We start from the raw sequence: 57,671 nt of genomic DNA on the forward strand, positions 1-57,671 counted from the left end.
CTTCGCCTTGGCCTCGCGGTACAGCTCGAGCAGGGTGCCGCGCACATACGGGTAGCGCACCCGGGCGGGGGAGTAGGTGTACCAGGAGAACGACGCGCCGCGCGGGCAGCCGCGCGGTTCGTACTCCGGCTTGTCCGAGCCCACCGACGGATAATCGGTCTGCTGCGATTCCCAGGTGATCACGCCGTCCTTGACGTAGATCTTCCAGGAGCACGAACCGGTGCAGTTCACGCCGTGGGTCGAGCGCACCACTTTGTCGTGGGACCACCGGTCCCGGTAAAAGGCGTCGGCGTCGCGGCCGCCGACCTTGTACACCGACCGGTGGTCGGGCGAGACCTCGCCACGCTGAAAGTACTTTCCGACATTCAGCAGGGTGTCGCCGAAATCGGTGGGCGACGGACCATGAGTGCGCGAATTAACCACGACGCCCCCTTCGAGCTGTGCATTCGGGCTGTTAGCGGCAACTGTAAGGAGGCGCCGGGCTGCGGCAAAACAAACTTTTCACACCCTCGTGGGCACCGTGGTGAGCTGTGAGGTCGGCGAAATCTCGTGGTCACGGGCCCGCGCCGGGCCGGTCCGGGCGAATCGGGGCCGACCAGGGTGAATGCGATCCGAACAGGCGCGACGGCCTCGGCGCGGGGCGCCTCGAGGCCGCGACGGTGATGCTTACGAAACCGCCGCTTCTCGGGCGGTTTACATTTGTTTACACATCCGGTGGGCCCGCTGAACAGCGCGAATGTGATGGCCCGCACATCTGCGCCGCCGTCGCTGCGCGACGACCGGCGAGGTTGCCGAGCGGTAACTCTCGCGTGCTTGTCGCGTCAATATAAAGAAACGGCAACTTTCCCGTTCGGCGAATGGTTCGAGGTTTGAGCCTGCACGAGGATGGTGCCGTGCAGACAGGGAGGGTTGCGGTGCTATCGAAGTCAACGACCGATGGTCCGGAAGGGTCGCCGAAGCCGCCGACACTGGGCGGGTTGCTGCGTCGGCTGCGCGATGATCGCCGGATTTCGCGGGAGAAGCTGGCCTTCGCGGCCGGGGTCAGCTCCAGCTACATCACCCACCTGGAGAGCGGTGATCGGGAACGTCCGACGCAGGTCGTCGTCGAGGCGCTGGTGCGTTATCTCGACCGCATCGAGCCGGTGACCGACATCGAACGCAGGCACCTGTTCGATCTGGCCGGGCTGGCCCCCGTGGACAATCCCTCGGTCGAGGATCTGCGGGCCGAGATCAACGACGAGATGCGCCGGACGCTGACCCTGCAGGAGCCCAACCTCGCCGCCTACGTCGACACACGCTGGAACATCTTGGCGGGCAACGACTCCTACCACCACGCCTTCCCCGGCCTGGTCGAGGACGCCAACATCCTGCGCTGGTTCTTCGGCAATCCCCTCTCGCGCAAGGTCATGGTCGAGTGGGAGAAGGAATCCACGTTGACCGTGCACTGGCTGCGCGGCCTGATCGGGCAGCAGGGCGGTGCGGACTGGTCCGCCGAGCTGCTCGATGAGCTGGCGCAGTACCCCGACTTCCGGCGGATCTGGGACGACGGCGACACCGTCTACGGCCGCGAACACACCGCCATGCGGCTGTGCGACCTGCACACCGGTGAGCACTACACCGTCGACGTCCAACTGTTCCGCCTCGATTCCGTCGCCTATCCCGGTCGCATCCAGTTCTACCTGGGCGTTCGCGGTCCCTCGGGTGACACCATCACCTAGATCCCGGCCGCCGCGACCGGGGCCGCGAGCTCGGGCGCCCCCGCCGCGACGAGTTCGAGCAGGGCCTCGGCCACCTCCTCGGGGTGCGTGAGCGCGCAGCCGTGCCCGGCGCCCGCGACCGTGCGCACCCCCGTGGCGCCGGACAGCCCCCGCGCCAGCCGCGCGCACTTCTCGGCCGTACTGCTGTGATCGTGCTCGCCGCGCAGCACGAGCGCCGGGGCGGTGATCTCGCCGAGGCGCGGCAGGACCGAGTCGCGGTCGATGAGGCAGCGCGCCGCCGCGTGGATCGCCGCGCGGTCGTGGGTCAACCAGCGGGTGATCCACCACTGCCAGATGTCGGGCCGATCGCCGCCGATCAGATCCGGGGCGAGTGTCTCCGCCAGTGGCACCAATTCGCCTGTGCCGCACCATCCGTCGAAGAATTCGGCGTACCGGAGCGCGTCGGCCCGGGTGCACGCCTCCGCTTCGGTGTTCAGCAGCGCCAGCGCGCGGACGCGTTCCGGTGCGAGCAGGGCCATGCGCAGCGCCACGTAGCCGCCCTGGCTCATTCCGCCCACGACGGCGGTCTCGGCGCCGATCGCGTCGAGCACCCGCAATCCGTCCTCGGCCAGATCCCAATAGTCGAACCGCGGATCGCGTCCGTATCCGGTGCGCCCGTGTCCGCGGGCGTCCCAGGCGACCACATTGACATCGTTGCGCGCCACTATCGTTCGAATCGGATCGAACATCGATTCGTCCATCAGGAAACCGTGCGCGAGCAGGACCGTCGGACCGCGGCCGGTGCCGGTGCGGAAATGGATGTTCACCGAATCCGAATACACGAAAGGCATGCTCGAAACATATAAGTGGAACAGGGGTTTACGCGTATTTGCCGGAGCGCCGGTTCGGTGAATTCACTGGGGAGTGTATGTACGTCACGGGGGCCTCACGATTCGCGTCAAAACATGGACAGACGTGTTCGCGGCCGATTGGATCGAAACCGGAACGCACGGCTCGATCAGCACATCTCGGGGAGAACCGATGAGGGTGACCGATTACGGGAACGACGCGCATATCTGGCTCGCGGCCGCCGGCGACGGCCTTTCCGACACATTCGCCGTCTGCGGCGCGGAGGGCAGGGCGGTCTGGTACGGCCCCTTTCTCGACGCCGATGTCGACCATCCGCGCGGCGACGCCGCCTGCGCGGCCATGAGCGCGGCGGGGCGAGCGATCTGGCTGGCCGGCCGGGCCCGCGAGGACGCGGGCGCCGAGAAGGCAACCCTGCACCTGTCGGTCAGCGACGACGGGCTCGACGCCGTCACGCTGGCCTGCACGGCATCGATGGCTGGCCTCGCCCTCGATCTCGTCGTCACGGACGACAACCCCGCCCTGGACTGGTGCCAGGCCTTCGGCAGGCTCGACTGGACCGCGGGCCCGCTCACCGACCTCGTCGACGCCGCCGAGTCGTCCGACGCCCCCGCGCTGCGTTCGATCGCCGGTGGCCGCGACCCGCAGAACGAATCACAGGAGAGACCAGCCATGCCGGACATCGCACACGATCACTGGACGGAACTACGCTCGGCGCTGGAGGGCCTGCTGCTGCACGACGCGGTGGGGCTGGACGCCAAGATGCGGCACGCGATCGCCGCCGTCGTCCACCTCACCGTCGACACCCCGCACGGCCCGCCCGAGGACGCCGAGGAGTTCCTCGGCCGCTTCGACGCCTCCTGGCTGGTGGCCTCCTGGCTCGGGCACGACACCGAACTGTCCCTGATCGCCACGCTCGCCGCGGGCGAGATCCCCGCCCTGTCCTGGTGCGAACTCATGTTCACCACCACCCTGGCCCCCTGGTCGACCAGCCCTGTCGCCGCCCACGCCCGCCGCGTCTTCGCCACGGTCCAGCGCGGCAAACTGGGCGCGGTGCGCGCCCAGGTGAGCTGAGGCCCGCGGCTACGCGCCGACGCCGACCTCGATGTCGGCGAACGAACCGACCCAGCGGTGCGGCGGGCGCGGCGGATGCGGCTCGCCCGCGCGGTGCAGGCCGATGACGTGCCAGCCGGCCGCGACGGCGGCATCGAGTTCGTCGGGGTGGTCGGAGAGGAACAGGATGTCGGCGGCGTCGACGCCGATGCGGTCCGCGATCGTCCGGTAGGAGGCGGGCTCGCGTTTGGGGCCCGCGGTCACCAGATCGAAGTGGTCGGTGATCAGGCCTGACAGGTCGCCCTGCTCGGCGAAGGCGAACCAATCCCGTTGGTTGCGTTCGGATCCCGAGGAATAGATGTAGAGCGGCACCCCGGCCGCGTGCCACGCGGTCAGGGCCGGGACCACATCGGCGAAGAAGCGGCCGTGCAGTGCTCCGGCGCGGAACCCGTCGGCGCAGATCGCGCCCTGGGCCGCCTTCAACGGTTCGGCCTTGACGTCCGATCGCAGCCAGCCGGTGAGGATCTCGGCGATCCGGGCGGGGTCGGCGGTCGGCTCACCGGCCAGGTCGCGCGTCTGCGCGCGGACCGTTTCGGCGGCGTCGGTGCGCAGCCACGCGGGCAGATGCGCTTCGGTGTAGCCGTAGAGGTCCTCGCGCACCGAGTCGGTGGGGCTGGTGGTGCCCTCGATGTCGACGACGATCGCGCGGATCACGGTGTGGTGAGCAGTTCGTCGAGGGTGGGGAAGCCCGCGCTGATCTTGTCGCCGGTGAAGTCGCCGATCCAGCCGTCGGCCTCCTCGAAGAAGCGGATGGCGATGAAGTCGGGGCGGGTGCCCATGTCGAACCAGTGCAGGGTGCCCGCGGGCACCGACAGCAGGTCGCCCGCCTCGCACACGGTGGCCAGTACGGCGTCGCCCAGATGCAGGTAGAAGCAGCCACGGCCGGCGGCGAAGAAGCGGACCTCGTCCTCGGCGTGGCGGTGCTCGTCGAGGAACTTCGCGCGGGCCCCGGCGGCCGTGGCGGGCCACTCCGGGTTGTCGTCGTCGGGATGGATGCGGGCGATGTCGATGTGCTGGTAGCGGCCGTCGGTGTTCAGCTCGGCGATGCGCGGGCCGTAGTGGGCGAGCAGGGTGTCGGAGTCGGTGGCCGCGGCGTCGTCGAGAACGTCCCAGCGGGAGAACGCGATACCGTGTTTCGCCAGTTCGGCGCCGATCTCGGCGGTGTCGGTGGTGCGCACGCGCACCTCGGTGGCGTCGGCGGCGGCCATCACTTGCAGCAGGGTCATGAGCTATCCGATCTCGAGTGGCGTGGCGGCGGTGCGACCGGTGCGGGTGATCAACTCGCACAGGGCTTCCAGGCATTCGGCGCGGTCGCGCGCCTGGGCAAGAGTGTCACCCCAGGTGGTGATTCCATGCCCGGCGATGCACAGAATCGGTGGGGCGGTGGGGTTCTCGCGCAGATAGGTCTCGATGTCGGCGCCGATGCGCGGTACCTCCGGCCAGTTCGGGAACACCGGGATCGCCACCGTGGACGGATCGGCGAGGCCGAAACCCTTGAGCAGTTCGTAGCCGCTGATCCGCAGGGGTGTCACCGCGTCGCCCGGCTCGGCGGCGGTGGTCGCCAGCGCCGTGGCGAAGGGGGAGTGCACGTGCACCACCGCGCCCGCGGGCCGCGTGCGATACACGGCGGTGTGAATGCTGGTCTCCGCGGAGGGTTTCCGGTGCTGTCCCGGCAGGGGCGTCGTGTCGGCCACGGTGACGAGCACCGTGTCGTCCTCGCGCAGTTCCCCTTTGGACAATCCGCTGGCGGTGATCAGCGCGTCGTCGCCGAGGCGAACCGAGATGTTGCCCGCGGTACCGGGCATCCAGCCGCGCGCGTAGAGCTGGCGGGCGATCGTGGCGATGGCACGGCCCTGCTCGGTACGGGCGGCGTCGTGCGTCGACGCCGAATTCGTCCGGTTGCCGGCGCGCGTCGGGTCGGTGACGCGGTCCGGCGCGGGAGTCGCGTGCTGTGCGGCGTCCGTCACCGGCGGCCGATCGGTGTCCACCGGTGGGCCGATGCGCGGCGAGTCGTTGCCGAGCGCCCGTCCGTTCGCGTCGAACTCGTCCGAATTCCGGTAGGCCAGACCGTTTTCCGTGACCACGGCGGTGACGAGCTCCGCCGGGGTCACGTCGAAGGCCGGGTTGAACACGGCGGTGCCCGCCGGCGCGGTGGCGACGCCGCCGAACCCGGTCACTTCGGCCGCCGCGCGTTCCTCGACGACGATCTGGGCGCCGGTGGCCATGCCGGTGTCGCGAGTGGACTCCGGCGCGACGACGACGAAGGGAATGCCGTGATGACGTGCGGCCAGCGCCAGCGCGAAGGTGCCGATCTTGTTGGCGACGTCGCCGTTGGCGGTGATCCGGTCGGCCCCGACGAGCACCGCGTCGACCTGCCCGGTCGCCATGGCCCACGCGGCGGCGGAGTCGATGGTCAGCCGGTGCGGGATCCCGGCCTCGGCCAGCTCCCACGCGGTGAGCCGAGCACCCTGCAGCAGCGGCCGCGTCTCGTCGACGAGCACGTCCGCGACGGCGCCGCGCTCGTGCAGCACCCGCAGCGCGCCGATCGCGGTGCCCACCGCGCTGGTGGCCAGCCGTCCGGTGTTGCAGTGGGTGAGCAGCCGCAGCGGACGCGCACCGCAGAGCCGCTGCACGAGGTCGGCGGCGTGCGTGGCGGCGGCCAGGTTGACCCGCCCGTCCTCGGCGAGCATGTCCAAGGTCTCGGCCAGCACCGCGTCGGCCCCGTCCGCGATCCGCGCCCGGACCCGCTCGACGGCCCAGGCCAGGTTGACGGCGGTCGGCCGCGCCGCCGCGATGCGGTCGGCCTCGGCGTGCACCGCGGCCACGTCGACCACGCCGTCGGTGGCGGCCCCGGGCATGGCCCCGATCTCGCCCGCGGCGGTGTGCGCCCTGGTGGCGATGACCACGCCGAACGCGCCCGCGATGCCGATCGCCGGCGCCCCGCGGATGGCGAGGGTCGTGATCGCCTCGATGATCTCGTCGACGGTGCCGAGGCGCAGCTGACGCACCTCGTGCGGCAGTCCGCGCTGGTCGATGGTGACGAGCGCACCGTCGTCCCAGGTGAGCGAACTGTCGTCCATGGATGTCCTCACTGCCTGTCCGTCATCGTGCCGATAAACGGTATCTGACCTGGTCGAGCCCGGGCGCCCCGGTCCCTCGTCCGGCCACCCCGCGTCGCGTTCGCGCGGGTGCGTGACGTGCTCGCGGGGTCGTGGCGGCGTCGGGTTCGCTATTCGGCGACGAACTCGGCCTCCCGCTCGACCGCGTCGATGGTCGCCGTCGGCACCTGGATCGGTCCCGGTGTGTAGGTGACCGCGCGCAGCGCGCCGGAGTAGCGGAACGGTCCACGGCGCTCGCGCAGCTCCCACGACACCGGACCGCGCGCGTCCACCCCGACCGAGATGCCGGTCCACGGCGCCATGCCGACCAGCTGGACCTGATCGGTGAGTTCGGCGAGCGGGGTGCCGTCCACCTCGATGACGAAGTCCCAGCGCAGCCGTGGCCGCACGGTGGCGCGCACCGTGATCTCCCGCGTCCCCACCGGGAGCGGCGTCCCCACCGAGTCGTATCGCCCGTAGCTGTTGACCCCGAGCACCACCTCACCGTTCTCGATGTAGAGCAGGTAGCCGCCGAGCGGGTCACCGTGCGCGACCAGCACGCCCTCCGCGCCGCTCCGATAGCCCTGCTCGGCGAGCTCGGCGGTGATGGCGAAGTCGCGATAGGCGATGAGCCGTTGCGAGCGGTAGCGCTCCAGGGTCGGTGTGCCGGGAAGCAGCCGCAGCGGCGCGGCGAACCGTGCCTCCGCCGGTCGCCGGCGGAACAGGTCGGCGCGGGTGAGCAACGGGAAAACGGTGTTGGCCCAGGCGGATTCGTCCCAGGCCGCGGCGAGTTCGGCGGCCTTGTCCGGGAACTCGGCGGACAGGTCGTGCAGTTCGGTGGGGTCGGCGCGCACGTCGAACAGCTGCCAGTGCGGGGTGTCGATGTCGGCGTCGCGTTCGTGCAGGGACAGCAACTTCCAGCCGTCGCGGTAATAGCCGCGGTGCCCGGTCATCTCCGAGTACTGCTCGGTGTGCGCGGTCGGCGCGGCCGGGTCGCGCAGTAGCTCGGCGGCCGAGACGCCGTCGAAATCCGTGGCGGGCAGTCCGTTACGGACCGTCGGCCGCTCGAGACCGGCCAGGTCGAGCAGGGTCGGCGCCAGATCGGTGACGTAGGCGTACTCGTGCCTGATCCCGCCGTCGCCCTCGCCGCGCGGCAGGCCCTTCGGCCACGACACCACCAGCGGCACCCGCACGCCGCCGGCGAAGGTCTGGCCCTTGTAGAAGCGGAAGGGCGTGTTCGATGCCTGTCCCCAGCCGCGCGGATAGTGCACGCCCAGCTTGGCGGTGCCGATCAGGTCCTCGTCGTGAGGTACGTCACCGACCCAGTCGGGGTCGTCGATGTGCGCGAACTCGGCGAAATAGGAACGGGTGCCCTCCGGCCCGCCCTCGGCGGTGCCGCCGTTGTCGGAGGTGAACACGATGATGGTGTTGTCGAGTTCGCCGAGCTCGTCGAGCAGGTCGACGATGCGGCCCAGGCTCTGGTCGATGCTGTCGACCATGCCCGCGTACACCTCCATATACTTGGCGTAGCGCCGCTGCTCGTCGGCGGACAGCGAATCCCATTCGGCCGCTTCGTAACCGGGCTCGGTATTGCGCGGCTTCTGTTCGGTCCCCGGCGGGAAAAGGCCCTGCGCCAATTGTTCGGCGAAGCGCCGCCTGCGCAGTTCGTCCCACCCCTCGGCGTACTTCCCGCGATATTTCGCCTGGTCCGCCGCCTTGGCCTGGAGCGGACCGTGCATGGCCACGTGCGCGAAATACAGGAAGAACGGCTTCGTCGCGTCGTGCGCGCGCAGATCCTTGATGTAGGACAGCGCCTTGTCGGTGAGATCGTCGGTCAGGTAATACCCCTCGGGATATTCCTCGACGTCGACCACCGAGCTGTCGGAGACGAGCTGATTCGGGTAGTAGAAGGAATTCAATCCTTCCAGCGACCCGTAGTAGCGGTCGAATCCGCGTTGCGTCGGCCAGGAGTCGCGATGTGCGGCCGGGTTCATGGTGGCATCGCGCACGAGATGCCATTTGCCGACCGCGTACGTGGCATATCCGTTGGCGCGCAGGATCTCCGGCAGCGTGAGCACATCGTCTGCCAGTTCCAGCCGCAATCCTGGATAGCCGGGATCGGCATTGGCGACGAAGCCGAAACCCGCGCGGTGGGAATTGATTCCGGTGAGTAATGCCGCGCGTGACGGCGAGCACAGCGGGGTCGTGTGATAGTTCGACAGCCGCACCCCGCTCGCCGCGAGCCGATCCAGTGTGGGCGTCTCGATCTCGGAGCCGAACGGGCCGATGTCGCTGTAACCCATGTCGTCGACGAGGACGACGACGATATTGGGCGCGCCCTCGGGAGCGGCAGGCGGTGCGGTCCACTCCGGCGTGGAATCGGCGGCGGTGCGGCCCACCGAGCCGCCGAAGGATTCGTAACCGCGAGCGTGCGATGGAACTGGCATGCCCGGCAGTAAAGGCGACATATCCGCTGGTCACCAGGGTTATATGCACGGTGCGTGGAATCGGTGACCCCCGCGCCGCGCCTTGTTAGCGTCACTGCCGTGCCCACGACCCAGCCCAGCTGCTGTTCGTGTCGCGTCCTGCGTGGCTGACGTCCGTCCGCTGACGTACGCGGCCGAACGAGCCGATGTCTCCCTTTTCCCCGGCGCGCCGAGTGCCGCGCCGATCGGCCCGCCCAGCGGGTCGACGTGTCTTCGAGGAATCCCACGATGAGTTTCACCTCCGGCGGTCTGGACCGCCGAAACTTCCTGCGCGCCGGTGGCATCGCCGCGGCCGCCATCTTCGGCGGCGCGGCGCTGGCCGCGTGCACGTCCGCGGTGGGGGAACAGAAGGCGGGCGGCCAGGATGCCACCCCCGTGCGCGGCGGCACCTTGAAGGTGGGCATCCGCGAGGATCTCGTCCCCGCCAACATCCTCACCAATACCGCGGCGACCCCGGTCGTCATCGGCCTGGTCTACGAATCGCTGATCCGCTATCCCAACGACAAGCTCGAGCCCCAACCGCTGCTGGCGAAGGCGTGGCAGCTCGCCGCGGACGGCCGCTCGATCACGCTGGACCTGCGCGACGACGTGAAGTTCCACTCCGGCAGGCAGTTCACCGCCAAGGACGTGGAGTTCTCCATCCGCACCTACGCCGACGCGAAATGGTCGGCGCAGCTGCGCAGTACGGCCGCCGCCGTCACCGGCTTCGACATCGTCTCGCCCACCCGTATCGTGCTCCAGCTGGCACACCCGCTGAGCAACATCTACGACCTGCTCGACACCGTGCCGATTCTCGACAGCGAGTCCATCGACCAGCTCGGCACCGGCGACGTCTACATCGGCACCGGCCCGTTCAAGTACGTGCGGCGGATCCCGAACTCGCAGCTGATCTTCGAGCGCAACCCCGAGTACCGGATCCCCGAACGGCCCTATCTGGACCGGGTCGAGGTCTCGATCATCCCCGATCCGCAGGCGCTGCTGAACGCGCTGAAATCGGGACAGATCGCCGTCGCCAGGGAACTGGCGTTCCGCGACGCCGAGAACCTGGGCAAATCGGGCGGCTTCCAGGTGGACAACCTCGAAGGCGCCGAACTGCAGATGTACGTCGGTGTCAATGTCACCGAACCCGCGCTGGCCGATGTCCGGGTGCGCCAGGCCATCGCCTACGCGCTCGACCGCGAGCGGGTGATCGCCGAGGTGTTCCGTGGCGCGGGCTATCCGCTCAATGTGCCGTGGCCGAAGACCTCACCGGCCTACGACGAGTCGCGCAACACCCGATTCCGCCGCGACATCGCCAAGGCCAAGGACCTGCTCGGCCAGGCGGGCAGACCACCGAAGCTGCCGCTGACCTTCGCGACCGCGCACGAGGAGGTGGCCCAGATCGTGCAGGCCAACCTCGCCGAGATCGGCATCGAGGTCGTTCTCGACCCGGTCGACAACGCGACCTTCGTCAAACAGCTCACCGGCCAGCAGTTCCGCGGCCTGTGGGTCACCGACCACTCGTGGGCCCAGTTCGTGCCGTCGACCCTGGCGGTGAGCGCCTACCCGTTCAACGCCCGCCGCAACGCCTCGCGCTACGACTCACCCGCCTACACCGGCGCCGCCGACGCGGCCTGGAAGCTGCCGCAGAGCACCGGACCCGACGCGGTGCGCGCCTACCAGGCCATCAGCGACCAGCTGCTGGAGGGACTGTTCCTGATCGAGATCGGCGTGCGGTTCCAGCAGTACTCCTCGACGAACAAGGTGCACGGTCTCGGCTGGACCAAGCGGCGCGAACCCGTCCTCACCGAAACCTTCCTCTCATGACCCGCTATCTGCTGCACCGGCTTCCCTCGGCGGTGCTCATCCTGTTCGCGGCCTCGGTGCTGATCTTCCTGCTGCTGCGGTTGGTCCCCGGCGATCCGGCCACCATCCTGGCGGGCAACGACGCGACACCGGAGTCGATCGCGGCGATCCGGCACCAGCTCGGGCTGGACCGCTCGATTCCGGTGCAGTACCTGGGCTGGCTCGCCGACCTGTTCACCCTCGACCTCGGCCGCTCCTACATCATCGGCGGGCAGATCACCGACCTGGTCGGGCGCGGGCTCACCAACACGCTGGTCCTCACCGTGTCGGCGCTGCTACTGGCGGTGCTGGTGAGCCTGGCGGTGTCGGTCGCCTCGGTGCTGTGGCCGAGCCGGTGGCTGAACACCGTTGTCGCCGCGGCCAATACGGTCGCGGTCGCGCTGCCGACCTTCGTCGTCGGCCCGCTGCTGGTCCTGGTGTTCGCGGTGGCGATCCCGGTCCTGCCCGCCGGTGGCGTGCCGCCGGACGGGTTCATCGCGCGTCCCGACATCGCGGTGCAGTACCTGCTGCTGCCCGCGATCTGCCTGGCGTTGCCGGTGGCCGCGGCGCTGACCAGGTTCCTCACCGAGTCGCTGCGCACCGAACTGGCCAAACCCTATGTGCTGACGGCACGTTCGCTGGGCGTCTCGCATCGCGAGATCGTCACCCGCGGCGCCCTGCGCAACGCGCTGCCGACCATGCTCACCGTGCTCGGCATCCAGACCGGCCAGCTGCTCGGCGGCGCGGTCCTGGTGGAGGCGGCGTTCGTGTGGCCCGGCATCGGGCAGCTCATCGAGCAGGGCATCAGCAGGCGTGACTATCCGCTGGTGCAGGTGCTGTTGCTGCTGTCGGTGGTGGTGTTCGTGGTGATCCAGCTGGTCACCGACATCGCCCACGCCTGGCTGGATCCGCGGATCCGGATCGGAGGACGATCATGACGGTGGCCGCGGCGGCACCGCCGACGACATCGACCCACGCGCTCACGGCCCTGCGTCGGGGGCAGGGTCTGGCCGGGGTCGTGCTCATCAGCGTGATCGCCCTGGCCGGCGTGCTCGCGGGGGTGCTCAGCGCCTACGATCCGCTGGCCCAGATCCCCGGCGCCAATCTGGTCGGCCCGAGCGCCGACCACTGGCTCGGCACCGACCACCTCAACCGTGACGTGTGGTCCAGGGTGCTGGCGGGCATCCGGGTCGACCTGGTGATCGTGGTACTCGCGGTGCCGGTCGGGGCGGCGATCGGCTCGCTGGTCGGACTCGCGGCGACCGTGCATCCGCTCGCGGACGTCACCGCGCAGCGCGTGTTCGACCTGATCCTGGCCTTCCCCTCGCTGATCTTCGCCATCGCGCTGACCGCGATCACCGGGCCGGGCGCGCACGCGGTGGTCATCGTGATCATCGCCGCCGAGATCCCGATCTTCGGGCGCCAGATCCGCACGGCCGTGCTCGCGGTGCGTGAACAGCCCTTCGTCGAGGCGTCGGAGGTGATCGGCGCCGACACCTGGTGGACACTGCGCCGCCACGTGCTGCCGCATGTGCTCGAGCCGCTGGGGGTGCAGTTCGCGCTGTCGCTGTCGGTCGCGGTGTTCATCGAGGGCGCGATGAGCTTCATCGGCATCGGGGTGCGCCCGCCGCAGCCCTCGCTCGGGTCGCTGATCGGTGAGTCCATCGGCAATCTCGACGCCAACCCGTGGATGGCGGTGGGCCCGTTGGTCGTCGTCGCAGGCCTCACCCTCGGATTTCTGTTGATCGCCCAGGCACTGGGCCGGGCAAGGAGAGTGACATGAGCGGCGACGTCGTGCTCGACATCGACGAGCTGACCGTCCGGTTCGGCGAGCGGATCGTGGTCGACGGCGTGAGCCTGCGGGTGCGGCGCGGTGAGATCGTCGCGCTGGTGGGCGAATCCGGCTCGGGCAAGTCGCTCACCGCGCGCTCGGTGCTCGGCCTGCTGCCCCCCGCCGCCACCGCCGCGGGCGCGATCCGGCTGGTCGACACCGACATCGTCGGTGCCACCGACGCGGAACTGCGCGCGGTGCGTGGCACCTCGGCGGCCATGGTGTTCCAGGAGCCGCAGACCGCGCTGAATCCGGTGCAGAAGATCGGTACCCAGCTGGTACAGGCCCTGCGGGCGCACGGCGTCCGCGACAAGAAGGCGGCGCGCGCACGCGCGGTGGAACTGCTCGCCGCCGTGGATATCCCGGAGCCCGAGCAGCGGCTCGACTGGTATCCGCACCAGCTGTCCGGCGGGCAGAAGCAGCGCGTGGTCATCGCCCTGGCGCTGTCCGGCGATCCGGACCTGCTCATCGCCGACGAGCCGACCACCGCCCTCGATGTGACGGTGCAGGCCGAAATCCTCGACCTGCTCCGAACGCTGCAGCGGGACCGGGGCACGGCCGTCCTGTTCATCACCCACAACCTGGGCGTGGTCGCCGAGATCGCCGATCGGGTGGTCGTGTTGCGGGCCGGCCAGGTGGTGGAGGAGCAGTCGGTGTTCGGGCTGTTCGCCGAGCCGGGGGCGGAGTACACGCGCACACTGCTCGCGTCGGTACCGCGGCTGCCCGGGACCGAGCTGTCGGTATCCGGCGCTCGGAACGGGCACAGCTCAACGGAACTCGTCGGAAGCAGGACGGCCGACGGGGTTGATGCCGGCGGCGGGGAATTCGAGCCGGCCGTCCTTGCAGACGAAATTGCCGATCCGGCTGTCGCGCACGACCTGTCCGCAGAGGGGAAAGCGGAGGGTAAGGCCGATTCCGTTGCCGGATCGGGCATCTCCGCCGCAGGTGCGCCCGGGCGCGCACGTGGCGTACTGCGGCGGGTGATCACGCATGGGCCCGCCGTCGTGGCCGAGAAGGGTGGCGGAACTGCCGAGGCCGAGTATCGCGAGGTCCTGCGCGTCGAGGAACTGTCCGTGGTGTACCCGGGGCGGCACGGCGCCCCGGCGTTCCCCGCACTGCACGACATCTCGCTCACCCTCGGGCCACGGGAAGTGCTCGGCGTGGTGGGGGAATCGGGGTCGGGCAAGAGCACCTTGGGGCGCACCGCCCTGGGCCTCGTCCCCGCCACCTCGGGAACCGTGACCCTGCAAGGGGTTTCGCTCGCCGGACTGTCCGCGCGGGAGGTACGCGCGCTGCGCAAGAACGTCGCGCTCGTGCATCAGGACGTGAGCGCGTCGCTGGACCCGCGCCGCAGTGTCGCCGACGCCATCGGTGAGCCACTCGCGGTGCATCGTGTCGCCTCGGGGTCGCTGCTGCGATCCAAGGTGGGTGATCTGCTCGAATCGGTGCGCCTACCCAGGGATTACGCGGAGCGCAGGCCGGGCGAACTGTCCGGCGGGCAACGTCAGCGGGTCGCGCTGGCCCGCGCGCTGGCCCTGGCGCCGCGACTCCTCGTGGCCGACGAACCGACCAGCGCGCTCGATGTCTCGGTCCAAGCGCAGGTGCTGGACCTGTTCGCCGACCTGCGCGCCGAATACGGCTTCGCCAGCCTGTTCATCAGCCACGATCTGGCCGTCGTTCATCAGGTCGCCGATCGGGTCGTGGTGCTGCGGCAGGGCCGGATCGTCGAATCCGGTGCGGTCGGCACCGTCTTCGCGGCACCGGCCCAGGAGTACACCCGCCGACTCCTCGACGCGGTCCCCACTCCCGATCCAACGGCCCGCCGCGCCCACGCCGAATCCGCGGCCCCCGCGCTGCTCGGCGTCGGCTCCTGACGTGGACGAGCCGCCGGAAGGGGGACCGGCGGCTCGTCGACACACGGAGATCAGTGCTGGCTGGGGCGGCGCGGTTCACGCCGATCTTCCTGGCCGGCTCGCGTCATGCCTTGCGATTCGTCGCCCATCTGCTCCTGTCGCTGGTGCTGCTGCTGCCGCGACATCTGCTTGGGCATTTTCTTAGGCGCTTTCTTGGACTTGTCAGCCATCTCCACACGGTCCTTTCCGAGGGATAGTGTTTCGCCTAACGCGCCTACGATAGCCAGCGGAAATGCGGTGCGATAGAGGTGTTCGGAAAATAGCGTGCGGAGCGGCGCGAATACGGCGTGTCCATTGTTCGATAATTCGATTCGGTGACAATATTTGCCCGAACATGAATTGTTCGGAAATCGCCTGTTGTGCGGGGGCTATTCGCCGCGATGGTGTCGCTGCGCACGGCGCAGCATCTGCCGGATGCCTGCCACCATGCGGGCACCGTCCAGCGGTTCGGCGATGATCGGATCGCCGGTGCGGGCGTAGTAGCGCCCGTCCGGATAGTCCATCCACCAGAACGTGCGCACCGCCGGTGCCGGGCGCGCGTCCACCGCGCCGCCCGCGTACGCGGCGATCTCGCCGTAGCCCGAGCGCGGCCGCCGGAACATGCGATCGACCTGCTCAGCCGCGGTCATCGCGCCCTTTCGGTATTCGAAGTGCTCGTCCTCTTCGGCGATCCGCGCCCGCCGGATCTCCAGCGGCGCCCGCGTGCCGGGCCCGCGTGCGGGCAGGGCCGCGACCGCGGTGTCGGCGACCTCGTCGGCAGCGCCCCACATGAGCACCACATCGCCGCCGGTGTCCTCGGCTGTGCCGGGTTCCTGGGTGAGCGCGGCGCCGTCCTCGCCGCGAATCGCGCCGTGGAACCGGATGATTCGCGGATCGTCTTTTCCGGCAAATCCTTTCGATTCGAGGCGGGCCTCCGGGTTCAGGAGCGTGTTCAGCGCCCGTTCGACGCCCGGCTGATATTTGTCGAGTAAATTCGCCACCGCGCGTTCGCGATCGCGGCGCAGCGCGTCGAATTCCTCGATATCGGTACGGAATCGCAGCGGATAGGGCAAACGGTCACGACCGTAGGCCGACCACAGGATGTCGAATTCCTGCCCGGTGAATCTACTGCTTGGCACCGTCGTCCCCGCCGATCACCGGTGGCACCGTTCTGATGTCGCCGATCCCGGTGAGGATCTCGCCGTTCTCCTGATTGATCAGATAGTCCGGGACGCCACGGTGTTCGTCGTCGTTCTGCCCGCGACCGGCACCAGCGCCGCCCATGCCGGGCATGCCCATCATGCCCGCGCGGCCCGCCGTGGCCGCCGCGGCCCGGCCCGCCGCCGCGGCCGCCGACTGACCCGTGCCGCTCGGGACGCCCGTCACCGAGCGACCTGCGCCCGGCGCTCCCGGAGAAGTACCGCCCCGGCCGCCACCACCGGTACCGCCGCCACCGCGCCCGCCGGGAGTCGTACCCAGGGGTGTCGCCGTGGCCGGGTTCTGCGCGGACGGAGTGCCGGTCGTGGGTGTAGCCGCCTGTGCGGTATTGGGATTCGTCGTGGTCGGTGTCGCCGCGGACGCCGCCGTGGTGTCGCCGTCGTCGGACGACGAGGTGTCGGTGTCCGGCGAAGCCGTATCGCCGTTCGTTGCCGTCGGGTCCCCTGTTTCCTGCGGTGCCTGGCCGTCCCCCGTGTCCTCGGGCGTCTGCTGGCCGCCGCCGGTGCCGGAGGTGTCGGTGTTGCCGCCCGTCGGGCCCGTGGTGCCGCCACCGGGGACGGACGGGTCCCCGCTGCCGTCCTCGCTGACGATCTTCGGCGCGGTAGGCATGAAGGGGACGCCGGTGTCGGATTGGACCGCGACTTGGCCGTATACGGTGCGGAGGATGCGCCGGGCTTCTTCCAGGCGTTCCGTGTCGTTGTAGTCGTCCGATTTCATGTCGCCGTCGACGGGGAGGGTTTTGCCGGTGAGTGTCGGACGCTCGGTGAGACCTGGCATCAGTGCTTGGGTCTGCTCCAGTCCGGTCTTCATCTCCTCGAGCTTGAGGCTGACCGCCAGTGCCGCCGCGGGCAACGCGGCCGACTGCTTCACGTAATTGCCCACCGCGGTGACCGCCGCAGATGCCGCTTGCCCATCCCAGCCGTCCGGCCCCGTGCTGACGGCTTCGAAGGCCTTGTTGAAGGTCTGCAAGGTGGTCGACAGGTCGGTGCTGATCTTCGACCACACCTGTGCGGCGCTCTGGACGGTACTCGGCTTCATCGCTGACACGGCAGCCAGAATTTCTGGCATCTGCATGTGGTCGTAGCTGTCGTCCTTGCCGCTGAGATGATTCGGCTGCGTCTCGCCCGCGAAGATGGTGGAGAACTGGCCCAATTGCTGGGTGAGATAGATCCCGCTGCGCTCCTGATTCCATTGCTCTTGCGCCGCAATCACTCTGGCCCGGTATTCCTCGTAGGTCATCAGTTCCCCCCGAGACCGTTGAATTGCCCAGCGTTGTAGGAGTCTTGGGCTTGGAAGTTGGCAACTGCCTTGAGGACAACCTCTTTGGCGGTCGTCACCGCCTCGATGTGTTTGCGAATGGTCTCGTCGAGCGAGCGGTCCCCGCCCGCTGCGGTCAGTGAGAACTTGTTCTCCAGAATCCTGCTGGAGTTGAACGAGCCGAAACCGGAAAGACGTTCGACACCGCGGATTCTCTCGAAGACCTTTTCGAGTGCATCGATGTGCTCGTCGCACACCCGCGCCAGGCCGTTGCCGACCTCAGGGTTCAGTGTCAACTGCCCTGAGTCCGCTTGGGTTTCCAGGCTCTTCCACTCGGTCGTGTCGATGTTGAAGGACAAGGCTGCACCCCCGCGCTCAGGACCGTGGCAAGTAGGAGGCGAACGTCTCGCTCAGGCGCCGGACCTCACTGCACGGATCGCCGGCGTTCTTCGCGCTGACACGGTTGCCGACGCTGAAATCGACCATCCCGCCGGGGACCTCGATGCTGAGGTAGCAGGCGAGGTCATTCGACGCGCCAACCGGTCGGGATTGCAGTGCCTTCATCGACCCCACGGTCGTGTCCACGTAGTCGGTGTAGTCCGTTCGGCTACGCGCCTCATCGAGGGTGTGACTCGTTGACGCCGCGGTGAAGGTGTAGGTCTTGTTCGCGTCCTGCCAACCGCAGACCTTCCAGTCCTCGAAGGCTACGCCCGCGACGTCCTTCTCCTTCGTCGAAGGATTGAGCCCCGCCGCCGACAGTGCCGAATCCGGCAACGTGCACGGATCCCACAGCCCCGCATCGGGCTCAGCCGAGTTGGTCGGCGCCGTCACCGCAGTCGTCCCCGGCTGCGCCGTCTCTCCCGGTTCGTCGCCCCCACACCCACCGACCAGCACACCCACCACCGCAACCGCAGGAAGAACCTTCCACCTAGCGCGCATCAGCGTCCCCTCCGTGTACTCCAGCATCCCCGCCACCGAGACCGAGAGGCCCCGCGACAACTCTGGCCGATCACTCTACCGGATCCCACCAAGCTCCATTTGCGCTGGTAGAACCGGCGAACCTCCCTCGCGCTACTGAGCCGCCACGTGGGTTCGCGGCCATGCGCACCGCCACCAGGCGCCGCTGTGCGGTGCCAGTCGGAGAACGTGCGCTGGTTGGACTCGGTCCCGGTGGGGTGATCCCGAGGTCGCGCCCCAGTAGTTGCCTGTGGGGAAGGGGTCGGGGACCTCGGCCGCTGTCGGACCCAGGGCGTTGGCGAGCCGGGTCCTGATCGTCTGGTGATTTCGGCGGCACCGCTCGAGCGGAACGAGGTATTCGTCGATCGATTCCATGTCGCCGCGAAGATCTTCCCCGAGCGCGAGAAACTCCTCCCACGAGATCGGGCAGATCGCAGGCTGCCGGTGCCGATGGTCACGTGCCGATGGTGGCCGCCTGCGGCGCCGGGTTCAGGCTGGTAGGGGGAGGAATTCGACGGTGGTGCCGTTGGGGGCGTTCGGGGGGACGATGACCAGGCCGTCGCGGTCGATGAGGCCGGCGAGGTGGGCGGTGCGGACGTTGGGGTCGCCGAGCCAGCCGCCTTCGGGGGCGTGGCGGGCGGGGGTGATGCGCTGGACGGGGCCCGCGATGTCGGCGGCGTTGTGCAGGGGGCCGCGGACGGCGCTGGGCGCGGGGGCGCCGGTGCGGGAGGCGACGATGGTGGGGGTGAGGGCCAGCAGGACGGCGACGGCGGCGAAGGGGTTGCCGGGGAGGCCGAGAACTGTTGGGCCGGTGGGAAGTTCGGCGACGACGGTGGAACCGCCTGGGCGCATGGCCAAGCGGGGGACGACGAGCCGGGCCTGCGCGCGGGTGAGGGCGGTGCGGAGCTGGTCGGCGGCACCGCCCCCGGTCGCGCCGACCACCAGCAGGAGATCGAAACCGGAGGTGGCGGTGAGCATGTCGTCGAAGCCGTGGGCGGTGTCGCGCAGGTGGACGCGGTCGACCACCTGGACGCCGAGGCCGGCCAGCAGGTCGGGCAGGACGGGGCCGATCGAGTCGCGGGTCTGACCGGCCTGCAGCGGGCCGGTGCTGCGGATCTCGTCGCCGGTCATCACGATGCGGGCCCGCACCGGGCCGCGGACCAGCGCGGTGGTGACCTCGACCGACGCGGCCGCCGAGCGCAGCGCGGTGCTCACCCGGGTGCCGGGCGGGGCGAGGAGATCGCCGACCTTCTGGTCCTCGCCGCGGCGGCGGATGTCGCCGCGGACCGGGGTGTCGGGGCGGCGGGCGAGAGTGTCGCCGGTGACGGCGGCGAACTCGTCGCGCAGGACCGACGTGGTGCCGTCGGGGACGTGCGCGCCGGTCGCGATCCGCACCGCTTCGCCGGGCAGGAGGCCGACCGGCCTTGCGCCACCGGCGAATCCGATGTCGCGGCGCAGCTGCCACGGACCGTCACCGCAGACGGCGTAGCCGTCCATCGCCGAGACGTCGAAGCGGGGCAGCGCGCCCGCGGCGACGAGCGGCGCGGCGAGCGAGGCGCCGGGGACCTCGCCGAGATCGGCCTCGTAGGGGACGAGCGCGGTGAGGCCTGCGCCGATGCGCGCCCTGGCCTCGGTGAGGGTGAGCGGCGTCGTGGCGACGGATTCGCGGGCGCGGCGGACGGCCTCCTCGGTGTCGCAGTCGGCGGTGCCGGGCAGCTCGACCAGGGTGGTCTCGGTGGGCACGATCGCCTTCATCGGCTGGTTCACCAGGGCGTCGAGTCCGGCCAAGGCGGCCGTGAGCGCCTCCCGCTGCCAGACCCCGACGAGGTATTGGGGCCGACCGGAACCGTCGATGGCGAAGACGGCGTCGGTGGTGGATTCGGTTGCGCGGAGGAGTAATTCGCGTACGGTGTCGGCGGTGAGGAACGGCATGTCGGCGGCCAGGACCACGATCCACGGCGCCGTGCCCGCGCCGAGTGCGGTGAGCCCGGTGCCGATCGCGGCCACGGGCCCCGATCCCGGCGGCACCTCGCGGACCTGCCTGATCCGGGCATCGAGCTCGGGACGATGCGGCCCGACGACGACGATCTCGCCGCACTCGCGCACCGCGTCCAGCGCCGCGTCGAGCATGGACCGGCCCCCGATCACGATCGCGGGTTTGTCGACCCCGCCCATCCGGCTGGCGCGGCCACCCGCGAGCACGATCGCGTCGGCGGCGGTCATCGGATTCGGCGTAGGGTTGTCGGCACGAATGTCATGCTAGCGGGGTGTGACAGCGCCGTTCGAGCGTCGGGGAACGGCGGCGTCGGCTCGGCGTGTGGTGTTCGGTGTTCGGCAAGGGGTGTGCATGTCCGGGGCAGGTCGAGGTCGTGGATCGGGGCAGCCGACGATGGTCGGTGACGTGTTCCGGGGAATCCTCGTCGTTGTCGTCACGATGGGCGGACTATGGGGCGCGCTCGGCGTCGTCGTCGGCCTCGTCGAGCGCGACATGGCGATCCTGGGCGTGTACATCGTGTGGTCACTCGTTTTCGCGATCCTCGGGGTCGCGGTGTTCTGGTGGATCAAGGTGTCCCGGACGCCTGGCCGGCCCGGGGTGAATCGTGCTGCGGGGGCCGCCTTTTCGCCGGTGCGTCGCCCCGGCGCCGCGACAGTCGAGCCGCCGGCCGGACACGCACCGGCCGGTCCAGCGCAGGCCGCGGATGCTCGCGGCCGAGCGATCCCCGGTTCGCCGCTGCCTGGCACGGCCCTTGGCTCGCCGCTGCCGGGTGCGGCCCATGGTTCGTCGGCGCCGGGTGCGGCCCATGGTTCGTCGCAGCCGGGTGCGGCCCTTGGCTCGTCGGTGCCGGGTGCGGCCCATGGTTCGTCGGTGCCGGGTGCGGCCCATGGTTCGTCGGTGCCGGGTGCGGCCCTTGGCTCGTCTGCTCCGGGTGTGGTCCAGGGCTCGTCGCTGCCCGGTGCGGTCCATGGTTCATCTGCTCCGGGTGTGATCCACGGTTCGTCGCTGCCCGGTGCGGTCCAGGGCTTGCCGCTGCCGGGTGCGGTCCACGGTTCGTCGGCGCCGGGTGTGGCCCATGGTTCGTCGGTGCCGGGCGCCGTCCAGGGCTTGCCGCTGCCGGGTGTGGTCCACGGTTCGTCGCAGCCGGGTGTGGTCCGTGGTTCACCGACGCCGGGTGCGGTCCGTGGTTCACCGACGCCGGGTGCAGCTCACGGTTCGTCGGCGCCGGGCGCGGTCAACGGTTCGCCGCCGTCGAACGAGGCCCTCGGCGGACCGCGGCGTGTGCCGGTGTCCGGTGGTCGGCAGCCGTTCAGCTCGACCCCCGGCGCCGCGTCGGGGCCCGGGGTCGTGGTCGGCGGTCCGAAACTGCCGCCGTACGGAGCACCGCCTCGGCCCGCGGACGACCTGGGGCAGGCACGTCAGCGACCGGGTCCGTGGCCGGGCCAGGCGCCGGATCGTGGTCAGGAGCCGCGGCAGGTCGACCGCGGTTCCGCTACCACCCGGGCGTCGCGACCCTCGTCGGGCGCCCCGCCGACCCCGCCCGCCGTGCACTCACCGTCAGCGGAAACGCAGGCGGACAACGCGTCCCGCCGCCCGGCCACACCACCGGCCCGACCGGTAGCACCCTCCGACCCGACCCTCCCGACCGGCACACCCCCCGTCGCCCCCTCGGACCCCACCATCCGCCGTCCCTTCCCCGCCGAACCACCCCTGGACAGCTGATCACCACGCTCTGGTGGCGGCATCGTGCGAGACGGTCCGCCACCAGAGCGTGGTGATCGGTTGTCCAGTTAGAGGCGGGCGGTGCGGAGGTCGACGCGGCCGTCGGTGATGGGGACGCCTTCTTCGGCGAGGAGGCGGAGTTGGCGGGTGGCCAGGTGGGCGGCGGGGCGGCCCGAGGCGCCGATCACGCGATGCCAGGGGAGGTCGGCGGAGTCCGTTCGCATGATCCAGCCGACCGTGCGCGCCGAGGAGAGGCCGGCCGCCTGCGCGATGTCGCCGTAGGTCGCGACCCGGCCGGGCGGGATCGCGGCGACGAACGCGCGCACCCGCTCGACCTGTTCCTCGGTGGTGGCGGCCACGGTTTACAGGAACGCGGCGATCAGCGCGGCCGACTCGGCGGGGCGGGCCTGGGCGACCATGTGATCGCAGTCCCAGACCTCGACGGTGAGCCGGTCACCGAGAAGATCCGAGAGCGCGCGCAGGAACTCGGCGGTCACGTACGGCGGATCCACCTTGGCGGCGCGCACGAGGACCGTCGGCAGGTCGGCGGGCGGCAGCGCGAACGGGCGCGCCAATTGGCCCCAATAGGAGGTGATCGCGGGCTGGAAGATCCGCCAGCCGACGCGGCCGCCCGCGGTGGGGACGAGATGTTCGGCGAGTTCGCGCTCGAGCGCCGCCGGGTCGACCTCGTCGGGGCCCCACGCGCTGTGCTGCTTGTCGGAGCGCGCCTCGGCCACGTCGGTGTAATCCGGCGAAGCGAAATTGGCGAGCGCGACCTCTTCGATGAGTTTCGGGTCGATGCCGATCGCCGGGTCGAGCAGGACCAGAGCCCGCACCAGTTCCGGATGCCGACGGGCCAGATGGATCCCGACCGCGCCACCGAAGGAGTGCCCGGCCACGACGACCGGACCGTCGGTCTCGGCGCGCACGAGGTCGGCGACGTCGGTGACGATCGTCTCGAAGTCCCACGGCGGCAGAGAGGTGGAGCGACCGTGTCCACGCAGGTCGGGAGCGATCACCCGGGCCTGCGGGAGATGCTCGGTGGCCAGGGTTTCCCAACGGTTGCCGTGGCCGGTGAGGCCGTGCAGCGCGAGGACGACGGGGCCGTCGGCGGGGCCGAATCGATGTACATGAAGCGGAGACACGAGTGCCATTCTGACCGGTCCCGGTCCGTCTCGCAGCGGGTACTTCCGACGGGGTGTCCTGGCGTGTCGTACTGGTCTGTTGCAATAGCCGATGTGGTGCGATCGGATAGCTCGGTGCGACTCGTGCGCCGGACGACGCGGGCGCCCCGGCCGCGAGCCTGGGGCGCCGCTGTTCGCGCGCTGTTCGCCGAGCAGGCCACACCCGCGCCGCCCCGGCCGGGCTGGCGGCCCTGGCAGGTGCTCGGCGGGCCGGGCACCGGCAAGACCGCGCTGCTCGTCGACCTGGTGACCGCGCGGATCACCGACGGCGCCGACCCGGCCTCGATCCTGGTCCTCACGCATACCAAGCAGGCCGCCGCCGCCCTGCGCGACGCCGTCACGATTCAGCTCGGCGCGCACGCGGGCGGCATTCCCGGCGCCAGCACCGAGCCGATGGTGCGGACACTGCACTCCTACGCGTTCTCCGTGCTGCGCAGGCACGCCGACCTGCACGGCAACCCGCCGCCGCGGCTGCTCACCGGCGCCGAACAGGACGCGGTGCTGCGCGAGATGCTGCGCGGCGACCTCGCCGACATCGAAGCGGGGGCACGCGGTCTGTGGCCGCCACGCCTGCAGCCCGCGTTGGCTCTGGGCGGCTTCGCCGAACAGCTACGCGACCTGATGCTGCGGACCACCGAGCGCGGACTCGGCCCCGAAGATCTCATGGCGCTGGGCCGCGAACACGACAACGACGCGTGGGTGGCGGCGGGCCGGTTCTTCCAGCGGTACGAAGAGGCCTCGATGCTGCGCTGGTCGGTGGGCGTCGCCGCGCCAGAGGCCACCGCGCCCGCGCTCGACGCGGCAGAACTGGTCGGCGCCGCGTTGGACGCGCTCGCCGGTGACCGCAATCTCCTCGCCGCCGAACGCGACCGCACCCGCTATCTGCTCGTCGACGACGCCCAGCACCTCGACCCGCAGGCCGCCACCCTGGTGCGCGCCATCGGCAGCGGCAGCGCGAGCACGGTGATCACCGGCGACCCGGACCAGGCCGTGTTCACCTTCCGCGGCGCCGACGCGGCCTTCCTCACCGACCTCGACACCCTCCCGCAGCGCCGGATCACGTTGCGGCACAACTATCGCAGCGGCGCGCCGATCCGCCTCGCGACCGCCCGCATCGCCGCCCGGCTGCCGGGCTCCGCGCGTCATCGGGTCCTGCCGGGCCAGGAGAACGAACCGCCGCCCGCCACGGAATCCGTGGAGCCGGAGCCCGAACTCGACCTGTTCGAGCACCCCGTCGCCGACCCTGCGACGGAACCGCGCGACACCGCTGCACCCCCCGAGCCCGACGACATGGCGGAGGCGAGCGTGCGGGTGCGGGTGCTCGCCACCGCGGCCAAGGAAGCGGCGCTGATCGCCGATCACCTGCGCCGGGCGCATCTGACCGACGGGGTCCCGTGGTCGGAGATGGCGGTGATCGTGCGGTCGGTGCCGTTGTCGCTGGCGCCGCTGCGGCGGGCCCTGCTGGCGGCGGGGGTACCGGTGCGCAGGCCCGCCGTGGCCGAGCCGCTGGCCCGGCGTCGCGGAGCGGCGTGGATGGTGCTCGCCCTGCGGGTGCTGCTGGCGGGTGACCCGTCACGGCCGGGCTCGCGCCGGGCCATCGACGCCATGTTCTCGCCCGAGGACGCCATGGACCTGCTCTCCGGTCCGCTCGGCGGCGCCGACCAGATCGCCCTGCGCCGCCTGCGTCGCGGCATCCGGCGCAGCGTGCTCGACCTGGAACGCACCGCCGTCCGCACCGAGTCGTCCGGTGCGGCCGACCAGTTCCTGCTGTGGGACGAAGCACCCCCGCTGCCGGAAATGCCTGAGCCGGAACCGGATCCGATCGAGGACGAGTGGCTGCCGCCGGTCCCCGACCCCGAGGACCCGCTGCGTCCCGAACCCGAACCGGACTGGGACGTCGCCGAACGCCTCCCCGACGACATCGACGTCCTCGACGCCGAGCCGCTGCCCGCCGCGGCGCAGGCCGCCACCGGTCCGCCGCGGCTCGAACCCGAACCGCCCGCGGTGCCGCTGATCGACCAGTCCTCAGCCGAAGTACTGCGCGACCTCATCGTCGGCGTCGGCGAGAATCGGTTACTCGACGGTCTCACCGAGGTGGAAGCCGCACCGCTGCAACGGGTTCTGCGTGCCGTGGGCAAGGCCAGGGAGACCCAGGCGCGCGGACAGGGCCTCGAAGACGTGCTGTGGACGCTGTGGACGAGCTCTCGGCTGGAGCGCCGCTGGTTCCGTCAGTCGCGGCGCGGCGGCGCCGCGGGCATGCAGGCCGACCGTGACCTCGACGCCGCCGTCGAACTGTTCGACGCCGCGGCCGCCTACGTCGACCGGCTGCCACGGGCCAGTATCGACGGGTTCGTCGAATACCTTCTGCACCAGCAGATTCCGCAGCAGGGCAGGCCGCTGGCCGCCGAGGGCGAGGCGGTGTCGCTGCTCAGCGCGCACGCCGCGGCGGGCCGCGAATGGGAGGTGGTCGCGGTCGCCGCGGTGCAGGAGGGGATCTGGCCCAACCCGCGCGCACGCGGCACCCTGCTGCACACCGAGGACCTCGTCGACCTGGTCGCGGGCGTCGATCCCGGCGCGACGACGAGCCGGGCCGCGCCGATCCTCGCCGAGGAACGCAGGCTGCTGCTCGTGGCCTGCAGCCGGGCGCGCACGTCGCTGCTGGTCACCGCCGTCGAATCCGCTTCGGGCGACCAGGATCTGGTGCCCTCGCGCTTCCTCACCGAACTGCTCGGCGAGGACGACAACGGCGAACCCGGCGCGCTCCCCGTCGCCGATCCCGGTCGCGCGCTGGTGATGCACGCCCTGGTCGCCGAATTGCGCGGGGTGGTCTGCGATCTCACCACCGCCCCCGAACGCCGCGAGCGGGCCGCGCGGCAATTGGCCCGCCTCGCCGACGCCGGTGTCCCCGGCACCGATCCCGCCGACTGGTACGGCACCGCCGAACTCAGCTCGGAGCGGGAACTGTGGGACGACGACGACACGCCGATCGGCCTGTCCCCGTCGACAGTCGAACTGCTGCGCAGCTGCCCGCTGCGCTGGGCGCTGGAACGCCACGGCGGCACCGACGGCGACAACCCGCACGCGGTCAAGGGCAACCTGGTGCACACCCTCGTGCAGGCACTGGCAGGCGACGTACCGGAGGCGCAGGTCCGCGCCGCCCTCGAACAGGCGTGGAAGACGGTCGATCCGGCGACCGGCTGGCACTCGCGCCAGGAACTGCGCCGCACCGAGGCCATGCTGGAGACCTTCCTGGCCTGGATCCGCAACACGCGCGGCGAACTCACCCAGGCCGGGGTCGAGGTGCCGGTGGACTGCGTGCTGCCCGCGCGGGCCGAGGGAGAACGCGCCGTGCGGATCCGCGGCCGGATCGACCGGCTCGAACGCGACGCGCAGGGCCGGTTCGTGATCGTCGACGTGAAGACCGGCAAGAACCCGGTGTCGGCGAAGTCGGTCGACGAGCACGCGCAGCTCGCGACCTATCAGGTCGCGGCCGCGCACGGGGCGCTCGACGAGGACGACACCGCCGAGCCGGGCGGCGCGCGCCTGGTCTACGTGGCCAAGCCGAGCACCAAGACCGGCGCCACCGAACGCGCCCAGACCGCGCTGGACGCCGAGGGCCTCGACACCTGGCGCGACACCATCCACGACGCCGCCGAGGCCACCCGGGGACCGGGATATCTGGCCGTGCGCAACGACGGGTGCAGGCACTGTCCCGTCGTGGGCAGTTGCCCCGTGCAGGACACCGGACGGCAGGTGACCGACGAGTGAGCGGCGTGCGCGTCACCCCGCAGCGGCTGGCCGACGCGCTCGGCCTGCCGCCGCCGACCGACGAGCAGGCGGCCGTGATCGCCGCGCCGCCGGGCCCGACGCTCGTCGTGGCGGGCGCGGGCGCGGGCAAGACGGAGACGATGGCCGCGCGCGTGGTGTGGATGGTGGCCAATCGGCTGGTCGCGCCCGACGAGGTGCTCGGCCTCACCTTCACGCGGAAAGCCGCGCAGCAGTTGACCTCCCGCATCCGCACCCGCCTGGCCCGGCTCGCCGGCGCGCCGCTGGTCCGCGAGATCGACCCGACCGGCGCGCTGCGCACGCTGATCTCCGGCGCCGAGCCCGAGATCAGCACCTACCACTCCTACGCGGGCCGACTGCTCACCGCGCACGGCCTGCTGCTGCCCGTCGAACCGTCGGCGGCACTGCTCACCCAGACCCAGCTCTGGCAGCTCGCGCACGAGGTGGTGCGTTCGTGGGACGGCGATCTCGACACCGAGCGCACCCCGGTCTCGGTGACCGAGGCGGTGCTCGCGCTCGCGGGCCAGCTCGCCGAGCACCTGGTGGAACCCGAACAGCTCGCCGAGGCGCACGCGGAGCTGGAGAAGCTCGTCTACACCCTGCCCGCCGGTCCACGGCAGCGCGGCGGGCCGAGCAAGGCGCTGACCGGCGTGGTCGACGCGCAACGCGAGCGGGTGGCATTGCTGCCGCTGGTCGGTCAGCTCGCCGAGGCGCTGAACCGGCGCGGCGCCCTGGATTTCGGCTCCCAGATGTCGCTGGCCGCGCAGCTGGCGGTGGACCACCCCGAGGTCGCCGAGGCCGAACGCGCCCGGTTCAAACTGGTCCTGCTCGACGAATACCAGGACACCGGCCACGCCCAGCGCGTCCTGCTGTCGGCGCTGTTCGGCAACGCCGACGCGGTGCGGCAGACGCGACCGCGACCGGTGCGCGTGCGCGGGACGACGGCTGTTCCCGCGGCCGAGGACATGCTCTGGTCACCAGCGCATTTCGACGCGGAGGGCGAGGCCGACCAGCGGCCGGGTGCCGCCGAGCGCGGTGCGGACGCCGAACGCACTCGACGAGCCGAGGGCCAGGCCGGTGACACGCACTCGTGGCGTGCCGCCGAGGCGGTGGCTCGCGACACCGGAGCAGACGCGGCAGACCGTCCGCCGGGCGCGGGACGTGACTCGGCCGCGCGGAGCGGCCGTGCGCTCGCGGTGACGGCGGTCGGTGATCCCATGCAGTCGATCTACGGCTGGCGCGGTGCGTCCGCGGCCAACCTGCCCCGCTTCGCCACCGATTTCCCCGCGGCGCCGGGGGTTCCCGCGCCCATCCTGCCGCTGCTGACGAGCTGGCGAAACCCGCCCGAAGCCCTGGCGCTGGCGAATCTGGTGGCCGATCCGCTGCGCGTGCGGGCCGAGGCGGCCGGCGGCGCCACCGTGGACGCGCTGCGCGCCAAACCACAGGCCGACCAGGGCACCGTCGAATTGGCGCTCACCGAAACCGTGGCGCAGGAACGGGACTGGATCGCCGAGCGGATCGCGGCCGAATGGGCGGCCGCGCGCGAGGCCGAGCGGCCGCCGCCGACCTCGGCCGTGCTGATCCGGCGCAATGCCGATGCGGCGCCCCTGGCCGAGGCGCTGCGCGAACAGGGTCTCCCGGTCGAAATCGTCGGTCTCGGTGGACTTCTGGCGACGCCGGAGGTCGCCGACATCGTGGCCACCCTGCGCCTGATCGCCGAGCCGGGCACCGGCAGCGCGGCGATCCGCATCCTCACCGGCGCGCGGTGGCGTATCGGCGTGGCCGACCTGGCCGCGCTCGCGCGACGGGCGCGGATGCTGTCGATCGGCAGCCTCGCCGGGGACGCCGCCACCGCCATCACCGATGCCGCCGGCCTGGCGAGCGCGCTGCGCGAGGTCGCGCCGGAGCCCACCGAGCAGGCGGGCCTGGCCGATGCCATCGCCGATCCCGGTGCGCCGGAACAGTATTCGGAGTCGGGCTATACCCGGATCGTCGCGCTCGGCGAGGAACTTGCCGCGCTGCGCGAACGCAGCGGCCAGCCACTGGTCGAACTCGTCGCCGATGTCGAACGCACCATCGGCGTCGGAGTGGAGACCCAGACGCGGCGCGCCATCGCGGGCGGTGGCGCGGGTCGCGAACACCTCGACGCCTTCGCCGAGGTGGTGGCCGGCTACGCGGCCGACTCACGCGCCTCACTGAGCGGCCTGCTGGCCTTCTTCACCGCCGCCGAATCCGTCGAGAACGGTTTGGAGCCGGGCGAAGTGGAAGTCGCGCGCGACCGCGTGCAGGTACTCACCGTGCACGCGGCCAAGGGCCTGGAATGGGAGGTCGTCGCGGTGCCGCACGTGAGCGCCACGGTGTTCCCGTCCACCACGGCATTGAGCACCTGGCTCGGCGCGCTCACCGAACTGCCCACCTCGCTGCGCGGTGACCGGGCCCAGCCCGACGCCTCGGAGGGCGTGCCGGTCCTCGACCTGAGCGGCGTCGGCGATCGCGCCGAACTCGAACGCGCCATCGCCGAGCACAAGGACGCGCTCAAGAGCCGCCGCCTCGACGAGGAACGCCGCCTCTTCTATGTCGCGCTCACCAGAACCGAACGGGTGCTGCTGGTCTCGGCCTACTACTGGCCCGAGACCGGCACCTCGCAGAAGGGACCGTCGGAGTTCCTGCTCGATCTGAAGCAGGCGAACGAGGACCCGGACAGCCCCGCCTTCGGCGTCGCCACGATCGCGCGCTGGGACGATCAGCCGCCCCCCGACGCGGTCAACCCCTTCGCCGACAACCCGCCGACCGCCCAGTGGCCGCGCGATCCGCTCGGTGGGCGCCGCGATCCGATCGAACAGGGCGCCGCCCTCGTCCGCGCGGCCCTCGACGACCTGCGTGCGCGCCCCGCCGCACCCGAGGACGACGACGCGGACGACCCCGAGGGCTGGGCCACCGACGTCGACGCGCTGCTCGCCGAGTTCACCGCCGCCGAACTCGCCGACCAGCGGGTGGAGCTGCCCGGCCAGCTGCCCGCCACCGCGCTCGTCGAACTGCGCGCCGACCCCACCCGGCTGGCGGCCAGGTTGCGCAGGCCGCTGCCGTACCCGCCGAATCCGATGGCCCGGCGCGGCACGGCTTTTCACGCCTGGGTGCAGTCCTGGTTCGGCACCGAACAGCTGCTCGGCCTCGACGAACTGCCCGGCGCCGCCGACAGCACGGCCGAACTCGGCCGCGCCGACCGGGAACTCGCCGCCATGCAGGCGGCGTTCCGTCGCTCGCCCTGGGCGCAGCGCAGTCCGATCGATGTGGAGGTGCCGTTCGAGACCAGCATCGCGGGCACGGTCATCCGCGGCCGGATGGACGCGGTCTTCGTCGAACCGGGCGGGCGCTGGATCGTCGTCGACTGGAAAACAGGCGCCGAGCCCGGCCCCGCCGACGAAGCCGCCGTCGCGGTGCAGTTGGCCGTCTACCGGCTGGCCTGGGCGCGGTTGATGGCCGCGCGCACCGGGGCCACCGAGGACCAGATGCTCCAACGGGTCGGCGCGGCATTCCATTACGTGCGCTCCGGGCGCACCATCGCGCCCACCGACCTGGCGGGCCCGCGGGAGCTGGAGCAGCTCATCCGCGACGCCGCTCCCGCCCCGGATGTCGAGTGAGCCGGACGGGCTCACACGCAGTAGGCTCCCCGGTTGTGCCGGAGCCTGACGAATCAGCGTCCGGCCGAGCGAAAGGAGGGGCGATGTTCGGGGGTAGACGCACTCCGATCGGGCTCAGCAGCAGCCCGGACTACGCGCTGGTCGGACTGTTGCGGATCCCCGCGGTGCAGACCAGCCCGTGGATCTCGCTGACCCGGCGCGTGCTGGTCGCGATCGCGCTGCTGCTCGCCGCCGCGACCGTCGTCTATGTCGGGCGCGCCGGCTACCACGACAACACCGGCAACGAACTGTCGTTCCTCGACGCCCTGTACTACGCCACGGTGTCGCTGTCGACCACCGGCTACGGAGACATCACCCCGGCCAGCCCGACGGCCCGGCTCATCAACACGATCGTCATCACCCCCCTGCGCATCCTGTTCCTGATCGTGCTCGTCGGCACCACCCTCAGCGTGCTCACCGAGCGATCGCGGCAGGCGTTCAAGATTCAGCGATGGAGGCACACCGTGCGCAATCACACCGTCGTCGTCGGTTACGGCACCAAGGGACGCACCGCCATCGACGCCATGCTCGGTGACGGGGTGGCCCAGTCCGACATCGTGGTCGTCGACACCGACGCGGTCGCGCTCGAGGCGGCGGCCAGCGCGGGACTGGTCACCGTGCACGGCTCGGCGACCAAGTCCGATGTGCTGCGGTTGACCGGCGTGCAGCGGGCGGCCTCGGTGATCGTGGCCACCAACCGGGACGACACCGCCACCCTGGTGACGCTCACCGCGCGCGAACTGAACAAGACCGCCAAGATCGTCGTCGCCATCCGCGAGGCGGAGAACACCCACCTGGTGCGCCAGTCCGGCGCCGACTCGGTGGTGGTGTCGTCGGAGACCGCGGGGCGCCTGCTCGGCATCGCCACCACCACCCCGACCGTCGTGGAGATGATGGAGGACCTGCTCACCCCCGAGCAGGGGTTCGCGGTGGCCGAGCGCGATGTCGAACCGGGCGAGGTGGGCGGTTCGCCGCGGCATCTGAGCGAGATCGTGCTCGGCGTGGTCCGCGACGGTGACCTCATCCGGGTCGGCGAACCCGAGGTCGACGCGCTCGAAGCGGGCGACAAGCTGCTCTACATCCGGCGCAGCGCCAAGTAGCGCCGCGACGCGACGATCGCGACAGGGCTAGGCTCGGCAGTGTGTCCTTCCGGCTGAAAGACGTTCCGCTGCTGTCGCGTTCCACCATCGATCGAGCTGAGCACGTGCGCCTCGATCCCGAGGCCCTGCGTACCGGCTGGGCGAAAGCGAAGGTCCTGCGCGTCGACCCGCGCGGCCGGGTCCGGGTCGAGGAGACCGCCGTCGTGCTCGAGCCGGCGCTGTCGGTCGCCGAGGCGCCCGGTCCCGGCGCGGTGTTCCTCGGCGTCGTCGAGGACGCGCACGTCTGGGCCGTACGCGCGCCCGAACTCGACGGGGTCCTGAAGGATCTGCGCACCCTCGGCGCCGTCGACGACTTCACCGCCGACCTGCTCGCGACCGCCTACGCGCTGCTGAACTGGCACGATCGCGCCGGTTTCCACGGCGGCGACGGCACCGCGACCACCGTGTCCAGGGGTGGCTGGTCCCGGCTCACCGCCGCGGGCGACGAGGAGTTCCCGCGCATCGACCCGGCGATCATCTGTCTGGTCCACGACGGCGCGGATCGGGTGTTGCTCGCGCGTCAGCACGCCTGGCCCGCGACGATGTTCTCGCTGCTCGCGGGATTCGTCGAGGTCGGCGAATCGCTCGAGCACTGCGTCGAACGCGAGATCCGCGAGGAGGTGGGCGTCGACGTCAGCGACATCCACTACCTCGGCAGCCAGCCGTGGCCGTTCCCGCGCTCGCTCATGGTCGGCTTCGCCGCCGTCGGCGACCCGGCTCAGGAGCTGGTGTTCTCCGACGGCGAGATCGCCGAGGCGCACTGGTTCACCCGCGACGAGGTCCGCGCGGCGCTGCACGCGGGGGACTGGTCGGCGCGCGAGTCGGGCGCCCGCCTCCTCGTCCCCGGCTCGATCTCGATCGCGCGCACGATCATCGAGAGCTGGGCGCAGTAGCGTCCCGGCTCAGGCCTGGGCGGCGAGTGCCTGCTTGACCTGGGCCAGCGACGGGTTGGTCGCCGTGGAGCCGTCGCGGTACTTGATCGTGGGGACGACGTGATTGCCGTTGTTGACGCTGCCGACGAACTCGGCCGAAGCGGGGTCGTCCTCGATGTCGATCACGGTGTAGGTGATGCCCGCCTCGTCGAGCTGGGTCTTGAGGCGACGGCAGTAGCCGCACCAGGTGGTCGAGTACATCGTCAGATCAGTGGTTGCTTCAGTCACGCGATGTGCAACGTCCGGGGCGCGCTTCCTGTTCCGGACGGCGGGTCGTGGCGCCGTCGGACGACGCGCGGACGGGCGCGGCCGGCGGGCGTCGGGCCCGGTTGTCGGCGGGCGCTGTCATGATGGTGCCCGTGCCAGCACTCGATCTCACCGCCCTCGACCCGGAACAGGCCGCCGCGGTGCGGGCGCCACGAGGACCGGTGTGTGTGCTCGCCGGAGCGGGGACCGGGAAGACCAGGACCATCACGCACCGGATCGCGCACCTGATCGCGGGCGGACACGTCAAGGCCGACCAGGTTCTCGCCGTCACCTTCACCGCGCGGGCGGCGGGGGAGATGCGCGGTCGGCTGCGCTCGATGGGGCTCGGCGGCGAGGCGGGCCAGGTCCAGGCCCGCACCTTCCACGCCGCCGCGTTGCGGCAGCTGCGCTACTTCTGGCCGCAGGTGGTCGGTGACGTGCCCTGGCGGCTGCTCGACAGCAAGTTCCCCGTGGTCTCCCAGGCCGCGCACCGCGCCGGGCTCGGCACCTCCACCGAACTCATCCGCGACCTGCTCAGCGAGATCGAGTGGGCCAAGGCCTCGCTGATCGCGCCGGAGGACTATCCGGCCGCGGCCGCCAGGCATCATCGGGACGCGCCGGTCGAGGTCACCCGGGTGGCCCAGGTGTACGCGGGCTACGAATCCATGAAGACCTCCGCCGAGGGCCTGCTGCTCGACTTCGACGACCTGCTGCTGCACACCGCCGCCGCGCTCGAGGACTATCCGGCCGTCGCCGACGAATTCCGCGGCCGCTACCGCAGCTTCGTCGTCGACGAGTACCAGGACGTCACCCCGCTGCAGCAGCGGGTGCTCGACGCCTGGCTGGGCGAGCGCGACGACCTCACCGTCGTCGGCGACGCCAACCAGACCATCTACTCCTTCACCGGCGCCACCCCGAACTACCTGCTCGATTTCTCCCGCCGCTTCCCCGACGCCACGGTCGTGCGCCTGGAACGCGACTACCGCTCGACCCCGCAGGTGGTGTCGCTGGCCAACCGGGTGATCGGTGCCGCGCGCGGTCGCATCGCGGGGACCAGGCTCGCGCTGATCGGCCAGCGGCCCGACGGGCCGGAACCGGAATTCGCCGAGTACCCCGACGTGCCCGCCGAGGCCGCCGATGTCGCGAACAAGATCAAGAAGCTGATCGCCGCGGGCACCCCCGCCGCCGAGATCGCGGTCCTCTACCGCATCAACGCCCAGTCCGAGCCGTTCGAACAGGCGCTCGGCGCGCGCGACATCCCGTTCCAGGTGCGCGGTGGCGAAGGGTTCTTCCAGCGGCAGGAGGTGCGCCAGGCGGTCCAGGCGCTGCGTCAGGTCGACGCCCGTGACGACCTGCCCGACGAGGCGCGCAGCGGCGCCGAGCTGATCACGCTGGTCCGCGCCGCGCTGGCTCCGGTCGGGCTCACCGCCGAGGAACCCGCGGGCGCGCAGGCCAAGGAACGCTGGTCCTCGCTGCTCGCGCTGGTGCAGCTCACCGAGGAACTGGTCGGCCACGACGACGAGATCGACCTCACCGGCCTGCTGCGCGAACTCGCCACCCGCGCCGAGGCCAAGCATCCGCCGACCGTCGACGGCGTCACCCTGGCGTCGCTGCACGCGGCCAAGGGCCTGGAGTGGGACGCGGTGTTCCTCGTCGGCGTGAGCGACGGCACCCTGCCCATCCAGCACGTCCTCGGTGACGACGGCAGCCCGTCCGACCAGGCGGGGCTGGAGGAGGAGCGCAGGCTGCTCTACGTCGGCGTCACCCGCGCGCGCGAACACCTCGCCGTGTCGTGGGCGCTGGCCCGTGCCGAGGGCGGGCGGCGCTCGCGCAGGCGCTCCCGCTTCCTCAACGGACTGGTCCCCGACGACTCGCCTGCCTCGCGCATCGCCGCCGCCGCGACCGGTCCGAAGGACGCCGACGGCAAGCGGCCGCTGTGCCGGGTCTGCGCCAAACCGCTGATCGGTACCTACGCCACCATGCTCGGCCGGTGCCGCCGCTGCCCCGGCGAGGTGGACCCCCAGCTACTCGAGGCGCTCCAGGAGTGGCGGGCCGAGAAGGCCGAGGTCCTGCGCGTGCGCGACTTCGTGGTGTTCACCGACACCACGCTCACCGCTATCGCCGAACAACTGCCCGCCGACGACGCCGCGCTGGGCGCCATCGCGGGGATCGGCCAGAAGAAGATCGAACAGTACGGTGCCGACGTGCTCGCCATCGTCGCGTCACGGATGCGGGCTACGACACAAAACCGCAGGTAGAAAATAGGTTGTTCGGTTCTCGATCATTGCCTATGGTGGAGAACACGCACCGAGAGTGATCTCGGCGCGGGTATCTATCAGCACACGAGTTCAGGAGGGAGGCAGTCAGATGAACAGCATCACCGCTTACAACGCGATCGACAATCGCGTTCTGGTGAACGTGTCCGTGGTGTCGGCCTCCCGGGGGGTCCTCGCTCTGCAGGGGACCGGTCTGTCCGGCGTCGATTCCACCGCTGTGCCGATGACTGTGGTCCATCAGCACACCCCGATTCGTCTCCAGGACAAGCCCAGCGTGGGTTGGCAGCCGACCGCCGCCGCGGCACCCGCCGCACCGGCCGATGAATTCGGGTTCGCACCCGCATTCGACGGCGCAATCCGCCTCCGTGTCCACCCAGCGACCGTGATCAGGTCTCGGCAGAGATGTCGAACTAGGTAGGGAACTCCTCCCAGACCTCCTGGCCACGGATCGCGAGAAGCGAAATCCGTGGCCATTTTCATTCGGCTCCTCAGCCGTTGGCACCGGGTTCGCACACCGAACGAAAAACCGCTGCAAACGAGCTGAAGGAGAACGACGTGTTCACCGCCCAGGACTGGCCGTCGGCCACTACTGACGTGACATGCCGAACCGTGGCGTCCATCCCGTGCCGGGCCGGGAACCCTGATCTGTGGTTCGCCGAGAGCCCGAACGACCTCGAGCAGGCCAAGCAGCTGTGCGCCGCCTGCCCGATCCGCAAGGGCTGCCTGACCGCCGCCATCGATCGCGCCGAGCCGTGGGGTGTCTGGGGCGGTGAGATCTTCGACCAGGGTGTCGTGATCGCCCGCAAGCGCCCGCGTGGTCGGCCGCGTAAGGTCGCGATCCCGGCATGAGCGCCGGAAAAGGTATGTACCGCAAGCGAACCGCTCACCGCGCGTCGGTGAGCGGTTCGTTTTGCTTTGTCCGGTGAGTGGTGTGTTTCACGGTGCGTCCGTCGGCGACCGCGACGACCAGGGTGGTGGTGTCCGGGGAGTGCGCCCACCATCGGTGTCGTTCACCGGCTCGGCAATAGTACGTATCGCCCTGTCCCAGTTCGTATTCGGTGCCGTCGGCGACGAGCGACACGCGTCCGCGCACCACATGGATGATCTCGTCGCCCGCGTGGGCGAAATCCCGGTCGCCGCGGCTGGTTCCGCCGGTGAACTCCAGCGCGCGCAGGTCGCGGTCGCCGTGTGCCAGAACGCGGACGGTGCCGTCGCCCGGTTCGTCCTGGGGCAGCGCGGTGTTCTCGCCCGCGCGGACGATCGGGGCGGGCGCGGCGTCCTCGGCGGCGGCGAGCAGGGCGGTCGCGGTGGTGGACAGGGCATCGGCGATCTGCTGAAGGGAACGCAGGCTGGAGTTGGTTCGCCCGTTCTCCAGCTGACTCAGGAACGACGCGGACAGCCCGGTCTCGGCCGCGAGGACGGCCAGCGTCCGCCCGGCGGCGCGCCGGTGCGCGCGGATGACGGCGCCCAGTTGTCGATTGCCGGCGTTGTCCACCTGCCGCCTTTCGTGTGATCGGTCGTGCTGCGACTGTACTGAATCCGCCAGGGGCGTGTCCGTCACCTCGGCGCGGCGGATCGGGGGCCTACCTGGGCCTCCGGGGGTTTCGCGCAGCCTGATCGGAACCGTTCCCGTTCGAGCCGCACTACTGAATATTCAGCCAGGTCGAATATTCAGGAGAGGCGGCATGGAACAGAACACGCTCAAGCGCCGGGGAGTCGGGCTCATCGGCAGCGACCCGGACCTGGCCTCGCCCGGCTACACCCTCTACGCGCCGCTGGCCGGAAACGGCCGCGTCGATTTGGTCGCGCTCGACGGGACGATCGCGCATCAATGGCAGCTGCCCTACCGGCCGGGCAGGCACGCGCGCATCCTCGCCGACGGCAGCCTCGCCTACAACGGCACGACACTGGCGCGCGAACCCCTGTTCGCCATGTGGCGCAAATACTCCGGTGGCTCGATGGCCCGCTACGACCACACCGGTGCCCAGCTCAGCGAGATCCGTGACGACCTGCAGCACCACGACGCGCACCACTACGACGACGGCAGCGTGCTCTACGCCGCCGTGCACGCCCTCGCCGGCGCCGATGCCGCGCGCGTGCAGGGCGGTGTGCCCGGCACCGAAGCCGACGGCGTCGTCTGGTCGGACGTGATCCGCGAAGTCGGACCCGACGGCGCGCTGCGGTGGGAGTGGCGCGCCGTCGACCACCTCGATCCCGCGGAATTCGCGCTGCAGCCGCACTATTGGCGCGAGCACTGGCCCCTGATCAACAGCGTCCACCCGCTCGGCGAGCACACGGTGATCGCCAGCCTGCGCAGCGTGTCGGCGGTCATCCTGATCGACCGGCACACCGGCGCCGTCACCACCCTCGCCGACCGGAGCACGCTCGCCCAGCAGCATCACGCCACCCCGCTCGCGGACGGCAAGGTCCTGGTGTTCGACAACGGCACCTTCCGCACCGGCGAGTCGGTCACCTACAGCCGGGTGGTCGAAATCGACACCGCCACCGGTGCGGTCGGCTGGAGTTACCAGGACTCGCCGCGCGAGGCCTTCTTCACGCCCTTCATGGGTGGCGCGCAACGGCTGCCCAACGGCAACACCCTGATCACCGAGGCCGCCTTCGGGCGGATCTTCGAGGTGACGCCGCAGCGGCGGATCTGCTGGGAGTACGTCGTGCCCTCCTTCACCGAATATCCGGACTCCGAGACCGCCCAGGTGTTCCCCGGCGTCTCCAACGCCGTCTTCCGCGCCTACCGCTACCAGGAACAGGAGCTCCCGTGGCTGCGGTGAGCGGGGCCCAGGTCGCGCCGGTCGACGAGATTCCGCCCGCCGGAAGGGCTTTCGCGGGAGCGCTGCAGCACCTGGTCGTGATGATCGCGATGCCGCTCACCTCCGTCCTGCTGATCAGCCGCAGCCTGCATCTCGACGACGACGCCGCCCGCGCCCTGCTCTGCGGCGCGCTGCTGTTCAGCGGCATCGGCACGGTGCTGCAGTCCTCCGGTCGCTACGGCCTCGGCGCGGGTCTGCCGTTCGTGATGCTGCCCGGCGGCGCGGCGGTGGTGCTGTTCATCCAGATCGCGCAGACCTACGACCCAGCGACCGCCACCGGCGCGGTGCTGATCACGGCCGTGGCAGGCATCGCGTTGGTGCCGGTCGCCCGCAGGCTGGTCCGGTTCATCCCGATGGTGGTGATCGCCGCGATGATCCTGGTGATCGGGGTCAACCTGGTGAAGGTCGGCGCGAACCTGATCACCTCCGCCGAGGACCCGACGCCGATCCGGTCGGTCACCATCGCCGGGGCGACCATCGTGGTGACCATCCTGGCCCACCGTTTCCTGCCCACCGGGTGGCGGCGCGTTTCGGTGCTCATCGGCATGGGCGCCGGAACCCTGCTGGCCGCGGCGCTCGGCCGATTCACCTTGCAGCCCGGTGACGCGCTGGTGCAACTGCCCGACCCCTTCCTGTTCGGAACACCCCACTTCGATCTGCTCGCGGCGGTGCCGCTGCTGGTCTTCAGCATCGGGTCCATGGCCGAGGCCACCGGCCAGACCGTGCTGAACGCCAAGGTCGTCGACAAGCGGATCGACACCGCGCCCACCGTCGGACGCACCATCCGCGGTGACGCGGTGACCTCCCTGCTGTCGGGGCTGTTCGGCGGGCCCACGATGGTGACGAGCGGGGAGAACATCGGCCTGATCCGGCTCACCGGCATCCGGAGCCGCTACGTCACCGCGCTGACCGGCCTGCTGCTGATCCTGGCCGCGTTCGTGGCGCCGGTCGGACGCCTGGTGAACTCGCTGCCCGGCGCCGTGGTCGGCGCGACGGCGGCCATCGTGTTCGCCACCGTCATCGCGTCGGCGGTCGGTCTGTTCCGGCAGGTCGACCTCGACGACGACGCCAATCTGCTCACCGCCACGGCCGCGCTCACCGCCGGACTGCTCCCGATCCTGGTGCCCGGCCTGTACCGCGGTTTCCCCGACGATCTGCGCCTGCTGCTGGGCAGCGGGGTCACGATGGCCGCCGTGGTCGGCGTCGTCGTGCACGTGCTGTGCACGGTGCGCCGGCGCGGGTCGCTGGGTTAGGAGGCCTGCTCGGCGCGGAAGCCGGGCACCCAGGTGCGGACCAGATTCATGAAGCCCAGTTCCGCGTCGAGCTGGGCCAGGATGCCGACCGAGCCGCCGAGGACCCGGAAGATCATCAGGTACTCGGCCGGGAGCTGGAGTGCGCGAGCGGTTTTCATCTCGGGGCTGTTGAACTCCGAGGCGGTGCCCGCGACGCGCTGCATCCAGGCGCGGGTGAAGTGGAAGGTGTCGGTGCGGATCGGGTCGCTGAACGGGCGCAGGTACGCCGCGATCTCCTCGTGGGTGACCGTGCGGCCCGGGATCACCCAGCCGTGTTCGTAGAGCAGTTCGGTGAGCGCGGCATGGTCCTCGGCCACGGCCAGCGCCAGCATCCGGCCGAGCACCTCGGGGAAACCGTCGGGCATCGGCGCGCAGGCGCCGAAATCGAGGACGGCGAGCTTGCCGTCGGCCATCACCAGGAAGTTGCCGGGATGCGGATCGCTGTGCAGCAGGTGGGCCTTCTCCGGGGACGAGAAGTGGAAGGTGCCCATCAGCTCGGCGATCCGGTTGCGCTGGGCCCGTGTGCCTTCGGGGTCCGCGTTGCCCGCGGCGATGAGCGCGGAGACCGGCGTGCCGTCGAGCCATTCGGTGACGATCACCTTCGGCGCGCCCGCCACCACACGCGGCACCACGATCTGCGGGTGCCCGTCGAAGGCGGCGGCGAAGCGGCGCTGGTTGGCGGCCTCGTTGCGGTAGTCCAGCTCCTCCTCGGTGCGCTCGGTGATCTCGGCCAGCAGCGGCTTCACGTCGGCGCCGGGTATCACTGAGGCGAGCAGCCCGGACATCCGCGACAGCGTCTTCAGGTCGGCGCGCAGCGCGTCGTCGGCGCCCGGATACTGCACCTTGACCGCGACCGGGCGACCGTCCGACCACACCGCCCGGTGCACCTGCCCGATGCTGGCGGAGGCGGCGGGGGTGTCGTCGAACGACTGGAACCGTTCCCGCCACTTGGTGCCGAGCTGCTGGTCGAGCACGCGATGCACGGTCTCGGCGGGCATCGGCGGCGCGGCGGCCTGCAGCTTGGTGAGGGCCTCGCGGTAGTGCTCGCCGAATTCCTCGGGGACCGCGGCCTCCATCACACTCAGGGCCTGCCCGAACTTCATCGCGCCGCCCTTGAGTTCACCGAGGACGCTGAACAGCTGCTCGGCGGCCTTCTGGTTCAGCGTCGCGTTGATCTGCTGTTTGTCACCGCCGACCAGCTTCTTGCCGAACCCGACGGCGGCTCGTCCGGCGATGCCGAGGGGAATTCTGGCCAACTTGGCATTGCGGCTGGAACCGCGGCGCACGATCTCCGACACGTTACCCATCATGGCTGAACCTGGCCGTCGCGTGCCATGGGAATGCTCACACCGCTCATCGGCCCGTCCCCGATCCGGCCGTGGCGAGGGTGCGGCAGCCGCAGTCCGGGTGTGGTGGCCACGGCCTGCGCTGCACCTCGTGGGTGTCCAGATCCAGTTCGACGGTCGCGTCGAGCGTGCCGGGGCGCCTGCGTGGCGAACACGCGACGATCGCCTCCAGTTCGCCCATGGCCAACGCGGTGGTCGCTGCGATCCCGGCGGGCGAGGCGTGGCCCGTCCGGCCGAGCAGTTGGGCGGCCAGATGCGGCCAGTCGGCGTCGAAGCCGGTGCGGGTCAGGTCGGCACAGCGCAGACAGCTCGTCTCGCCGGGCAGCACCAGCGGACCGACGATCCCGACGCCGTCGCGCACCCGGACCTGCAGGTGCGGGATGCGGCGCAGCACCAGGTCCACCGACAACCGCGGGTCGACCATCAGCGCGTCGGTGAGCACCACCAGATCCGCGCCCGCCCCGACCGGCGTCTCGGGCCGGTACTCCCGCGAACGGGTCGGCCGCAATCCCATGCGCCGCAGGCCGATCGCCACCGCGTCGGAGAGCGGGCCGAGTCCGTGCACGGTGACGGCACGGACCCTGCCCTGTTTTCGTTCGGGTTGCAGGAGCAGCCCGGCCTGGTCGATCGCCGTGAGCAGCGCGAGGGTCAGGTCCGGGGGAATGCCGAATTCCCCGGCACGCCAGATGATCTGCGGGCGGGACTGCAGACCGTCGAGCAACCGGAGGAACGCGAGCACCGTGCCGGTGTCGAGTTCGGTGGTCTCGAGCAGCAGGGCGCGTTCGGGATCCCAGCCCAATTGCACCGTGCCCGACGGGCGGACCAGCGTGGTCACCCGGGGATTCAGCATCGGTCCGCGCAGCGGCGTCGTGGTGGTCATGCCCCGAGTATCACCGGATCGACGGTGCCGACAGCTCGCGAAAAGTGGAGTTGTCCACAGGGTTTCGGCGTGTCGGACTCGTTGGGTGAGCCTGTGGACAACTCGGATCCGGCCGGTCGGCGCGGAGTGTCCGCTCGCTTCGCGAGCGCCGGAACCGTGTCGCGCCGGTCCGCCGCGAAGTTTTCCGCTGCGGGCGGGCGATCAGGACTTGTCGGTGTCGGAATCCGGTCCGGACTCGCCCCGCTCGGCCGCGTCCCGCTCGCGCGCCTCGGTCTCGGCGAGCTGCGCCAGCGGATCGTCGAAAGCGCCGGTGCCGCCGCCGATCACGGAATCGATGAAGCCGGCCGGGGAGTCGAGGTCACTGGAATCGGGCAGCAGATCGGGGTGCGCCCACACGCCGTCGCGCCGGTCCATGCCCGCGTCGGTGGTGAGCCTGCGCCACAGCGCCGAGGCCTCACGGACCTTGCGCGGACGCAGTTCCAGGCCGACCAGGGTGGCGAAGGTCTGCTCGGCAGGCCCGCCGGTCGCGCGGCGACGGCGCAGGGTCTCCGAGAGCGCGCCCGCGCCGGGCAGCCGCTCGCCGACCGCATCGGACACCACCACGTCGACCCAGCCCTCGATCAGCGCGAGCAGCGTCTCGAGGCGTTCGAGCGCCTGCTTCTGCTCGGGCGTGGTCTGCGGTTCGAAGGTGCCCTGCGCGAGCAGTTCCTCCAGCTTGGACGGGTCGCTCAGCGACATCGGGTCGATGTTCTGCGCGGCCTCCTCCAGCGCGGAGAAATCCATCTTGATGCCGCGCGCGTAGTCCTCGACCGCGCCGAGCACCTGCTGACGCAGCCACGGCACGTGCGCGAACAGCCGCTGGTGGGCGGCCTCCCTGGCCGCGAGGAAGACCATGATCTCGCTCTCGGGCTGCTCGAGGCCCGCGCTGAACGCCGAGATCGCGGTGGGCAGCAGCGCCGCGGTACCGGCCGGGCCGAGCGGCAGGCCGATATCGGTGGAGGTCAGCACCTCCTTGGCCAGCTGGCCGAGCGCCTGGCCGAGCTGGGAGCCGAACGCCAGGCCGCCCATCTGACCGAGCATGCCGACCATCGGCCCGGCGAACTGCTTGGCCTCCTCCGGCAGCTGCGCGGTCCACATGCCCGAGATCTGCTCGGCCACCGGATCGCACAGGCGCTTCCAGGTGGGCAGCGTCTCCTCGATCCAGTCGTTGGCGGTCCAGGCCACGGTCTTGCCTGCGCCCGCGGGCAGGACGGTGGCGCCGTCGAGCCAGAGTTCGGCGAGGTGGGCCGCGTCCGCCACCGCGGACGCGGTCTTGTCCGTCACCGGCGCGACGGTGGCGCCGAGCTGCTGGCGGGCCAGGCGCTTGGCGACGTCGTAGTTCACCGGGCCGCCCTGCGCGCCGCCGGGCCCCATGCCCTGACCCATGCCGCTGAGCATCTGACCCAGCTGGGTCAGCATCTGACCCAGCTGCGACGGATCGAAGCCGCCCGCGCCCGCCGCCCCGAACCCGAACGGATCGTTTCCGCCGGGACCGTTCGACTCGTCGCGACGCTTGCCCGACTCGTCGTCGTCGCGGTTCGAGAAACCGAAGGGGAGATCGCTCATGCCTCTAACGTTACGCGGGACCCCGGGGGCCACGGTGTTCGCGCATCGCGAAATCGCCGCGATCCGGCCGGTGGGCAAATGCGTGCCACTCCCGTCGGTGACGATAGGTGATCACTACTGTGGGCGGAGTGAATCGTCGGATCCTCACCCTGATCGTGGCCCTGGTCCCCGTGCTCGTGCTCGGTGTCGTCGGCAGCGTGGTCACCGTGCCGTTCGTCGCGCTCGGCCCCGGCCCGACCTTCGACACCCTCGGGGAGGTGGAGGGAAAGCAGGTGGTCGACGTCACCGGCGCCCCGCTGGATCCCACGACCGGACACCTCAACATGACCACCGTCTCGGTGCGCGACGGACTCAACCTGTTCGAGGCGTTCGGCCGCTGGGCCAGCGGTGACCACGGGCTGGTCCCGCGCGCCGAGGTCTACCCGCCCGGTGTGTCGCGCGAGGAGATCGACAAGTCCAACCAGCAGGACTTCAAGGACTCCGAGAGCGACGCCGAGGTCGCCGCGCTGCACCACCTGAAGCTGCCGACCGTGGTGCTGGTGCGCTCGCTCGGCGAGGACGGGCCCGCCAAGGACGTCCTGCAGGTCGGTGACGAGCTGATCAGCATCGACGGCATCCCGATCACCGCGCCCAAGGACGTGATCGACATCGTCGCCACCAAGGCACCCGGCGACAGCATCACCGTCGTCTACCGGCGCGGTGACGCCGAACAGACCACGCCGATCACCCTCGGCACCCGCCCGGACGACTCCGCCAAGGCCTACCTCGGCATCACCCCGGGTGAGGGCGGTCGCCCGCCGCTGCGGGTCGAGTTCAACCTCGCCGACATCGGCGGACCCTCGGCCGGGCTGATGTTCAGCCTCGCGCTGATCGACAAGCTCTCGCCCGGCGAACTCAACGGCGGCCGCTTCGTCGCGGGCACCGGCACCATCGATCAGGAGGGCAAGGTCGGCCCGATCGGCGGCATCCAGTACAAGATGATCGCCGCACGCGAGGCCGGGGCCGAGACGTTCCTCGTGCCCGCGGACAACTGCAACGAGGCCCGCCAGCGCGCGCCGGAGGGTCTGCGCCTGGTGAAGGTCGACACCCTCGACAGCGCGATCACCGGCCTGGCCGACATCGACGCGGGCCGCGAGCCGGTCAGCTGCGGCTGATCACTCGAGCGTGTGGTGCAGGGCCTCGACCAGGCCCGGCGCCAGATTCGGGTAGGTGCGCAGATCCAGGTCGCCGAAGCCGTCGTCGTCCTCGGGACGGATCTGCAGCAGGCACAGCGACGCGCCCTGGCGCAACACGCCCGCGATGAGTCGCGCGTCGCGGCGGCCGGGGTGGGCGTGCGCCGCGGCGCGCCCGGCCGCGTCGGCGGCATCGTCGTCGGCGAGCAGCGGGACCAGCGCCTCGTCGAGGTCGCTCTCGGCGTCCGGCGGGAGCACCACGATCTCCTGGACCAGCACGCAACCCTCGACGGCGGGCGGCCATGTGGTGGTGGCGAGGAACTCGTCGAGCGCCATCGAGCCGCCGGTGATGTCGTCGGGGAAGGCCTCCTGCGCGATGGGGGTCAGCTCGCTGCCGTCGTCCAGCTGGTCCTCCAGCGCGGGTTCGGCCGCGACCAGGTCGGCGGTCGGCACCAGGGCGAACATCTGGGGCGGGTTTCCCCAGCCCTCGGCGTCGGCGAACTCGACGACCTCGCGCACACAGCGGGCGAGGACGACTTCGGCGTGCTGGTCATCGGTCACCCGCCCATCCAATCATTTTCGGCCCAGGCGCTTGCACGGTGTCCGATTTCCGTAGAGTGGGCGCCAACGGTCCGGCAACGGACCACCCGCAACATCGGACTGCGGTGTCTGCGCCGATCAAACCGGCGCCGAGACCGCCGGACCCTTGGAGAGTGGCACCGTGGGCATGCGGCCCCCCACCGGATTACCGTCGTTGTCCCGACGCAGCCGAGTGCTGCTGGTGACAGCAGTCGTCCTCGCGGCGCTGTTGCTGCTCGGGCCCCGACTCACCGACGCCTATACGAACTGGTTGTGGTTCGGCGAGGTCGGTTACCGCAGTGTGTATCTCGGCGTGGTGATCACGCGCCTGGTCCTGTTCGCCGTGGTGGCACTGTTCGTGGGGCTCGTGGTGTGGGGCGCGTTGCTGCTCGCGTACCGTTCGCGGCCGGTGTTCGTGCCGGTCGCCGGGCCCAACGATCCGATCGCGCGCTACCGCACGACCGTGATGGGACGGCTGCGGCTGTTCGGCATCGGCATCCCGGTGCTGCTCGGCCTGCTGTCCGGGCTGGTGGCGCAGTCGAATTGGGCCACCGTGCAGCTGTTCCTGCACGGCGGCGACTTCGGCGAGCAGGACCCGCAGTTCCATCTCGACGTGGGCTTTTACGCCTTCGACCTGCCGTTCTACCGGATGGTGCTGAACTGGCTGTTCGTCGCCGTGGTGATCGCGTTCTTCGCGAACCTGGTGACCCACTACGTGTTCGGTGGCCTGCGGCTGGCCGGGCGCGAGGGCGCGCTGACCAGGGCGGCTCGCATCCAGCTCGCTGTGATCGCCGGAATCTTCGTGCTGCTCAAGGCGATCGCGTACTGGTTCGATCGCTACGACCTGCTGTCGAGCACGCGCAAGGCGCCGACCTTCGGCGGCCCGTCGTTCACCGACATCAACGCGGTGCTCCCGGCCAAGCTGATCCTGCTCTCGATCGCGGTGATCTGCGCGATCGCGTTCTTCGCCGGCATCGTGCTGCGCGATCTGCGGGTGCCCGCGATGGCGGCGGCGCTGCTGGTGCTGTCCTCGATCCTGGTCGGCGCGGTCTGGCCGATGGTGGTCGAGCAGTTCTCGGTGCGCCCGAACGCGGCCGACAAGGAGAGCCCGTACATCGAGCGCAACATCATGGCCACGCGCCAGGCGTACGGCATCACCGACGACAAGGTCGAGTACCAGGACTACCGGGGTGAGAGCCAGAAGAGCCCGCTCGAGGTCCCGGCCGACGCCGCGACCATCGGCAACGCGCGGCTGCTCGATCCGAACATCCTCTCGCCCACGTTCACCCAGCTGCGTCAGCTGAAGAACTTCTACGGGTTCCCCGAGTCGCTCGACATCGACCGCTACACCCTCAACGGCTCCACCCAGGACTACATCGTCGCCGCGCGTGAGCTGCATCCCGAGGCGCTCTCGGGCAACCAGAAGGACTGGATCAACCAGCACACCGTCTACACCCACGGCAACGGCTTCGTCGCCGCCCCCGCCAACCGGGTGAACAAGCCGCAATCCGACGCGCAGAGCGCCGCGGGCGGCAGCGACTCCGGCTATCCGCTGTTCATGGTGAGCGACCTGTTCACCAAGCAGGAGGACCAGCAGATCAAGGTCGATCAGCCGCGCATCTACTACGGCGAGCTGATCTCCCAGTCCGATCCCGACTACGCCATCGTCGGCGCCACCGACGGCCAGGCGCCGCGCGAGTACGACTCCGACACCGCCTCCTACACCTACGAGGGTTCCGGCGGCGTGCCGATCGGCAACTGGTTCAACCGCCTGGCCTTCGCGGCCAAGTACGCCGAGCGGAACATCCTGTTCTCCTCGGCGATCGGCGACAACTCCAAGATCCTGTACAACCGCGATCCGCGCGAGCGGGTGCAGAAGGTCGCGCCCTGGCTGACCACCGACGGCAACGCCTACCCGGCGGTCGTCGACCAGCGCATCGTCTGGATCGTCGACGCCTACACGACCCTGGACAAGTACCCCTACGCCGAGCCGACCTCGCTCGACGGCGCGGTGGAGGACAGCATCGACAAGAAGACCGGGCGCGTGATCCCGCGCAAGGAGGTCAGCTACATCCGCAACTCGGTGAAGGCCACCGTCGATGCCTACGACGGCACCGTCACCCTGTACGAGACCGACCCGAACGACCCGGTGCTCGAGGCGTGGCGCGGGGTGTTCCCGAACGCGGTGAAGTCGGAGAGCGAGATCTCCCCGGAGCTGCGCGCGCACTTCCGGTACCCGGAGGACCTGTTCAAGGTGCAGCGCGACATGCTCACCAAGTACCACGTGGACAACCCGCGCGAGTTCTTCACCAACAACGCGTTCTGGTCGGTGCCCAGCGATCCCACGATCGAGGGCGGCACCTTCAACCAGCCGCCGTACTACGTGCTGCTCGGTGACAAGACCACCAACAAGCCGGTCTTCAACCTGACCTCGGCGATGGTCGGCTACAACCGGCAGTTCCTGTCGGCCTACATCTCGGTGCGCTCCGACCCCGACGGGTACGGCAAGTTCACCGTGCTGCAGTTGCCGACCGACTCGCAGACGCAGGGCCCACAACAGACCCAGAACTCGATGACCACCGCCGACGCGGTGTCGCGGGAGAAGACGCTGCTGTCGAACTCGAACAAGATCCGCTACGGCAATCTGCTCACCCTGCCGGTGGCCGACGGCGGCATCCTCTATGTCGAGCCGTTCTACAACGAGCGCAACACCGGGTCGTCGACCTTCCCGCAGCTGCTGCGTGTGCTGGTGAGCTACCGCGACGCGGCGGGCAGCGTGAAGGTCGGTTACGCGCCGACGTTGGCCGAGGCGCTCAACCAGGTGATGCCGGGCGCCGGCGCGCTGGCGACCCCGTTCGGTGGCGATCCGGCGCTCAAGCCGAAGCCGGGCGCCACGCCTCCGGTGGAGGGAACGACGCCGCCGACCGGCGGGACGACCCCGCCGCCGGAGACAACGCCACCGGCGGGCTCGGCGGCCCAGGAAGCGGCCGCGGCCGAGCTCAGCCGCAAGATCGAGGCGGTCCGCACGGCCATGCGCACGGGCAACTTCACCGATTTCGGTAAGGCGCTCGAGGAACTGGACGCCGCGGTGCGGGCCTACCAGGACGCGGGCGGCCGGTAACCGTCGAACGAAGAAAGGCCCCGCCGGACGGCGGGGCCTTTCTCGTGCAGGGGGAACGGTGGATCAGCCGCCGATGGAAGCGATCAGCGGGGCGTTGGCGTTGAGCAGGTCCTGGTACTGACCGGCGACACCGTACTGCTCGGCGAGGGACTGCCCCGCGGCCTTGGCCTGGTCGACGGCGACCTGGAGGTCGGTCTTGGCCTGGGCGGGCAGCTCGACGGCGGGCTCCTCGACGACCTCGGGCTCGGGCTCGGAGGCGCCGGACTGCAGGTACTGACCGCAGTGCGGCCAGGCGCCGATGCCCTGGCTGGCGAGCACGTTCTCCGCGACGCGGATCTGCTCTTCCTTGCTGGCGTTGTGCGCCGAGCCCTGACCACCGTTGGCGGCCCAGGTGCTCTGCGAGAACTGCAGGCCACCGTAGTAGCCGTTGCCGGTGTTGATACCCCAGTTGCCGCCGCTCTCGCACTGGGCGACGCCGTCCCAGTTGTGGTTCGCGGCGGAGGCGGTGCCGGTGGCCAGGCTGAACGGAACGGCAACCAGGGCGCCGGTGATGGCGGCGACGCCAAGGGCACGGGTGCGGAATTTCCGGGTTTCAGTCATGGGGGAGACGCTAACCAACAAATCCATGACGATCACATCTTGATAACGACCACGTTTTATGATTGGAACAGACGTCTTTTCGATGTTTACGCAGGATAGCGCCGGGGAATACCTCAATCCCGGTCAGTCTGTTATTGGTCCGTTATGTGCGTGAGATCACGCAGAAATAGTGACGCCGGTCACCGGAATTCCGCGCGGCCACTCGCCATGTCCACCGACCGTGCCATCCTGTGACTACGCACACATTCATGGTCTCCATCGGCTTCCCTGCCGGGGCGAAGATCGTCCCGGCTGGCCGAAAAACCTGCGCTGACCTCGCGATTTGGCATCCGAGCTAACCGGTGTGTAATGTTGTATTCACCGACGCGGGGTGGAGCAGCTCGGTAGCTCGCTGGGCTCATAACCCAGAGGTCGCAGGTTCAAATCCTGTCCCCGCTACAAACGAAAGGCCCGGAACCACGAGGTTCCGGGCCTTTCTTCTGTTCTGCGCGGCCGCCGGTCAGGAGCGAGGCAGCGTGACCCGGAAGCCCTCGGTGGTGGTGAGGGTGAATTCGGCCGTGTTCGACGTGGCCATGATGTTGGCCGCGCGATCGGAGCCGGTGACGCGCTCGACGAGCGGGCGCAGGGCCGGGGAGAGGGCGTTCCACCGATCTTCGGGCGAGGACAGCAGGCCGTGGTAGGCGCGCGGGGTGTCGGAGAGCCCTTCGGGCTGCCAGCCGAAGCGGGGCGTGCTCGCGAGGAACAGGTCCAGGTCGGTGCAGGTGCCGTCGGCGGCACACAGGCGCAGCGACATCATGTCGTCGGCGTAGTCGTAGTCGCGCAGGCTCATCGTCCAGCCCGCCGGGTCGCGCACGTCGTAGTGCACGCCGGTCGGGCCCACCATGGTCAGGGCGGAGGTGTCGCCGGCACGGTTGTCCAGCAGTTCCGCGGCGAGCGGGCGGTCGTCGGCGGTGAAGGCCCAGTCGCCCGCGTCGACGGGCTTGTGCCAGAAGCCGGTCCGGCCGTCCTGACGGCCCTCCACCCGCAGTTCACGCTGCTCGGAGCGGCCACCCGTGGTGTGGACGCTGATCGTCGAGGTGATCTCGCCGGCAACCTTGGGCTGGCGCACCCACGCAGGCGGCGGCAGGTGGATCCCGGTGTACTGCGGGAAGAACGGGCGCAGGAATTCGAACTGGCCGACCCAGGCGTCGAAGTTGGTCGGCGCCTCGGCGAGATCGGCGCCCTCGCCGTAGGTGTAGGAGAAGAACAGGGTGTCGGCGCCGGAGATGTCGAAATCCCAGAGCCGGGTGTACATGTCGCCGTATTCGTTGATCAGGAAGGTCGTCGACCCCGAGGCGCTCAGGTTGACGGCCTGGAAGCGGCCGTCGAGCGGGCCGGGCAGCTCGTAGCTGTAGTCGTCGGCGAACTCGGGATCGCTGATCTTCAGCGGGTCGCTGCCGGGCAGCCACGGATCGAGGATGACGATGCGGTTGCCCTCCGGCGACAGCACGAACACCGTGGTCACCCCGGCGCCGCCCACCGGTTGCTGCTTGCCCGCCGAATCGGTCCAGAAACCCTGTTGCCGGAACGGGATCAGCTCGACGTACTCGGGATCGAGCCAGGACAGACTCCAGGCCCTGGACGCGGGCCTCACCTGGCTGCCGGTCGGGTCGAGCCAGATCGGGGAGCCGAAACGCGCCGTCCACCACCACAGTTCCGGTGTCTGATCGGCGCTGTCGAGAGTGAACACCCGTCCGCCGGGGACCAGCGCGACCAGTCTGCTGCGGTCCACCGAGATCGCCGAGATGTGGCCGCGCAGGCAGTTCGGCAGCGGTGCCGTCCGCCAGCCCGATTCGCCGGCGAAGGCCTTCACGTAGAGGTTCCCGTCGAGCAGCGCGAACTGCCACGCCTCGTTGAAGCCACCCTGCGGCGTGCGCAATTCGATCCTGGCGGGCAGCCGACGGACGACGTCGGCGGGCGCGTGCGGCATCGTCAGCAAACCGATGCCGGTGTTGGGGAAGTGCATCGGCAACGGCCAGGCGCCCGCCCGGCCCGGCAGTGTGAGCGCGGCGCAGCTGAGCCCTTCCGGCAGCACGCCGAACGGCCACCACTCGTCCGCCGCCGCGGGACCGCTCGTGGCGACGGTCGCCGCGGTCATCATCGCCGCCACCACCGCGGACCAGCCTCGACGCATCAGCGATCACACCTTTCCATTCACCGGGCCCGACGCCCGGAACACAGGGCAACGCGAAACGAGCGGGGCTGGAGCGGCCCCGGCGGAGCACGAACAGGCTCGGCGGGTCGGTGTGGCGTGACAGGCGCGACCGGCGCGGAACGGTCGACACCGTACCAGGGCAGGGCAACCGCGCAGCCACCGAACACGACGAAGCCTCCCGGGGCACGGGAGGCTTCGCGGTGGGGTGGTTCAGGCGTCGAGGTCGCTGGCGACCATTTCGGCGATCTTGTCCAGGGTCGGCTGGTCCTCGCTGGAGATCACGACTTCGGCGCCCTGGCCCGCGCCGAGGGTCATGATCATCAGCGCGGAGCCGGCGTCGACCGGGTCGCCGCCGGTCAGGGCGATGGTGACGGGGACCCCTGCCGCGCCGACCGCTTCGGCGATCAAGGCGGCGGGGCGGGCGTGCAGGCCGACCGAGGAGCCGACGGTGACGGTGGTGCTTGGCATGGGTTTCTCCTTGTTGTGCGGTGGGACTACGCGGTGGTGAGAACGGGGGACGCGGACTGCCTGCGGGTGAACTCCTTGGCGAGGGTGACGCACACCGCGGCGACCACGGTGCCGACCAACAGTGCCAGCACGAACCAGGCCAGGTGGCCGATCGCGAAGAATACGAAGATGCCGCCGTGCGGCGCGCTCAATGTCACGTCGGTCGCCATCACCAGGCCGCCGGTGACCGCGCCGCCGATCATCATCGACGGCAGCACCCGCAGCGGGTCGGCGGCGGCGAACGGGATCGCGCCCTCGGAGATGAACGAGGCGCCCAGCAGCCAGGCGGCCTTGCCGTTCTCGCGTTCGGCCTCGGTGTAGAGGCGCGGGCGCAGCGTGGTCGACAGCGCCATCGCCAGCGGTGGCACCATGCCCGCGGCCATCACCGCCGCCATGATCCGCAGCGAAGCGGGGTCGGTCACCGACAGGCCGGCGACGGCGAAGGCGTAGGCGGCCTTGTTGACCGGGCCACCGAGGTCGAAGCACATCATCACGCCCAGGATGACACCGAGCGCGATCGCGGAGCTGCCGGACAGGCCGTTGAGCCAGTCGGTGAGCCCGGTGGTGACGGCGGCGAGCGGCTTGCCGAGCAGCACGAACATCGCGACGCCGACGATCAGGGAGGCCAGCAGCGGAATCACGACGACGGGCATCAGGCCGCGCGCCCAGGTCGGCACCGGCAGTTTGCCGACCCACAGGGCCGCGAATCCGGCGACGAGCCCGCCGACCAGACCGCCGAGGAACCCGGCGCCGACGAACACCGCGATCGCGCCCGCCGTGAAGCCCGGTGCCAGACCCGGTCTGTCGGCGATCGCGAAGGCGATGTACCCGGCGAGCGCGGGAACCAGGAAGCCGAACGCCAGCGAGCCGATCTGGAACAGCACCGCGCCGAAATAGGTGGCGAGGCCGCCGTCGGGGAGGTCGGTGATCGAGTTGTTCAGCACGATGTCTTTGGCGCTGTCGGAGATCTCGTAGCCGCCGAGCAGGAAGCTCAGCGCGATCAGCAGACCGCCCGCGGCGACGAACGGGATCATGTAGCTGACACCGGTGAGCAGGATCTGCCGCAGGCGCGACCCCCAACCCAGTCCCTTGCCCGCGGCCTGGGCCGGGGCGGGCGCGGACCCGCTGACGGTCGCGGCACCGGCCGTTGTGCTCGCCTCGACCGCCTCCGCGATCATCTTATCGGGCTCGTTGATGGCCCGCTTCACCCCGGACTCGACGACCGGCTTGCCCGCGAACCTGCCCCGGTCCTTCACCCCGACATCGGTGGCGAAGATGACCGCGTCGGCGGCGGCGATGGTGGCCGGATCGAGCTTGTCGCCGCCACTCGAGCCCTGGGTCTCCACCTCGACGTCCACGCCGGCGCGTTCACCGGCGGCGACCAGTGAGTCGGCGGCCATGTAGGTGTGGGCGATACCGGTGGGGCAGGCGGTGACGGCGACGATCTTCCGGCGGGCCCCGGATGCGGTGTCCCGGGAGGATCCCTCGCCCTCCTGCTGGATTCCAGCTGCGGACGGTGTCCCAGCAGGCGCACTGCCTGTGCCTGCGCCGGATGGCGTGTCGCCCGTGACCTGGCCGCCCGCCCCTGTGACTCCCGTTGCCACACCTCCGACCACCGCCGCACTCCCCGCAGCGGCCGCCGCGCCGCCAGTAGCCGCGTCCCCGGACTGCGCGCCGGCACCGACATCGGTGGTGTCTGTGCCCGCGCCGCCGTGTTCCAAGGCAGCTTCGCCCGCCGCAGCCGAACCCGCCGCGGTCGACACGGGCGATCCGCTCGCGGCGTCGGGCGCACCGGCCTCCGTGGGTGAACTGGCCGCTGCGCCAGGCGAACTTGCCGCCGCGCCAGGTGATCCGGCCGCCGTGCCGGGCGAACTTGCCGCCGTGCTGGGCGAGCTGGCCGCGGCGCTCGGCGATCCGGTCGCCGCGTTGGGCGAGCCGGCCGCCGCACCGGACGAACCCGTGGCTGCGGCAGGCGGATTGATGACGCCGTCGACCAGGGCGACCACCTCCGCCGGGGTCGACGCCGCGCGCAGGTCGGTGACGAAGGCCGGGCGTACGAGGGCGCGGGCCAGGGCGGACAGCAGCTTCATGTGCTCCGCGCCTGCTCCCTCGGGCGCGGCGATGAGGAACACGAGATCGGCGGGGCCGTCCGGCGCGCCGAAGTCGACCCTGGGCGCGAGCCGCGCGAAGGCCAGGGATGCGCTGGTGACGGCCGCCGATCGGCAGTGCGGGATGGCGATCCCGCCGGGGAGTCCGGTGGCCGACTGGGCTTCGCGGTCCAGCGCGGCCCTGGTCACCCCCTCGGCGTCGGACGCTCGACCGGCGGCGGCGAGGGTGCCCGCGAGGGCGGTGATCACGGCGTCCTTGTCGGCACCGAGGTCGGCGTCGAGGGTGATCAGGTCGGTGGTGATGATCGAATCGGCCATCGTGGTGTCTTTCGGGAGTGGGAGATGCTGCGGTAGGCGATGTTTCGGTGGCTGCTCAGCCGGCCCGCGGAACTGCCGGGCGAATCCCGGAGGTCGACTCCGGTATCACCCGCGCACCGCGGTGGAGCGCGCGTTGCGGGGATTTCATGCCGACGGCCGATCCGGGAGTGGCAGCGGACGCGCGGTGACGGCGTCGAGGGCGACATCCGCCGGGCCGGGGAGACCGGTGCCGGGAAGCGCGGTGGCGGCGCTGCCGTGGGCGACGGCGGAACGGAGCCGATCGGCCGGTGCGGCGCCGGACTGCTCGGCGAGCAGATAACCGGCCAGCGCGGAGTCGCCGGCGCCGACGGTGCTGCGCGGCACGATCGGCGGGGCGTCGGCGAACCAGGCGCCCTCGTCGGTGACCAGCACCGCGCCTGCCGCGCCGAGCGTGGCCAGCACCGCGCCGACGCCGCGCTCGAGCAACCCCGCCGCCGCGGCAGCGGCAGCGCTCGGCTCCTCCAGCGCGACCGGGTCGAGGCCGGTCAGCTGGGCCAGCTCGTCGGAGTTCGGCTTGATGAGATCGGGTGCGGCGCCCGCGTTCTCCGCGAACAACGCGAGCAGCGGCGCGTCGGAGGTGTCGACCGCGATCCGGGTACGTCCGGCACCGTTGGACGCCGCGCCGACGGTGGACAGGGTGGTGACCAGCTGCGCGTACCAGTCGACCGGCGCGCCGGGCGGCAGCGAGCCGGACAGCACGATCCAGGACGCCCCGGCCGCCAGCTCGACGAGCAGCGCGGTCAACTCGCCCAGGTCGCGTGCGGTCAGCGGCCGACCCGGCTCGTTGATCTTCGTTGTGGTGCCGTCGGTTTCGGCGATGGTCAGGTTGGTGCGGGGCGCACCGGCCACCGGCACCGTCCGGAACGCGATCCCCGCGGCGCGCAGCCCGCTCACGACGGGATCGTCGTCGGCGCCGGGCAGGACGGCCAGGGTCCGCGCACCGCCCGCGGCGACGACCCTGGCGACATTGACGCCTTTGCCGCCCGGATCGGAGGTGACCCCCGCCGCGCGGTGCACCTGCCCACGGCGCAGCGGTTCGGTGAGTGTGACCGTGCGGTCGACGCTCGGATTCGCGGTCAGTGTGACGATCACGCGAGCACCACCTCGATTCCAGCGGCGGCCAGGTCCGCGTGCGCGGTGGCCGGGATATCGGTATCGGTGACCAGGACGTCGATGTCGCCGGTGTCACCGAAGCTGACGAAGTCCTCGCGGCCGATCTTGTCCGCGTCGGCCACCACGACCACCTGGTCGGCGGCGGCGATCATCGCCCGCTTGACGGCCGCCTCCTCGGGATCGGGCGTGGACAGGCCGTGCCGGACGGTCAGCGCGTTGGTGCCGATGAACGCGACGTCGACGCGCAATTCGCCGAGGAGACGCAGTGTCTCGGCGCCGACGGCGGCCTGGGTGACCCCACGCACCCGCCCACCGAGCAACTGCACCCGCACCCCGGGGAAGCCGGTGAGCCGGGTGGCGATGGGCAGGGAGTTGGTGACGGCGACGAGCTCGAGATCGCTCGGCAGTGCCGCGACCATCCTGGCGGTGGTGGTGCCCGCGTCGAACACCACGCTGCCGCCGGCGCGCGGCAGATAACGCAGGGCGGTATCGGCGATGCGGTCCTTCTCCGCGGCGCGGGTGGTGTCGCGTTCGGCGGTGCCGAGCTCGATCGTGGTGAGCGCGCCCGCGCCGACGGCGCCGCCGTGGACGCGCCGGATCAGTCCGAGGCGGTCGAGCACGGCGAGGTCGCGGCGCACGGTCTCGGTGGTGACCCCGTACTGATCGGCCAGCTCGGCGACGGAGACGCGCCCGCGATGGCCCACCAGGGTGGCGATCGCCTGCTGACGTTCCTCGGCGTACATGGGTCCTCCGGGCTCATGAGAATGTTTACTCATGTTGTTTTATGTCCGCTTGTGTGGCTTTGTCAATGATTTCCGGTGAGGCGAGTCACAATCGTTGCGCGCCGAGCATGGCGACGGTCACGTCGCCAGGCCCCGGATATCCAGTTCAGGGCGTTTTTCGGACATGACGAAAGCGGCACCGTCGAGTGACGGCACCGTGTGGGAACCCAAATGGGCGGCAGACGGGCGGAATGCCCTCAGTCGACGCCGAGATCCGCGGTGAGCGGGTCGCGTAGTGCGCCCTCGGCGGCGCGTAGTCGGTCGGTGACCGAGGTGAGCAGGTCCATCGAGTCTTCCGACAGGCCGCAGGCGAGCAGGGTGAGATGACGGACGGCGCCGCAGGTGATGCGCTGCGCGAGTAGCACGTCCGGGTCGGCGGGTGCGGCCGAGTGTTCGACGAGGGTCACGACAGGGGCACTCACAATCTCGGAACGTGCTGCTGGGATCGCTTTCTACCAACGAGTATGACGCACCTTACATCGCCCCGGCGGTCCGCGAACCCAAGCTCGCGTGCGAGAGTTCAGCAATGAGTCAGTTCGCCGACTATCAGAACGAGATCTACCTGGCCGCGCTGGGTGGCATCCAGCCGGAATTCCCCATGGACTACGCGACGCTGGAGCGCAAGGCGACGGCCGCGCTGCCCGAGACGCTGCTGAACTACATCGCCGGCGGCGCCGGTGACGAGCTCACCCAGCGGCGCAACGCGGAGGCCTTCGGTGACTGGGGCCTGGTGCCGCGGATGCTGGTCGGCGCCACCGAGCGCGACCTCACCGTCACCGCGTTCGGGCACACCTTCGCCAGTCCGCTGTTCCTGGCGCCCGTCGGAGTGATCGGCCTGGTCGGCGAGAACGGGCACGGCGATATCGCCCTCGCCGAGGCGTCGGCGAAAACCGGTGTGCCCGCGATGTTCTCGACGCTGATGGAGGACCCGCTCGAGGACGTGCGGCCCCACGCGGGCGACACGCCGGCGTTCTTCCAGCTGTACACGCCGAAGAACCGTGAGCTCGCCGAGAGCCTGGTGCACCGCGCCGAGGCCGCAGGCTACGCGGGCATCACCGTCACCCTCGACACCTGGGTGCCCGGCTGGCGGCCCCGTGACCTGGCCTCGGGCAACTTCCCGCAGCTGCGCGGACACGTACTGAAGAACTACACCAGTGACCCGGTCTTCCAGGCGATGGTGGGCTCCGACGACCCGAAGATGATTGTCCTGCACTGGGTCTCGACCTTCGGCCACTCCCTGACCTGGGACGACCTGACCTGGCTGCGTTCGCTCACCGATCTGCCGATCATCCTCAAGGGCATCTCCCACCCCGAGGACGCGCGCAAGGCCATCGACTTCGGCGCCGACGGCATCTACTGCTCCAATCACGGTGGACGACAGGCCAACGGTGGCCTCAGCGCGCTCGAGACGCTGCCCGCCGTCGTCGCCGCGTGCGACGACCGGGTGCCGGTGCTCTTCGACTCCGGCGTGCGGTCCGGCGCCGACGTGGTGAAGGCGCTCGGCCTCGGGGCGAGCATGGTCGGCATCGGCAGGCCGTATGTGTACGGGCTGGCGCTGGGTGGCGTGCGCGGTGTCGTGCATCTGCTGCGGAGTTACGCGGCCGAGGCCGATCTGCTGATGGCGGTCAACGGCTACCCGGACATCGCCGCCGTGCGCGCCAACATCCGGCCGACCACGCTCGGCAACGCCACCCGCGGCTGATTCCCGGACGGTCCGGATACCCGTTACCCGACGGGTTTTCGGGCCGTGACGGTGGGCTCGACCGGAACGTGTCGGTGGCGTGCGGCATCATCGGGGCCACACGCAGCAGACGCACCAACCTCCCGGAGTCCACGATGTCCTCGCCGAGCACCAAGTCCGCATCCCGCCGATCCGCCCAGCAGGTACTGTCCGAGGCCGAGCTCGCGCGCATCGCGGGCGAGCTCGCGGAGGGCAAACCGCCGATGGTGTGGTTCACCGCCGCCGCCGTCGGTGTGGCCGAGGGC

Annotated in this window: 46 protein-coding genes and 1 tRNA gene (2 of these 47 only partly in view); 20 read left to right on the forward strand and 27 right to left on the reverse strand. The window is 70.5% G+C overall.

The annotated features are described in order from the left end of the window. On the reverse strand, positions 1 to 423 hold the start of the coding sequence (locus AB0H56_RS05665; protein WP_357157590.1) for a nitrate reductase subunit alpha. It extends 3,288 nt beyond the left edge of the window; the window shows 423 of its 3,711 coding nt (coding positions 1-423); its start codon is at positions 421 to 423; the stop codon falls past the left edge of the window. 554 nt (positions 424 to 977) lie between these two features. Between AB0H56_RS05665 and AB0H56_RS05670 the strand changes: the two genes are divergently transcribed. Then, entirely contained in the window at positions 978 to 1,718 is a 741-nt protein-coding gene (locus AB0H56_RS05670) for a helix-turn-helix transcriptional regulator (protein WP_357157593.1), read from the forward strand. Here AB0H56_RS05670 and AB0H56_RS05675 read toward each other — a convergent pair. Continuing rightward, positions 1,715 to 2,548 (reverse strand): alpha/beta hydrolase, encoded by an 834-nt coding sequence (locus AB0H56_RS05675; protein WP_357157596.1) that lies wholly within the window; start codon positions 2,546 to 2,548, stop codon positions 1,715 to 1,717. The genes AB0H56_RS05670 and AB0H56_RS05675 overlap by 4 nt on opposite strands. Positions 2,549 to 2,738: 190 nt before the next feature. On the opposite strand from AB0H56_RS05675, the gene AB0H56_RS05680 reads away from it, so the two are divergent. Further along, on the forward strand, positions 2,739 to 3,638 hold the full coding sequence (locus AB0H56_RS05680) for a hypothetical protein (protein WP_357157599.1): 900 nt from the start codon (positions 2,739 to 2,741) through the stop codon (positions 3,636 to 3,638). Between the two features lie 9 nt (positions 3,639 to 3,647). On the opposite strand, the gene mtnC is transcribed toward AB0H56_RS05680, so the two are convergent. The 4 genes from mtnC to AB0H56_RS05700 form a co-directional block, all read right to left on the reverse strand. Next, positions 3,648 to 4,331, reverse strand: coding sequence for an acireductone synthase (gene mtnC / locus AB0H56_RS05685; protein WP_357157602.1), 684 nt, complete (start codon positions 4,329 to 4,331; stop codon positions 3,648 to 3,650). Beyond that, complete coding sequence (locus tag AB0H56_RS05690; protein WP_357157605.1) at positions 4,328 to 4,903, reverse strand: cupin; 576 nt, start codon at positions 4,901 to 4,903, stop codon at positions 4,328 to 4,330. Before AB0H56_RS05690 ends, mtnC begins: the two co-directional genes overlap by 4 nt. A 3-nt stretch (positions 4,904 to 4,906) precedes the next feature. Next, complete coding sequence (gene mtnA / locus AB0H56_RS05695; protein WP_357157607.1) at positions 4,907 to 6,757, reverse strand: S-methyl-5-thioribose-1-phosphate isomerase; 1,851 nt, start codon at positions 6,755 to 6,757, stop codon at positions 4,907 to 4,909. Positions 6,758 to 6,906: 149 nt separating this feature from the next. Beyond that, entirely contained in the window at positions 6,907 to 9,222 is a 2,316-nt protein-coding gene (locus AB0H56_RS05700; protein ID WP_357157609.1) for an arylsulfatase, read from the reverse strand. Between the two features lie 267 nt (positions 9,223 to 9,489). Between AB0H56_RS05700 and AB0H56_RS05705 the strand changes: the two genes are divergently transcribed. The 4 genes from AB0H56_RS05705 to AB0H56_RS05720 are packed head-to-tail and all read left to right on the forward strand — an operon-like array spanning position 9,490 to position 14,790. Further along, positions 9,490 to 11,067, forward strand: a complete 1,578-nt coding sequence (locus tag AB0H56_RS05705) for an ABC transporter substrate-binding protein (protein ID WP_357157612.1) — start codon at positions 9,490 to 9,492, stop codon at positions 11,065 to 11,067. After that, positions 11,064 to 12,023 carry an ABC transporter permease gene (locus AB0H56_RS05710; protein WP_357157615.1) on the forward strand — a complete coding sequence of 320 codons (960 nt, stop codon included), beginning with the start codon at positions 11,064 to 11,066 and terminating at the stop codon, positions 12,021 to 12,023. Before AB0H56_RS05705 ends, AB0H56_RS05710 begins: the two co-directional genes overlap by 4 nt. After that, complete coding sequence (locus tag AB0H56_RS05715; protein WP_357157618.1) at positions 12,020 to 12,868, forward strand: ABC transporter permease; 849 nt, start codon at positions 12,020 to 12,022, stop codon at positions 12,866 to 12,868. The genes AB0H56_RS05710 and AB0H56_RS05715 overlap by 4 nt, the downstream gene beginning before the upstream one ends. Then, positions 12,865 to 14,790 carry an ABC transporter ATP-binding protein gene (locus tag AB0H56_RS05720; protein ID WP_357157621.1) on the forward strand — a complete coding sequence of 642 codons (1,926 nt, stop codon included), beginning with the start codon at positions 12,865 to 12,867 and terminating at the stop codon, positions 14,788 to 14,790. The genes AB0H56_RS05715 and AB0H56_RS05720 overlap by 4 nt, the downstream gene beginning before the upstream one ends. Positions 14,791 to 14,840: 50 nt before the next feature. On the opposite strand, the gene AB0H56_RS05725 is transcribed toward AB0H56_RS05720, so the two are convergent. The 8 genes from AB0H56_RS05725 to AB0H56_RS05760 all read right to left on the reverse strand — a co-directional run bounded on the left by AB0H56_RS05725 (position 14,841) and on the right by AB0H56_RS05760 (position 23,112). Next, positions 14,841 to 14,999 carry a hypothetical protein gene (locus tag AB0H56_RS05725; protein WP_357157624.1) on the reverse strand — a complete coding sequence of 53 codons (159 nt, stop codon included), beginning with the start codon at positions 14,997 to 14,999 and terminating at the stop codon, positions 14,841 to 14,843. A gap of 198 nt (positions 15,000 to 15,197) precedes the next feature. Continuing rightward, positions 15,198 to 15,947, reverse strand: a complete 750-nt coding sequence (locus AB0H56_RS05730; protein WP_357157626.1) for an ESX secretion-associated protein EspG — start codon at positions 15,945 to 15,947, stop codon at positions 15,198 to 15,200. Then, positions 15,934 to 17,265: a hypothetical protein gene (locus AB0H56_RS05735; protein ID WP_357157629.1), complete on the reverse strand. Its 1,332-nt coding sequence runs from the start codon at positions 17,263 to 17,265 to the stop codon at positions 15,934 to 15,936. The genes AB0H56_RS05730 and AB0H56_RS05735 overlap by 14 nt, the downstream gene beginning before the upstream one ends. Further along, on the reverse strand, positions 17,265 to 17,642 hold the full coding sequence (locus tag AB0H56_RS05740) for a hypothetical protein (protein WP_357157631.1): 378 nt from the start codon (positions 17,640 to 17,642) through the stop codon (positions 17,265 to 17,267). Before AB0H56_RS05740 ends, AB0H56_RS05735 begins: the two co-directional genes overlap by 1 nt. 16 nt (positions 17,643 to 17,658) lie before the next feature. Beyond that, positions 17,659 to 18,249 carry a DUF3558 domain-containing protein gene (locus AB0H56_RS05745; RefSeq protein WP_357157634.1) on the reverse strand — a complete coding sequence of 197 codons (591 nt, stop codon included), beginning with the start codon at positions 18,247 to 18,249 and terminating at the stop codon, positions 17,659 to 17,661. A gap of 480 nt (positions 18,250 to 18,729) precedes the next feature. Further along, positions 18,730 to 20,463, reverse strand: a complete 1,734-nt coding sequence (locus AB0H56_RS05750) for an NTP transferase domain-containing protein (RefSeq protein WP_357157637.1) — start codon at positions 20,461 to 20,463, stop codon at positions 18,730 to 18,732. Between the two features lie 1,563 nt (positions 20,464 to 22,026). Then, on the reverse strand, positions 22,027 to 22,317 hold the full coding sequence (locus AB0H56_RS05755; RefSeq protein ID WP_357157640.1) for an MGMT family protein: 291 nt from the start codon (positions 22,315 to 22,317) through the stop codon (positions 22,027 to 22,029). A gap of 3 nt (positions 22,318 to 22,320) precedes the next feature. Beyond that, a complete protein-coding gene (locus AB0H56_RS05760; RefSeq protein ID WP_357157643.1) occupies positions 22,321 to 23,112 on the reverse strand; it encodes an alpha/beta hydrolase in 792 nt (263 codons plus the stop codon). A 114-nt stretch (positions 23,113 to 23,226) separates the two neighbouring features. Between AB0H56_RS05760 and AB0H56_RS05765 the strand changes: the two genes are divergently transcribed. From AB0H56_RS05765 to nudC, 4 genes are all read left to right on the forward strand, one after another. Then, positions 23,227 to 26,910, forward strand: a complete 3,684-nt coding sequence (locus AB0H56_RS05765) for an ATP-dependent DNA helicase (RefSeq protein ID WP_357157914.1) — start codon at positions 23,227 to 23,229, stop codon at positions 26,908 to 26,910. After that, positions 26,907 to 30,569 (forward strand): UvrD-helicase domain-containing protein, encoded by a 3,663-nt coding sequence (locus AB0H56_RS05770; protein ID WP_357157646.1) that lies wholly within the window; start codon positions 26,907 to 26,909, stop codon positions 30,567 to 30,569. Before AB0H56_RS05765 ends, AB0H56_RS05770 begins: the two co-directional genes overlap by 4 nt. Before the next feature lie 83 nt (positions 30,570 to 30,652). Further along, complete coding sequence (locus AB0H56_RS05775) at positions 30,653 to 31,708, forward strand: potassium channel family protein (RefSeq protein WP_357157649.1); 1,056 nt, start codon at positions 30,653 to 30,655, stop codon at positions 31,706 to 31,708. 41 nt (positions 31,709 to 31,749) lie between these two features. Then, on the forward strand, positions 31,750 to 32,640 hold the full coding sequence (nudC, locus tag AB0H56_RS05780; protein ID WP_357157652.1) for an NAD(+) diphosphatase: 891 nt from the start codon (positions 31,750 to 31,752) through the stop codon (positions 32,638 to 32,640). Between the two features lie 9 nt (positions 32,641 to 32,649). On the opposite strand, the gene AB0H56_RS05785 is transcribed toward nudC, so the two are convergent. Beyond that, positions 32,650 to 32,880: a mycoredoxin gene (locus AB0H56_RS05785; protein WP_110036371.1), complete on the reverse strand. Its 231-nt coding sequence runs from the start codon at positions 32,878 to 32,880 to the stop codon at positions 32,650 to 32,652. A gap of 146 nt (positions 32,881 to 33,026) precedes the next feature. Here AB0H56_RS05785 and AB0H56_RS05790 point away from each other — a divergent pair, with 146 nt between their 5' ends. The 3 genes from AB0H56_RS05790 to AB0H56_RS05800 all read left to right on the forward strand — a co-directional run bounded on the left by AB0H56_RS05790 (position 33,027) and on the right by AB0H56_RS05800 (position 36,050). Beyond that, entirely contained in the window at positions 33,027 to 35,183 is a 2,157-nt protein-coding gene (locus AB0H56_RS05790; protein ID WP_357157655.1) for an ATP-dependent DNA helicase UvrD2, read from the forward strand. 109 nt (positions 35,184 to 35,292) lie between these two features. Further along, on the forward strand, positions 35,293 to 35,619 hold the full coding sequence (locus AB0H56_RS05795) for a hypothetical protein (RefSeq protein ID WP_357157658.1): 327 nt from the start codon (positions 35,293 to 35,295) through the stop codon (positions 35,617 to 35,619). Between the two features lie 176 nt (positions 35,620 to 35,795). Continuing rightward, positions 35,796 to 36,050: a WhiB family transcriptional regulator gene (locus tag AB0H56_RS05800; RefSeq protein WP_186817473.1), complete on the forward strand. Its 255-nt coding sequence runs from the start codon at positions 35,796 to 35,798 to the stop codon at positions 36,048 to 36,050. Positions 36,051 to 36,084: 34 nt separating this feature from the next. Here AB0H56_RS05800 and AB0H56_RS05805 read toward each other — a convergent pair whose 3' ends face one another. Next, the gene (locus AB0H56_RS05805; RefSeq protein WP_357157661.1) at positions 36,085 to 36,696 is read right to left on the reverse strand and encodes an XRE family transcriptional regulator; all 612 of its coding nucleotides are present in this window, start codon (positions 36,694 to 36,696) and stop codon (positions 36,085 to 36,087) included. A 190-nt stretch (positions 36,697 to 36,886) separates the two neighbouring features. Between AB0H56_RS05805 and AB0H56_RS05810 the strand changes: the two genes are divergently transcribed. Beyond that, the gene (locus AB0H56_RS05810; RefSeq protein ID WP_357157664.1) at positions 36,887 to 37,990 is read left to right on the forward strand and encodes an aryl-sulfate sulfotransferase; all 1,104 of its coding nucleotides are present in this window, start codon (positions 36,887 to 36,889) and stop codon (positions 37,988 to 37,990) included. Next, the gene (locus AB0H56_RS05815; RefSeq protein WP_357157667.1) at positions 37,978 to 39,282 is read left to right on the forward strand and encodes a solute carrier family 23 protein; all 1,305 of its coding nucleotides are present in this window, start codon (positions 37,978 to 37,980) and stop codon (positions 39,280 to 39,282) included. Before AB0H56_RS05810 ends, AB0H56_RS05815 begins: the two co-directional genes overlap by 13 nt. On the opposite strand, the gene AB0H56_RS05820 is transcribed toward AB0H56_RS05815, so the two are convergent. The 3 genes from AB0H56_RS05820 to AB0H56_RS05830 form a co-directional block, all read right to left on the reverse strand. Further along, positions 39,279 to 40,631 (reverse strand): AarF/UbiB family protein, encoded by a 1,353-nt coding sequence (locus AB0H56_RS05820; protein WP_357157670.1) that lies wholly within the window; start codon positions 40,629 to 40,631, stop codon positions 39,279 to 39,281. The two genes, AB0H56_RS05815 and AB0H56_RS05820, sit on opposite strands and share 4 nt — an antisense overlap. Before the next feature lie 43 nt (positions 40,632 to 40,674). Further along, positions 40,675 to 41,547 carry a TOMM precursor leader peptide-binding protein gene (locus AB0H56_RS05825; protein WP_357157673.1) on the reverse strand — a complete coding sequence of 291 codons (873 nt, stop codon included), beginning with the start codon at positions 41,545 to 41,547 and terminating at the stop codon, positions 40,675 to 40,677. Positions 41,548 to 41,748: 201 nt separating this feature from the next. Beyond that, a complete protein-coding gene (locus AB0H56_RS05830; protein ID WP_357157677.1) occupies positions 41,749 to 43,152 on the reverse strand; it encodes a zinc-dependent metalloprotease in 1,404 nt (467 codons plus the stop codon). Between the two features lie 128 nt (positions 43,153 to 43,280). Here AB0H56_RS05830 and AB0H56_RS05835 point away from each other — a divergent pair, with 128 nt between their 5' ends. Next, entirely contained in the window at positions 43,281 to 44,306 is a 1,026-nt protein-coding gene (locus tag AB0H56_RS05835) for a PDZ domain-containing protein (RefSeq protein WP_357157680.1), read from the forward strand. Here the strand turns inward: AB0H56_RS05835 and AB0H56_RS05840 are convergent, their stop codons facing one another. Beyond that, positions 44,307 to 44,885, reverse strand: coding sequence for a PPA1309 family protein (locus tag AB0H56_RS05840; RefSeq protein ID WP_110036362.1), 579 nt, complete (start codon positions 44,883 to 44,885; stop codon positions 44,307 to 44,309). A gap of 160 nt (positions 44,886 to 45,045) precedes the next feature. On the opposite strand from AB0H56_RS05840, the gene AB0H56_RS05845 reads away from it, so the two are divergent. Beyond that, positions 45,046 to 48,024 (forward strand): UPF0182 family protein, encoded by a 2,979-nt coding sequence (locus AB0H56_RS05845; RefSeq protein WP_357157683.1) that lies wholly within the window; start codon positions 45,046 to 45,048, stop codon positions 48,022 to 48,024. 63 nt (positions 48,025 to 48,087) lie between these two features. Here the strand turns inward: AB0H56_RS05845 and AB0H56_RS05850 are convergent, their stop codons facing one another. Further along, positions 48,088 to 48,624 (reverse strand): transglycosylase family protein, encoded by a 537-nt coding sequence (locus tag AB0H56_RS05850; RefSeq protein WP_357157686.1) that lies wholly within the window; start codon positions 48,622 to 48,624, stop codon positions 48,088 to 48,090. A gap of 364 nt (positions 48,625 to 48,988) precedes the next feature. Between AB0H56_RS05850 and AB0H56_RS05855 the strand changes: the two genes are divergently transcribed. Beyond that, positions 48,989 to 49,062: transfer RNA gene (locus AB0H56_RS05855), tRNA-Met, on the forward strand. A gap of 61 nt (positions 49,063 to 49,123) precedes the next feature. On the opposite strand, the gene AB0H56_RS05860 is transcribed toward AB0H56_RS05855, so the two are convergent. The 6 genes from AB0H56_RS05860 to AB0H56_RS05885 all read right to left on the reverse strand — a co-directional run bounded on the left by AB0H56_RS05860 (position 49,124) and on the right by AB0H56_RS05885 (position 56,107). Next, positions 49,124 to 50,797 (reverse strand): hypothetical protein, encoded by a 1,674-nt coding sequence (locus tag AB0H56_RS05860; protein ID WP_357157689.1) that lies wholly within the window; start codon positions 50,795 to 50,797, stop codon positions 49,124 to 49,126. A 231-nt stretch (positions 50,798 to 51,028) separates the two neighbouring features. Beyond that, positions 51,029 to 51,286 (reverse strand): HPr family phosphocarrier protein, encoded by a 258-nt coding sequence (locus AB0H56_RS05865; protein WP_357157692.1) that lies wholly within the window; start codon positions 51,284 to 51,286, stop codon positions 51,029 to 51,031. A gap of 26 nt (positions 51,287 to 51,312) precedes the next feature. Next, the gene (locus AB0H56_RS05870; protein ID WP_357157695.1) at positions 51,313 to 53,751 is read right to left on the reverse strand and encodes a fructose-specific PTS transporter subunit EIIC; all 2,439 of its coding nucleotides are present in this window, start codon (positions 53,749 to 53,751) and stop codon (positions 51,313 to 51,315) included. A gap of 144 nt (positions 53,752 to 53,895) precedes the next feature. Beyond that, positions 53,896 to 54,882 (reverse strand): 1-phosphofructokinase family hexose kinase, encoded by a 987-nt coding sequence (locus AB0H56_RS05875; protein WP_357157698.1) that lies wholly within the window; start codon positions 54,880 to 54,882, stop codon positions 53,896 to 53,898. Next, entirely contained in the window at positions 54,879 to 55,646 is a 768-nt protein-coding gene (locus AB0H56_RS05880; RefSeq protein WP_357157701.1) for a DeoR/GlpR family DNA-binding transcription regulator, read from the reverse strand. The genes AB0H56_RS05875 and AB0H56_RS05880 overlap by 4 nt, the downstream gene beginning before the upstream one ends. A 236-nt stretch (positions 55,647 to 55,882) precedes the next feature. Continuing rightward, complete coding sequence (locus AB0H56_RS05885; protein WP_357157704.1) at positions 55,883 to 56,107, reverse strand: hypothetical protein; 225 nt, start codon at positions 56,105 to 56,107, stop codon at positions 55,883 to 55,885. A 104-nt stretch (positions 56,108 to 56,211) separates the two neighbouring features. Between AB0H56_RS05885 and AB0H56_RS05890 the strand changes: the two genes are divergently transcribed. Together AB0H56_RS05890 and AB0H56_RS05895 are read left to right on the forward strand one after the other, a co-directional pair. Continuing rightward, a complete protein-coding gene (locus AB0H56_RS05890; RefSeq protein ID WP_357157707.1) occupies positions 56,212 to 57,387 on the forward strand; it encodes an alpha-hydroxy-acid oxidizing protein in 1,176 nt (391 codons plus the stop codon). 134 nt (positions 57,388 to 57,521) lie between these two features. After that, positions 57,522 to 57,671, forward strand: partial view of a DUF6319 family protein gene (locus tag AB0H56_RS05895; RefSeq protein ID WP_357157710.1) — the 5' portion only. Its footprint extends 615 nt past the window's final position; only the first 150 of its 765 coding nucleotides appear in the window; it begins with the start codon at positions 57,522 to 57,524; the stop codon falls past the right edge of the window.

The organism is Nocardia sp. NPDC050717 (genome assembly GCF_040654275.1).
Taxonomy (GTDB): Bacteria; Actinomycetota; Actinomycetes; order Mycobacteriales; family Mycobacteriaceae; genus Nocardia.

Bases quoted from the DNA above. Each gene is read 5' to 3' on its own strand.
- AB0H56_RS05675 (WP_357157596.1), bottom strand. From the start codon at position 2,548: ATGCCTTTCGTGTATTCGGATTCGGTGAACATCCATTTCCGCACCGGC.
- AB0H56_RS05680 (WP_357157599.1), top strand. From the start codon at position 2,739: ATGAGGGTGACCGATTACGGGAACGACGCGCATATCTGGCTCGCGGCC.
- AB0H56_RS05690 (WP_357157605.1), bottom strand. From the start codon at position 4,903: ATGACCCTGCTGCAAGTGATGGCCGCCGCCGACGCCACCGAGGTGCGC.
- mtnA (WP_357157607.1), bottom strand. From the start codon at position 6,757: ATGGACGACAGTTCGCTCACCTGGGACGACGGTGCGCTCGTCACCATC.
- AB0H56_RS05700 (WP_357157609.1), bottom strand. From the start codon at position 9,222: ATGCCAGTTCCATCGCACGCTCGCGGTTACGAATCCTTCGGCGGCTCG.
- AB0H56_RS05705 (WP_357157612.1), top strand. From the start codon at position 9,490: ATGAGTTTCACCTCCGGCGGTCTGGACCGCCGAAACTTCCTGCGCGCC.
- AB0H56_RS05710 (WP_357157615.1), top strand. From the start codon at position 11,064: ATGACCCGCTATCTGCTGCACCGGCTTCCCTCGGCGGTGCTCATCCTG.
- AB0H56_RS05715 (WP_357157618.1), top strand. From the start codon at position 12,020: ATGACGGTGGCCGCGGCGGCACCGCCGACGACATCGACCCACGCGCTC.
- AB0H56_RS05720 (WP_357157621.1), top strand. From the start codon at position 12,865: ATGAGCGGCGACGTCGTGCTCGACATCGACGAGCTGACCGTCCGGTTC.
- AB0H56_RS05725 (WP_357157624.1), bottom strand. From the start codon at position 14,999: ATGGCTGACAAGTCCAAGAAAGCGCCTAAGAAAATGCCCAAGCAGATG.
- AB0H56_RS05735 (WP_357157629.1), bottom strand. From the start codon at position 17,265: ATGACCTACGAGGAATACCGGGCCAGAGTGATTGCGGCGCAAGAGCAA.
- AB0H56_RS05745 (WP_357157634.1), bottom strand. From the start codon at position 18,249: ATGCTGGAGTACACGGAGGGGACGCTGATGCGCGCTAGGTGGAAGGTT.
- AB0H56_RS05750 (WP_357157637.1), bottom strand. From the start codon at position 20,463: ATGACCGCCGCCGACGCGATCGTGCTCGCGGGTGGCCGCGCCAGCCGG.
- AB0H56_RS05760 (WP_357157643.1), bottom strand. From the start codon at position 23,112: ATGGCACTCGTGTCTCCGCTTCATGTACATCGATTCGGCCCCGCCGAC.
- AB0H56_RS05775 (WP_357157649.1), top strand. From the start codon at position 30,653: ATGTTCGGGGGTAGACGCACTCCGATCGGGCTCAGCAGCAGCCCGGAC.
- AB0H56_RS05785 (WP_110036371.1), bottom strand. From the start codon at position 32,880: ATGTACTCGACCACCTGGTGCGGCTACTGCCGTCGCCTCAAGACCCAG.
- AB0H56_RS05790 (WP_357157655.1), top strand. From the start codon at position 33,027: ATGATGGTGCCCGTGCCAGCACTCGATCTCACCGCCCTCGACCCGGAA.
- AB0H56_RS05795 (WP_357157658.1), top strand. From the start codon at position 35,293: ATGAACAGCATCACCGCTTACAACGCGATCGACAATCGCGTTCTGGTG.
- AB0H56_RS05810 (WP_357157664.1), top strand. From the start codon at position 36,887: ATGGAACAGAACACGCTCAAGCGCCGGGGAGTCGGGCTCATCGGCAGC.
- AB0H56_RS05820 (WP_357157670.1), bottom strand. From the start codon at position 40,631: ATGATGGGTAACGTGTCGGAGATCGTGCGCCGCGGTTCCAGCCGCAAT.
- AB0H56_RS05825 (WP_357157673.1), bottom strand. From the start codon at position 41,547: ATGACCACCACGACGCCGCTGCGCGGACCGATGCTGAATCCCCGGGTG.
- AB0H56_RS05830 (WP_357157677.1), bottom strand. From the start codon at position 43,152: ATGAGCGATCTCCCCTTCGGTTTCTCGAACCGCGACGACGACGAGTCG.
- AB0H56_RS05850 (WP_357157686.1), bottom strand. From the start codon at position 48,624: ATGACTGAAACCCGGAAATTCCGCACCCGTGCCCTTGGCGTCGCCGCC.
- AB0H56_RS05860 (WP_357157689.1), bottom strand. From the start codon at position 50,797: ATGCGTCGAGGCTGGTCCGCGGTGGTGGCGGCGATGATGACCGCGGCG.
- AB0H56_RS05865 (WP_357157692.1), bottom strand. From the start codon at position 51,286: ATGCCAAGCACCACCGTCACCGTCGGCTCCTCGGTCGGCCTGCACGCC.
- AB0H56_RS05870 (WP_357157695.1), bottom strand. From the start codon at position 53,751: ATGGCCGATTCGATCATCACCACCGACCTGATCACCCTCGACGCCGAC.
- AB0H56_RS05880 (WP_357157701.1), bottom strand. From the start codon at position 55,646: ATGTACGCCGAGGAACGTCAGCAGGCGATCGCCACCCTGGTGGGCCAT.
- AB0H56_RS05890 (WP_357157707.1), top strand. From the start codon at position 56,212: ATGAGTCAGTTCGCCGACTATCAGAACGAGATCTACCTGGCCGCGCTG.